This window comes from Halomicrobium sp. HArcel3 (genome assembly GCF_058933135.1).
The window spans coordinates 1-56,806 of record NZ_JBZYDN010000005.1; the positions used below are offsets into that span (position 1 = coordinate 1).

Here is a 56,806-nt window from a genome sequence, read left to right on the forward strand (position 1 = left end):
GCATCTAAGTCGAGTTCTGTGTTTTCTGTCATCTCAGGGTATTTTCGATATACGTATTTGAGCAAGGTATCTATCGGTTTGTCATTATGAAGCTTCTTTATTTCTTTAGCCTCCTGAAACAGATCCTCGTACTTTTCCTTCTTCGTCATCGCTAATGCAAGCTGGACTCCCTGATTGGTTAATCGATAGACGTGCTTCTCATGGCCGGCTCGGGTTTTTTCCGTTTCCATCTCGATATATCCTTGGTCTTGGAGTTTATCGAGAGTGGAGGCGAGATCGGGTGAGAAGGGGCCGTATTTGTCTGCCTTGTATGAAAAGGTTTCAGGCAGATTGGTCTCCTCCTGAGCTAAGAACACTAACTTTTGGAATCGAGTCGCACCATCAATCGACTCGCCCCCGATGTGTAGTAACGCAATCGGGAGTAACCCTGATTTAGTCATGTATGATGCTCAAACTGCCTTGTCAATTACGTGGAGTCCAAGCATAAATAGGTAGGTCGTTCATAAGGTGCTTTTTATAATGTCGTTATGCACTCTTTCCAGTTATCCTCCAGTCCAAACAGAGGCTATGTGAATTTTACCGTCAGACATGCATACACGCCCGTAACGCGTCATATATATCTACTCCTCTAATGACCTTAGCATCGGTGCCCATGGCGTGCGGTCGCTCGCCATCAGGCGAGAGACCGTTATGGGCTATGAGGGGTTGATGTACCATTGAGTACGGGAGGGGGTACGCAATATGCAACGGTACAATCCGACCGCTGTATGGTGGTCAAATTGAGCATACGTTGCACTCGATTCGATACCTCACCTTCTACCGTTTACCGACTCCCTTCGTTCATCCTGAACCAAACAAGAGAACAGTGCTACCTCTCTTTTCCCGGGGAAAGAGCCTATCTAAGTCATGCAACGGAAATCGACTCACGAGCGACGACGTGCAAGGACGGTGGTCTGAATATGGGAACAAAGCACTACTGCTTGCTCGATAACGGCGGCACTGGGGCCCGACACTACGAAATTGCCGAGAGCCGCGTGCCCCTCGACGTGCTCCCGGAGTATGGCCTGGTCGAGCGGGCAGCGAGCGGGCCGGCTATCCATAGATTTCCTGCGCCCGTCGAGCTAGGAGACGACCCGGAGAACCCACTACCGATGCGGCCGGCGTGCCGATCGGGTCGCCAGCCCTACCGGACTGACCACTTGGGACGTGAGGAGACAAAGGAGTATAAGCGCGTGACCATCGCGCGGCGACTCCCATTCGACAGCTACACTCTCTGTAGCAACCCCGAGTGCTTTCGCGGGATTACCGTCAGGGACGGATAGAGTGGCTAGTTGAAAACCCATAGGTGCTGACACAGACGGACTACTGAAGAGAGAGTGTGATTTCAGCGGGCCAGGCAATCGCTGATATCTAACCCTCTGTCGAGGAGAAACAGATACTACATTCATCTTGACTGATTATAACTCCGCTCCTCTGGGAGGACCTCCGAGACTACAGTTACCTTGACTTAGTGTCATCCTCCCCGGATAATCGTCATTTCACCAACAGTGGGTGCCGGCTCAGAGTGGATAGGTTCCAGCGGACAGTTGCTCCAATAGTGTCTTCAGTTCTATTACTTCAAGCGTCTTGCCCGTCCCTACGTTGTCAAAGACCTGCGGGTCCAACACCAGCTCATGTGTGGTTCCATAGTATCTAATTGAAGGCCCATTCTTCTTTGAGAGCGTGCCGTTCTGAGAACGGCACTTCTGTTTGTCAATCTCCCAACAAACGAGCACGTCCATGTGACTGTAGAATTTTTGATGTATGTCGATGTCTGAAATTAGGTCCTCTCCTTTCAATTTGTACTCCACCACTACAGTCTCTTCAATGGGGTCGTCATTTTCTGTCAACTGTATTCTCGACCCAATCTCATCCAGTGGTATGGAGTACTCAAATATCGAATCGTAGGTACTGTACGACGATGCAGTCAGGCATGAATAGTACTCCAAAAGCCCAGAGGCAATTAGCTCATGGAAGATGGCTACAACGTCCTGTTCACTCGTCGGTTCATTGACGAAGTTGAACGAATCAGGCAGACACGAATAATTTAGGTCAGTTCGGTTGGCCGTATGCTTGCTGATGAACTGGTTCTTCTGTTTCGCCAACTTCTGTATATTCTGCTGAACGACTGGATCTTTGACCGCCTTCTGTATCAGGGACGTAGATACCTCTTGCTTGAAAGAGTCCGAAGCACATTCGCGGTACAGGGCCTTTCGACGCCCCACTACGGACTTCCTTCCCTCATCGAATTCGAGGCGATTGTCCATGATTACGACGTGTAGATTTGCCCAATACCCGATACTATCACTACTCGGTGGACTAACGGTGACGGCTGTGGGCATCCCTTTCACCGCCAACTCTACGGATGCTTGCATGTCATACTCTTTCAACTTCTCGACGGGTGTGCTCGGGTCGTCACAGAGCCCAAGTGAATGTGAGGCCTTTCTATACCAAGCCCGAGGGGATATGAACGCTAAATAGTAGAGCTTGATACCGCTTGAGGACTCCCACACCCCACGGTGGTAGAGCGCGCTTCCCCCGATGTTTGTATTCGAGTTTACATGTTCTTGCGCCTCGTCGCGAGATAACAGTGTAGTCGCAGTTGGGCTGTCTTCTTCGGCAATCTGAACCGGACCGTGGTACCTGAGTTTCGATCCCTCTGTTTCATCGTACGAGTCGGACTCAGTGTCCGTCGTATTAATGAACTCAACATCGATATCATCGATTCTGAGGCTGTCGAATACAGGGTACTCCAGAATGTCGTACAGATACCCCACGGCTGTTTTCGTCCGAAGGAGATGGAGAAATCGCTTGCTAGTCATCTCGTCCGCAAAGATATCGGTGTAGTCCGACTCGACCTTCCGAATACCGACCATTTCCACCTCTGTGTACCTATCCGGACTATTATTTGCGATCTCCTGGGGGTCACTCTGTGGTTGTTCCTTTATATGTTGGCCTTGGACATCTTGAATCCAGTCGTACATGTTCTGGATTCGATCCTCGTATACCCCAGTACCGTCGGAGGTCTCGATTCTGAAATCGCTGCAGGAGCAGATTTGATAAGTCAGGCCATTTCCCAACTCCCCGATCTCGGACGTTCCGGTCGAAATACCGTCCTTGTGACTTCCACCCTTGAGAACTGCCCAGTCCAACTCGTCCAAACTCATTCCAATCCCGTTATCCCGGATTCGAATCGCCCGCTCGGGCTTGATACGCTCTACGATCAGTTTTCCCGTGTATGCGTTCCTGACATCCTCATCTGCATCAGCTATGTCGTCTTGGTCGATACCCAGCTCATTACTCAATGCAGCGTACCAGCGACTCCGAGCGTTCTCCTTGTAATCGGTTGACGCCCACGTTTCGTAGTCTGTATCGTGTTTGTTTTTGTCCTCCTTGACAACAGCATCTGATGCAGTTTCGATGGCATCGATCAAATCGCCCTCAGAAATCCCGAGCTCTTGAGCAAGCTCATATCGGTACCTGCGATTTATTCCATCTAGCGCGTTCTGCACCCCTTCAGCCAAACTGTCCCAAGGGTGCCCATAGTCATTTAAAAGATTCTGTGCTTGTTTCCTTATGAGTCGGTTATCATTCTGACCAAAAAGACTCTTTCCAGACATAGTCAGGATTACCCGAGCCGCTGTAATAAAGCTACGTCCGTGTTTATCCCATCGATTTTGCGTAATCCACCCCGCGTCTCTCGATAGTAATGGTTGCTCCGGACCGCGAAATACGCGCGGTCTATTCAGAACAACGGTCAGGACATATCATCGGTTGAAGATCTTCACAGGTCGATAGAGTCTGTTACTAATCCACCGTCACCGTTTCTTCAACATCTATCTCGTAGTAGCTGGGGACGCTCAACATCTCGGCGATCTCCCGCTTTTGCCTGAGGGTTAAATCCTCGCGAGTGAGCACTTGGCGGATACCGCTATCGATACGCCAGGCGAATTCGGCGGACTGCATGAGCGCCGTGGTCTTGTTGCAGTCCCAGAAGTCAGCAGCGTGCTCGATGGTGTCTTCGCGGCGGGCGTGCTTGCCGTCAGTCCGGATTCGCATACCCGACCGCTCGTACACACGGGGGCGTAAACCAGGGGTAGCTCAGGTAACTTAAACCGAATTCGTATATAAAGAACGACGTAGCCCATGATCATCGCGGTTGGACGTCCACCACTGGGTCGTTCGAGCCGGCCCGAATATGCACACGGCCTGGTCGGACTCGTGTGCATATCGGAGCGAGCCCATATCTCGACGTGCAACCGCCAGGTTTTGAAGTTAGCCACGGCGTAGAATTGCCTACATTGTTATCAGATGGAGGCTATCTATATCTGATATGGGTCCACAGATACCGTTCGCACAGATTCTCGCAGATCGATTTGATAAGGAAACTGAGCGAATCAAAGCAGAGTTTGAATCTGAATATAGTCAACATGATCATCCCGGCCTAAAAGGCGATGAGGGAGAAGACATCGTTAAAGATTTCCTCAGACAATATTTGCCACAGAGTTACGGCTTCGCAAATGGACAAATAATCGATAGCGGGGGAGGCCAATCAAGAGAGATTGACATAGCTATCTGTAATGAGTATCATCCATTTACATACGTGGGTGATGGTAGAGGGATTCTCTTCGCTGAATGCGTTGAAGCCTGTGTTGAGGTGAAGTCTGTATTGAACAAATCCCATTTAGAGAAGGCGGTTGACAACTGTGCTTCTGTCCGTGAATTAAATGTAATGTCAAGTAAGGTAGCGAGTAAGAGAGATCCCTCAAGGACTATTGACCGGGTGCAAACAACTCCGTATGCCATTTTTGCATTCAAATCGAGTTTCTCTATCGAGACCCTTGAGGACAAAATTCGAGAGGTAAACGACGAAAAAGAGATTGGAGAAGAGGAAGCGATTGATCTGATATTTGTACTTGATAAGGGCCTTCTCGTCAATCTCAGAAAAAGTGAGTACGGTTCAGTGGCCGATCTCGCAGAAGGATATACTTCTCTCTACTCCAAGCCTGCGTTGCTTATGCTGCTGATTCATCTTTCGGATATTGTGCCACGGATCCAATCGCCACCAAATATCCTCAGAGAATATCTTCGAGTTGATAAATATTGAATGGTCTCAAAGAGGTTTTCTATGGCTAATTCAGCCATTAGATACGTTGTGGGAATTCTAGTCTGAAGGAGAATGACGTGTTAAAATTCGACAATCCTTCACTTTCACTTCCACCCTACCCTAGGCTAACAAACTTTCTTCCCCCGGTCTGCGGCTATATTGGAATGAGTCAAGTAGAAACGAGCCGACTCGTGACGTTCGAAACCGACAAACGAGAGTTGTTAGCCATCATGGCTGGTCGTGGGGAATACGACCGCCGGACTATCTATCAGGGAAGCGTTGACGGACGATACGCAGTCGTTCCCGTCGACGAGCTCGTAGACAACGATGCTGAAAGTTCGCTTGATGGGCTCGATGACGCGGAATTGCTTCTACAGGAGATGCAAATCGTCGGTGATACGGTGGACATTCTGGACGACGGTGATGCGGAGATTACCCTGTCGAAGGGAACGAAGCAAGTCGAGCGAATGGATAGGCGGGGGACGTACGGGCTACTCTGGATTCCGGCCGAGTAGTCACTCTGGTTGTGGTTCCTCGCGGAGATCTTCCTGACCCGCCAGGAAGCCTCTCCCCTTGGAGGTAATTCGATACACGCCACGACCTACTTTGTCAACAAGGCCGATTTTCAACAATAGTCGAAGTCGACGACCCGCAGTTTTTCGGTGAAAGTCGAACTCCCCATCCTCAATTATCGAAGATGGCGTCCCGTCCCCTTCGCTATCCAAGTACTCTAGTAACCGCTCATCTACGGCCTGCATCCACGGTGCAGGACGGCGAATTGCCATAATCTAAAACATACTCGTGGCCGCTTTTAGGCTCTGGTAAGGGACATATTGGCAGCCAATGGCCACTAGTCAATTGCCGTAGGCAATCTATTTGTACCTCCTGGGTATGAGTTTACTACGTGCCAACCGACCCGCTGCTAATCGGCAGGGGGAGTTCCCGGAGAAATGGCCGGGAATTCGGTTGCACAAGATGAACGCATGACAGCCATCGAAATTCGGGGGCAAAAATCAGGCCCTCACGGCCAGGGGTCCGTCTAACGATGGACCCGAGTAGTCTGTCGCCACGTGAAGCCTGGCAGCGATACATGGACCGACGCCAGGCAGAGATCACCGAAGCGTCGGTGCAAACCTACGATTACCGGCTAAAGCTGTGGGTGGAGTGGTGCGAGGAACAGGGAATCGAGACAGTCGCAGATCTCACCGGCTGGACATTCGAGCAATACGAAAGCTACCGCTCCGGCCAGGGACTTGCACCGTCGTCCCTCCATAACGAGATGGAGACGCTGCAGGGGCACATCGCCTATCTTGAGCGTATCGAGGCTGTGGGCGATGGGCTGGCCGAGAAGGTCCACGTCCCGGATGTTCCGGAGGCAGACCGCTCTCGGGACACGATGTTGACGACCGATGCGGCCCTCTCGTTGATTCGCCACTACCGCGAGAGTGACGTGTTCGGCTGTCGGCACCACGCCTTCCTCGAACTGGCCTGGCACACGGCCGCCCGGCTCGGTGCGCTCCGGTCCCTGGACCTGCGCGATTTTGACCGGGAAAACCAGCACATCGAGTTCGTTCACCGGCCCGACACGGATACGCCGCTGAAGAACAAGACGAACGGCGAGCGGATGGTTAGCCTCCGAGAGCCGGTCTGTAAGGCGGTAAGTCGCTATATCCAGCACTACCGCAAGGACACCCACGACGACCACGGGCGTCAGCCCCTATTCACGTCGGCGCACGGTGGCCGCCCGTCGAAGAACACGTTCCGAGGCTGGTCGTATCAGGCGACCCAACCCTGTCTTCACGGGCCGTGTCCGCACGGGTACGACCGCGAGACGTGCGACTTCCGGAACTACACAGAAGCGAGCAAGTGCCCGTCGTCTCGGTCGCCTCACCACATCCGAACCGGTTCGATCACCTGGCACCGAGATCGTGGCGTCCCGAAAGAAGTCACGTCAGAACGAGCGAACGCGTCGGAAGGCATCGTCGACGAATTCTACGACAAGGCATCGAAGCGCGAGCGGATGGATTTCCGCCGCCGTCCCCACCTCGACAAACTCGAAATCGACCAATGACCCCTACGTTTCACCTCGACAACGAGAGCCGAACCGAACCCGCGAAACGCGACATGTTGCTAACCGGGTGGTCCCATCGATTTTGCGACGAACGGACGTGAGGAGTAAATCGATCAAGAGCAGCCGGATTCGAAGTAGACCAGTCGCGCGCAGCGTAGCGAGCACGTCTGGGCGTAGTGAGGATCCGGGTGGTCCCATCCGCTTTTCAGAGCAACATGGACCGAGAAGTCACGAAGAGTCGATAGCGGCGTCGAGGCGGTCGCGGTCACGCCCGCGGAGTCGTTCGACAGCGTCCTTGGCCGTTTCGGCTTCCGCTTCCGACAGAAGGCCGGCGACGTCGTCTGGATCGGGGCAGCGCGTTATCCGTCGGAGCATCTCTTCCATCGTCTCGTCGTCCTCCCTGTGGGCTCGAAGCCACTCGTAGTACTCCTCAGAGATGTGGATGTCCTCACCCATGCGATCTATTCAGTGATATTGGTCAAAGAGTTTTCTGGTGGGACCTCCGGCACCCTGACCGGCCCACCAAGTATGAGGTGAAATCGACGGCGACGTCTATCGGACAGAAGTATAACAGTGACGGGCGCTTCCGTGTTTGGAAGGGTCAGACACGGTCGCTCATCGCCGCAGATGCGAATGCCGTCGCGTGGTACGCGTCCGTCCTACTCGACGAGGAGAACGCGCAGATCCGGATTCAACGCAAGAAGCCCTCGACGGTCAATGCGATCGTTCAGGAATGCGGTGGTGGAATCGATCTGGACACGAAACGATGGGGCGACGGCGCGAGTTGCTACGGGCGTCTGGGAAACCAGGCGGCGTCTCAGATGACAACGATGGTCGCCATGAAGCTCCAGAGGACGATTCCGAGGAGGTAGAACGTGAGGATCACTCGATTGTTCGTTGGGAGTGAGGATCCGACGTACAGCGGTGATGTGGAGGAATCCACCTCCGTATAGTTGCTTTGTCCACCGTCTCCACCGCCATCCATCGTCATGGCCGGGCCGCTTCCAGTCCGTGCATGGAGAAGGGAGAACACGAACAGGGACGCGATCAGCAGCAGGGCGATGGCTCGGCCAAAGAGATACGTGAGCGGGACAACCGTTACACCCGCTGCAACAACGGTGTATGCGAGGAGAGCAGAGGCGAGCGGACTTCGTTCCATAGCTCAATGCAATGAGTGGAGGCCAAAAGTTTTGTGAAGCAATTGACGTCTGATTACACACAGTAGCGAATCCCTGCGACCTCCTATTCGGCGCAAGTCGGCCACTGATGCCTGGACTCACCCTCGATTTCTCCGCAGCCCGTCTTCCCAACCCACTTCGCGGAGAAGCCCTATCACCCACCATGACCGAAGACGGACCGGCGCTGACGGTCGACGAGTTCGTCGACTACTGCCGGACGCAGGCGGGCCTGCTCTCGGGGCACATCGAGACCATCGGGACCGAAGCCGACGAGTTGCTGGACGAGATCGACGCGGAGATGGCCGAGATCCGCGAGCAACTCGACGACGGGGACGGGTCGGTCCAGCGCACGAGCGCGCCCGCGTCGACCGACGGGCCGGACGAACCGGAGGAGACTGGCGTCGACGTCGCGGCCCTGGAGGAGCGCGAGGCAGACCTGGCGTCGAAACAGAAGTTGGTCGAGGCCAAGCAGGCGCGGATGCGGGCCTATCAGGATCTGGCCGCCGGCTACACCGCGCTGGCCGGGGAACTAGAGTCCGAGGCGGGAGATGGCCAGGCGGCGATGACGCGGGTGGTGGAGTTCGAGGCCGAGGAGGACGCGCCGGCGTATTTCGAGGAGCAGACCGTGCTGGAGGCCGCCGTGGAATCGGCCGACGACAACGGCGAGGCGTAAGGACGATCGAATCCGACCCAACGGTCAGCCGTGGGCCTCGTGCAACGTGTTCTCGATGGTGATCTGGACGTCGTCGACGGAGGCGGTGACGTCGAGGGCGACGAAGACGGCAGCCGAGTCCGCGTGGGCCCGGACGACGATGCCGTGGTCGAGGAACGTGACGAACGTGCCGACCTCGCCGAGCCAGAGCATGTCCGCCAGCAGGTCGCGTTCGAGGAAGTCGATGTGGTAGTAGTCGAACAGGGAGTCGGCCTCGTCCTCGACGCCGTCGAGGCCGCCGTGTTGCTCGGCCACGTCGTCGGCGACGTGCAGGAGCTGGTAGGACTGGGCGTCGAACTCCGCGATCACCTGCAGGTCGTCGGCCGCGACCGACTCCAGCGCCTCCGCCAGCGCGTCCGCCGGTGGGCCGACGATGGTCGACGCTCGCTTGAAGGGCATCGTTCACGATCGATCGCCACGTATCCGGTTAACGATTGAGCCTATACTGTTAGGAAGTGGCAGCAGTCCGGCATTCTACCGGCCAGGAGCCGGTCGGCTGTCGACGCCGGTGGATGGACGCGGTGTGGCGAGCGCCGTCAGGGGTCCACCGTGACGACGACCTTCCCCTGGTGTTCGCCGCCCTCGACGTACCGGTAGGCCTCCTGCACCTCGTCGAAGCCGAAGGTGCGGTCGACCACGGGCTCCATCTCGCTGGCGGCCATGGCCCGGAGCATCCGGTCGAACATCGCACGAGAACCGACGCCCATCACGCCCTCGATGGTGAGTGCTTTGCCGAGCGCCGGAGAGGGGTCGACCTGACCGCCCGGGCCGGCGAGGACGCCGATGAGGTGGACGTGGCCGCCGAACGCTGCGGCGTCGAGCGACTGGTCGAGCGTTCCCACGCCACCGACCTCGACGACGTGGTCGACGCCGCCGACGCGCTCCTGGACGGCCTGGCCCCACTCCGGGGTCGCCTCGTAGTTGACCGTCTCGTCGGCGCCCAGGTCGCGGGCCCGCTCCAGTTTCGCGTCGCTGGAGGAGGTGACGACCGTGCTGGCGCCGTGTAACTCGGCGAACTGGAGCGCGAACGTCGAGACGCCGCCGGTCCCCAGCGCGAGGACGGACTCGCCGGCACCCAGGTCGCCGTCTTCCACGAGGGCGCGCCACGCCGTGAGACCGGCACACGACAGCGTCGCCCCCTGCTCGTAGGAGAGATAGTCGGGGAGGACGGCGAGGCTCTCGGCGGGGAAGGTGGCGTACTCCGCGAGCGCGCCGTCGACGTTGCCGCCCGTCGAGCGGCCGATCTTCTGCGGAGTGGCCTCGCCGTCGATCCAGTCGGGGGCGAACGGGGTCGCGACCCGGTCACCGGCCGAGAGCCGGTGAACCTCGTCCCCGACCGCGACGACTTCGCCGGCGCCGTCGGAGAGGGGGACCACCGGGAGGTCAGTCTGTGGGTAGAACAGCTCTGAACTGGCGATGGCCAGGTCGCGGTAGTTGAGCGAACAGGCCCGAATTCGGACGAGCGCCTCGTCGGCGGCCGGCGCTGGTCGGTCGCGTTCGGTCCGCACGACGCCGTCGTAGTCGCTGGTAGCCTCCTGTGCTTCGTACAGTTTCATTCCACGTGGAACAAAGGTCTCCCCCATGTTCGGCGTTCCGGTCCGGACGGATGGGTGAACGGACCCGCGCCGGGAGTCGCCAGGAAGTTACTCCCGATACCGGTCGGGGACGTGGTGGTCGACGGACGCGGGGACGTGGCCGGCGACGACCGGGGCGAGGGCGGCGAGTCGGCGCCGCAGGAGCCCGTAGGTGACGCCGATGGCCAGGGCCGCTGCCGCCGCCCACCGGAACGGGCCGTCGAGGGCGACGAGCAGTGGCGCCCCGAGGCCCACCGAGAGCAGGACGTCCTCGGGGGCGCCGTCGTAGCGGACCCACCGCTTGGGCCGTCGCCACCGGCCCCTGGCGTGGTCGTAGACGGCGCGGTCCGACCCGTTCTCCCAGGGGCGCAGTTCCAGGCCGCCGCCGTAGCGGTCCATCTGGCAGTGGAGCGCGGCGCCGGCGAAGAGGAACGCCGCGGCGACCAGCGGCGGCGTCGCCAGGACGAGCGCGAGAGAGCCGACTGCGACCGCAGCGAGGCCGTAACCGACCGGGTAGTGCAGCGTCCGCCGGTGGCCGGCGTACAGGTCGAGGTCGGGGAGGACGGCCCCGGCCAGCGCACCAGCGAGCGCGACGGGCGCGAACTCCGGGGCCAGCGCGACCAGCGGCGCCGCGATCGCCAGGCCGGTCAGCGCGTGCGTCGGCAGCATCATAGAACGATCGAGGGGAGTGAGCGAAATAAGGTCGTCGGCGGTCGCCGTCCAGAAGGCCACCGAGACGGTCCGCGGCCAACTCCGGGAGCGCCGCGTCGGCCTTCGCGTGGTCGGAACGACCCTACGGCGTCCGCTCGCCGGCGGGAATCGTCGTCTCCAGCCAGTTCTCCTCGGGCGGCAGCGGACAGGAGAAGCTCTCGCTGAACGCACAGAACGGCGTGTAGGCGAGGTTGAAGTCCAGCGTCACCTCGTCACCGTCTGCCAGGCTGCCCTCGGTCTCGAGTTCCATGTACCGACCGGCGTGGTAGCTCTGCTGGCCCGTCGTCTTGTCGCGGAAGGGGACGAACAGGGCCGCCGACTCCTCGCCCTCGCGCCGATAGCCGTCGAGTTCGACGGAGTCGCCGTCGACGTCGAACGAGAACGTGACGACGCGGAGGTATCGGACGGTCCGGTCGTCCGTCGTATCCAGGTCGACGGCGTCGGGGTCGTCGTGGACCGTGGCCGTCGCCGCGACGCGGTAGTCCGGATCCGGCGGGAAGTAGTCGAGGCCGTCGAACTCCTCGCGCTCCCCCGGCGGGATCGGTGACTGGCGATGCTCGGCCAGGAACTGGTCCTTCTCCGCCCGGTTAGCTTCGAGGCGGTCGGCCCAGTCGTCGGCGTCGCTCATACCGATGCTACCGGCTCCGGTCGTTTCAGTCCGACGGCTCGGACCGGCGAGCCAGTCGGGCGAGCGATGGCCGCGTGGCCGCCCCGTACACGCTGATTTCCCCGCCGTAGTGTCCGTATACCGCCGGCCGGCGACGGGATGTAAGCTATCGTCGACGGGCGCGAGACGGTGCGGCGCGCCCCACCACGGCGAAGGCGACCCGTTCCGGGGCCTCGCAAAATGGATCTGGAGCGCCGACCGTGACGGCAGGCGACCCGGGAGGGGCAGTCGAATGGTCCGGTACTCGCAGGCGATCCCTTTTCACGGAGACCGAGCCGCTATCTGGCGTATAACAAGGGACCTGTCCCTCCTGCGTGTTACTGTGGTCGCGACGCGCGGCCAGCCCGGTGAAAGGGTCGCTCAGCCTGGTAGAGCATCCACGACCGCCGTGGGTGGCCGGCAACGGTCTCGGTGGTTCGAATCCACCCCCTTTCGTCCGCGCACGGGTGGTGTAATGGCAACATGCGGTCGGTCCACGACCGAGCTGGAGGTTCGACTCCTCCCCCCTGCATTCCTCTTCCCGTGGTGTCTGTGTCGCTGGCGTTCGTTCTGTAGGGCGAGGAGTATCGGTGGCAGTTTGTGTAACTTGGTGAATTCGAGTTGTCGACGTGATCGGAGACAGCAAGACCTCGAAAGCCCTCGGCGCGCTCTGGTCGCGGGGACCGCCCTGCGCTCCTCGCTTCGCTCCGGTGCTTGGGGGTCCCGGCTTCCCCGAGCCCGCCTCGCCCTTTCATTCCGCCAGGGACTGCATTGCTCGCGCCACAGGGGCGCTCGCGATTAGGACCACCAGACCTCCCCGGTCGCTCGCCGGACGGCGAGCGACACGCTTCCTGACCGCTCCACCGTCAGAACGGAGTTCTGACGAGCATCGCCTCACTACGCTCGGCTCAACGCAACCGCCCGGCCGGGAGCGCGTTTCATCGCGCGACCCACCGAAAGACTCGGCACACCTCGTCTTTCGAGCCCACACTCGCTTCGCTCGCGTGGAAGGGGAAGGGCAGGGCTGCGGTGCTGTGCTGGCCTGGGGTCCTGCCGAGCGTAGCGAGGCAGGGCTCGTCAGAGCAAGCTCTGACGGTGGACTGAAAGGGCGAGGGACGGTCCGGGAACCCCGGACCCGTAAGCACCGACGGCGCGCAGCGGGTCCGCGGGATCCTCGTGAGCGAAGCGAACGAGGGCTCGAAAGACGAGCGAAGCGAGTCTTTCGGTGCTGGAGCGCGCCGAGGGCTTTCGAGACATTGCTGAATCCGTTGTCCACTTCAGAGAGCGCGCCGCGGGCTTTCTGGGTCGTGCTGTCGTCGATCGTTGCGCTAGTGCAACCGAGAACCACCCATTCACAACACACCCTAACAGGGCGAAGCGATCCGGAGCCGAATCATTAGAAATCCCACACGATTATTACGCGCGCGACGCGACGGGTAGAACGTGCAAGCGCTGGACCGTCGGGCGGTCGTCTGCGCGCTAGCCCTGCTCGCCGTGCTCGGCGGCGTGAGCGGCGGCGCCGTGGCGCAGGCGACCGACACCCCAGCGGCGAACGAGACGGTCCAGCACGAGCGGCCGGAGGCGGCCGGTGAGTCGGGCGACCTCAAGGAGCTCCAGCGGTGGCTCGACGGGCGGTTGAGCGGGCAGCTGGGGTCGAGTACGGTGGCCCTGAGCGAGGGCGAGTACGAGCGGGCCAGGGCGATGCTCGGCGACGACTACGACGAGCGCCTCGAACAGTACGTCGACGTCGCGGGGGAGACTGGCGAAGGCGAGGACACGGGCGAGACGTACCGTGACGTGCGGGAGTCACAGCGCGACCTGGCGACGCAGGCCGAGCGGTTCGAGAGCGCCAGCGAGCGCTACGAGCGAGCGCGCGAGAACGGCAACGAGACCGCCGCGCGGCAGGCGGCCCGCGAGATGAACCGGCTGGGCGACCGGATCGGTCGAAGCGGGGCGAACACGACGCGGGGCTACGTCACCCTGGAGAACCAGACGGGCGTCGACACGGACCCGGAGCGGGCCGTCGTCCAGAATCTCACCGCGGACGTCAGCGAGCGCCGGCAGGCGGTGCGACAGGCTACCTTCGTCGAGACCGAACTCACGGTACTCGAGGCGACGCGGACCATCTCCTTCACCGACCCGCTGGAGTTGACCGGCCGGCTGACGGCCGAGAGCGGGACGGCGGTGGCGAACCGCGAGGTGACCATCGCGGTCGCCGACCGGCCCCACTCCACGACCACCGACGCGGAGGGGCGGTTCACCGTCAGCTACCGACCGCGAACGCTCCGGGCGAACGCGACGAGCGTCGAGGTGGCGTACGTTCCGCGGAACGAGTCGGCGTATCTCGGGTCGAACGCGAGCGGGCCCGTCGACGTCCAGCAGGTCGAGCCGACGATCACGGTCCGCGAACACACCGAAGAGACGAGTTTCGGGGAGCCCGCCGGCGCGATCGTCGCGGTCACCGTCGACGGCCGGCCGGTGGACGGCGTGCCCGTCGTCGCCGACGTCGCGGGCCAGCGGGTCGGGCGAGCGACCACCAACGACGAGGGCGCGGTCCGCGTCGACGGCCCGCTGCCCGCGGCGGTGCCCGCCGGCGACCAGGAACTGCGCGTCGCCGTCCCGCTCCGGGACCGGGCCATCGCGGCCGCCGACGAGCAGGTCACCACGACGGTCGACGAAACCGGGACGGCCCTGAACGTCAGCGGCGAGCGCCAGGGGAGCGAGGCGACGGTCAGCGGCCGGCTGGTCACCGACGACGGTCGGCCGGTCGAGGGCCAGCAGGTCCAGCTCTCACGAAACGGGACCGTCGTCACCACCGTCGAGACCGGGCCGAACGGGAGGTACGCCGCGACGGTCCCGCTGGCGCCGCAGGATGCGGCGCCGAGCGGTCGGGTCCAGATGGCGGCGAGTTTCGACGGGGCGGGGACGAACCTCGACGCCGCTCGCGCGACCACGACGGTCGACGTCGGCCAGGCCGGGTCCGAGGGAGCGAGCGGGCTCCTGCAGGGATGGTTCCCGGGCGACGGCTCCCTGTCCGTCCTGGTCGGCCTCGGCGTGGCCGTTCTCGGGCTGGTGCTCCTGGGCGTCTGGCTGGTCCGGCGCCGGGGTTCGAACCCGGACGAGGAGCGCGACGGCGCGCCAGCGGTGAGCCAGTCGACCACGGAGCCGACCGACGAGTCGCCCGACCGCGCGCCCGCCATCGAGCGCGCCGAGACGTTCCTCGAACGCGGCGCCGCGGGGGCGGCTGTCCGGGCGGCATACGCGGCCATCCGCGAGCGGTACGCCCCCGACGAGGCGCCCCGGACGCACGCGGAACTCGTGGCGACCACCGAGTCCCTCGGGGAGGACGAACGGCAGGCGTTCGAGCGCGTCACGCGGGCCTACGAGCGGGAGGCGTTCGCGCGCGGGAGCGTCGACGAGCACGGGGCTCGCGACGCGCTGGATGCCGCAGGAGAACTGGTCGAGCGTCGGCAGTCCTAGACTGCCCAGCGGAAAATCGACGGTCTATCGGGTGAACGCGAACTGTTCGCCGTCGACGTCGCCGGAGACGCCACGGTCGTTCCGCAGCCGATCCAGTTTCTCGTCGGTCGCCCGCAGTCGTTCGACGGCCGGCCGGAGGTCCTCGAAGCCGGGAGAGCGGACGACGTCGCCGCTCCGGACGTCGAACTCGAGGACGCCGTGTTGCTCGAGTCTGGGGAGGTGGTTGTGGTGGAGCGATATCTTGACCTGCCGCCGCGCCGCCTCGTCGACCGAGGTGACGGATTCGTCCCGCTCCCAGGCCGCGAGCTGCACGGAGAGAGAGTCGATATCGGTGTACTCGTTCGAGAGGAGATAGTACAGCGCGAGCCGTCGCCGCGACTTTCCGAGCACTGCGCTGAGTCGATCGTCTGTGACTGGTGACCCCGCCATAGCTACCTGATGGAGTATGCCCTCCCTTACAACACGATTGCCTAACCAGTTAGGGACGATCCGACGCGCGTCTGACGTCTCGCGACACTGCCGAGTTCTTCCCCCTCGGAACCGCTCTCGGGGATCGAGGGGGGTTCGGCCAGGAGTGACCCGGGAAGCGACCGCCGTGGGCTCCCGGCCTGCGGTCCCTTACCCCCACGTCCAGCGGGCGTCGAGGACGTACCGGTAGAGCCCGCTGACGCCGATGGCGACCGCGTTAGCGAACAGGTAGGAGATGGCCTGCCACTCGACCAGAACGAACAGCACTGCGAGCTGGATGGGGATGGCCGTCCCGCGCACCACGTTCGTCTTCACCAGGCCGGTCAGGTAGTCGACCCGGCCCGTGTTCCGGGAGGCGCGAAACGTCCAGGCGTTGTTGAGCACGTACGAGAGGACGATGGTGATCTCGATGGCGATGGTCGCCCCGACCAGGTAGTTGAGCCCGCCGGCGTCGACGAACGTCCACAGCAACACCATCTGGACCCCGGCCGCGACGGTGCCGACGGCGACGAACTTGCGCAGTTGCGGCGCGATGGGCCCGTCCAGGAGGTTGCGCAGCAGCTCCCGGACCATTATCGATAGCCGAGCGCCTCCAGTCGTGCCCCGAGGTCGTCGCCGACCTCGTCGGTCGTCGAGCGCTCGGTCCGGTCGCGGAGGCGGGCGGCGTGGGCGTCGACGAGGGGTGCGAACCGGTCTATCACCGCCGCCGCCTCCTCGGTCGGGTCCGTCGACAGGTCCTCGTGCTGGGTCGGGTCGTCGGGCCGGTAGTACAGTTCGGTCGTCGCCGCGTCGACGTTCTCGACGTAGGTCCACTCGCGGTCCCGGACGCTGACCAGCAGGTCGCCGTCGTCGAGCGAGCGGGGGATGGGCTGGGACGTCACGTCCTCACCGCGGACCGTGACGGAGACGACCGGGTCGTCGTCGGGGGACTCGCCGTCGAGGACGCTCGACGCGAGGCTCGTCCCCGCCCACTCCTCGGGCGCGTCGACGTCGAGCAGGTCGACCACCGTCGGCGGGACGTCGTCGAGGCCGACCTGTCCGTCGATCCGCCGGCCCTCGGCGCCGGGGACGTCGACGAGAAGCGGGACACCGATTAGTTCGTCGTAGAGCTTCGGGTAGTGGGCGAGGTGGCCGTGCTCCTGGAACTCCTCGCCGTGGTCGCCCGCCACGACGACGGCGGTGTCGTCGGCGACGTCGTTCGCGGAGAGCACCTCGAGGAGGCGACCGATACTGGCGTCGACCTGCCGCACCGCGGCCTGGTACAGCGTTCGCAGATCCGCCAGGGTCCGCTCGCCGACGTCCCAGCCCAGCCCGGTTCGCGTGTGCGCGTGGAGCATCCGGTGGGTCCCGAGGCGGTCCGAGGACACCTCACGGATGTAGCGAGGCGCGGGGACGTACGGGGTGTGTGCGTCCATGTAGTGGACCCAGAGGAAGAAGGGGCCCTCGGTCTCCGCGACGAACTCGGTCGCGGCGTGTTCGACGTCGAACATGCGCGAGGTGTCCAGGAACGGCCGGTCGTCGGTGTTGCCGCGCAGCCAGGAACCGAGCCGCCGGACCGGCGAGGTCGCGAGCTGGAGCCACGCCTCGACCGTCGGGTGGGTCGCGAGGTAGCGACTGTAGAGGCTGGAGCCGACGCTGGCGACGAAGGGCTCGAACGCGTCGAAGCCGTCGTCGTACCCCCAGTGAGAGGTGAGAAAGCCGTTGGCGGCGTTGAACCCGCCCGTCGACAGGCCGGCCTCGGAGAGCGTCCGCGCGAGCGTGGGCGCGCCGTCGACGCCGATCTGGCCCGTGTCGGCGAACACCGGCCGCGACCCCAGTAGCGAGGGAAAGGAGAAGGGGGTCCAGTTGCCAGTCGCGAACGCGCGCTCGAAGACGGTGCCGCGCTCGGCGAGCGAATCGAGCACCGGCGTGTGCCGGGCGTCGTCGTAGGCGCCGATAGCGTCCGCTCGCAGCGAGTCGACCGTCACCAGAACGACGTTCGAGGGTGCTGTAGCAGGAGTCATAGTCGAACGTGGGACGTGTCGCTCGGCCCGCGTCCGGCGTGTTCACCCGCGGGCAGTCGACGACTGGGCCGTCGTAACTGCCGCTGGCGGTGAGTGCGTACCGTCCCGACCGGCCGGGGCGTCAGAACCGCCACGATACTACTGAACGGTCAGTCAGTCGCTTGAGCGTTTCGGTCTCACTGAACACCGCCGCGTCAATCGGCGTCGAATCGGCGGTCGGCAGTCGTCACGGCGACGTCGTCGTCGGCCGCGTCGCCGGGGAGCCGCCGTTCGAGTGCAGCCCGGATCTCCGGGGCGGCGAAGAGCAGGCCGAACAGGACGAGGCCGATCGCGACCTGGCCGTAGCGCGCCGGGGAGACGCGGCGAAAGTAGTAGAGGAACGCCGTCGTCCCCGAGGCCGGGACCGGCGCCAGGGGCCACACGAGACTCGCGACGTAGGTCCCCGCCCACTGGTCCGGCGACGTGTACAGGAGCGCCCGGTAGACGTCACCGACGACGTGGGTGAGGTAGCCAAAGCCGAACAGCGGGCCGAGTTCGGCGCGTCCGCGACGGGCCGCGAGCACGCTGACGAGGACGACGACCGGGACGGCGACCAGCAGCGAGTGAGCCAGCGAACGCCCACTCGGCAGGAGGTGGACGCTCCAGGCGAGGGGCTTGTCGATCAGGTCCGGGAGCTGGGAGGCCACGAGCAGGAAGACGGTGGCCCGCCGCGACGGCAGGTCCCGGTGGCCCACCAGCCGGTAGACGAGGTAGGGGAGGAAGGCGACGGCGAAGTGGCCCCACGGCATCATCGTTGATATCCACTCACCGCCAGCGGTGATAACTCACAGGGGCCAGAATATCAGCGATAAGAACTAGAGAGGGTGCGAGAGCGAGCGGCTATCGCTCGGACGACGCTGCACAGGACGGGACGGTCTGCCCGCGACAGAACGGGACGGTCTGCACAGGACGGGACAGACTGCCGACGCGACGACGGTCACCAGTGAGTCGGTGCAGTGTCCGGCGGGAGTCGCGACGAACGCGACTAGAGGTATCGTCGAATGGCTTTCTCTCCCGCCGCCGTGATACGGACGGTCATATCGCGCTGGTCGAAGGTGACCAGATCCGCCGCGGCCAGTTTGGGGAGGTGGACGTGGTAGAGTCGCAGTTCGACGGGGGCGTCGGGGTCGACGGGGCCCGGCACGGCGTCGCCGACGGCGTGAGACCGGACGACCGCCGTCGCGAGGTCCGCCACCGACAGTTCCTCCTCGACGTCGTCGAGCGCGGTGAGGACCCGCCGGCGCACCGGATGCGTGAGGACGGCGACGATCTCGTCCAGTCGGGGTCGGTCGACGTGGCCGACCCCCTCCCCGGTCGAACAGTCGTCGTGGTCACACTCTTCATCGTTTCCACTACCGTCGCCAGTCATCGGTCGGTGACAGGGCCGTCTCCCAGATTACGTTACCCCGTGCATCCGATGCACGCCGTGCAACGGCGGTGGCCAGCGACGGACGCACTCGGGAGAAGCGGACTACGCGAAGTCCCCTGGAGCCAGTTCCGTCGCGCGGTCGCGATAGGACCGGTAGACGTCGTCGGCCCAGGTTCGGACGGGCTCGCGGTCCGTCTCCAGGAGGGCCTGCGGGACGCCGTCGTCGTCCTCGACACCGATCTGGACCACGCCCTCACCGTCGAGTCCGAGGTAGAAGGGCACCGCCTCGTCGAGGCCGAACACGGACGAGCCGGCGTCGATCTGCTCGCCGAAGAGCCGGGCGTACTCGCCGTCGCAGATGGTCTCGCGGACGTCGTGACCGACGACCACCTCGGTCGCCAGATCCCCGGTCGTGATCCGCTCGTGGGCCACGCGAGTGCCGTCGATGTCGATAGACGGCAGGAGCGCACGGACGCGACTCGCGGTCCGGAGGAGTTCGGTCTGTTCTCGCGCCGGCGCGTAGGGATCGCCGGGACTCGGCGTCGTCACCGTCGCGCCGTACAGGTGCGTCAGGTCGAGGTCGAACTCCTCGTGGGGGAACCACTGCAGAAACGGGCCGAGATCCGTGGTCTCGTCCAGTCCGTCCAGGAGTTCGCAGAACTCGTCGGCGACCAGCGTTCCGGTCCCCGTAGCACGGACCACGCCGTCGTCGCGCTCGACCCAGCCGCGTCGTTCCAGCGCCTGGACCGAGCGGACGACCGTCGACTGGGAGGCCTCGAGGCGGTCCCGGAGCGTTCGCCGGCTCGTTGGCCCCCGGTCGCTGAGGAGCGCGAGGAGACAGACGCGGGTCTTCGAGCGAGAGAGAAAGGCGACGTGGTCGAACGGGTCCTCTGACATTCCTGTATTCCCCGTTCACAGTTGGATACTTTACTGTATTCCTCGAAATAGTCGATCGTTTTGCAAATTTCGTTGACTGTAGGGCCGTGCTACTCCTCGGTGAGCGGGGCTTCCATCGAGACGACGTCGAGGACGATCTCGTCGGCCGTGTCGCTGATCGCCGCGACTTCGCCGGCGACGGCGAGGTGCGAGCGCGGCGTCGGCCCGACGACGATCGGGTCGCCGACCGACACCTGGTCGACCGACCCCTGGAAGTGGACGTGCGCGGTACACTCGGTCGGGTGGAAGACGTTCGGGAACCGGATCCGGTCGACGGTCACGTCGACGCGGTCGAAGTCCTGGGCGAGCGTGACGGAGGCCCGCTCCTCGAGGTCTTCGCGCTGCAGGACGTCGAAGGCCGCGTCGGTCGGGCGATAGCCGCCGTGCGGCCCAGGGACCCCCTCGACCAGGTCGAGGGCCTTCAGTCCCTGCATCGTGTTCCGGACCGTCGACGCCCGCTGGTCGACCACGTCCGCGATGGTGCTCCCCTTCACGGGGTCGCCGGACGCCTGGTACTCGTTGACGAGGACGGTCACGATTTGAAGTTGACTGTTAGACAGGTCGACGCTCCCCATATCCTACCCTTCTCGTGGACGCCCCTGAGAGTACCGCTCGTCCCCGGCGACGAGTCCGACCGGCGACGGACCACTCGAAACCGTCGCCCGGATGGTGAAGACGTCAGGATAGAGGTGTCGTGTCCCGACTGCGAGTACGCGGACACGGTCTGATAGTGGTCGTTGTAAGCCCTTACCGGCGTTCGACGTGGACGGTACCGGCGAACGCCGATAAAAAGTTACAACGACCACTATGAGAGGCTGTCAGTCAGTACGGCAGTCACGTCCACCTGCCACAGCGCAGACAGACCGTGGGCAACCACGGTTTGTCCTCCAGCACTCGCTGCTCGTCCTCGCAGTGGGGACAGTACATCACGTATCGTGGCATATGAACTACACTTCAGAGACGACCCTCATAGCTGTTGCCAATAGCAGGACGTGTCGATATATATCGACGTGGAGGAGAGAATCCGAGGCCAACAGTGCGATCGGTACCAGGTCAATGGACGTAGCCACCAGCTTTGTCGCCGGAAACGCAAACCGCCGACTGCGAGTGGCCCCACGATTAATATGCTGGTAAGTACGCCGCAGTCGCCTGGGAGACATCGGAAGACGCTCTCTAGGGTGGCGAACCCATCGCATAACAATGCGCCAACAAGTCGATGGGCAAGTCAGGAATGGCACGACAGATACCGACGACGACGCGCCGGGCGAACGCGCCCGGTGAGTCGACACACGACAGCCTGACAGAACGGCCCAGTCCGCGAGGACGGGCGATACCGGTCCAGTATCGAACTGACGACCGGAGCGCGACCCGGAGGGCCGGTCGATGACGGACGCACGCACGCGCCTCACGGCCCTCGTGCTCGCGGTGGTGATAGTCACGAGCGTCGCGGTGACCGGCGTCGCCGTCGCAGAAACGTCCGGCAACGACGCCACGGCCGGCAACGACGCGCCCACCGAGGAGCCGACCGAGGAACCAACCGAGGAACCCACTGAACAACCGACCGAACAACCCACCGAGGAACCAACCGAGGAACCCACTGAACAACCAACCGAGGAACCAACCGAAGAGCCGACTGAGGAGCCGAGTGACGATGGACCAGGCGAGGAGACGTTCGTCGTCCAGCAGGGCGAGAACTGTTACACGGCGACGACGCTCGGCGACGGCACCGAGACGGTCGAATCCTTCTACAACTACAGCGCGGACTACGACTGGAGCTCCGAGGGGACCAAGCACCTCCAGGAGAACCAGGTGAGCAACCTCTTCGTCTACGAGGGCTCGGAGGGATACAGCCTGGTGTTCGTCCACGACAAGCACGGTGACGGTCCCTACGGGGGCACCATCACCTTCACCGTCGACGGCCAGCCCGCCGACGGCGAGTGGGCCGTCGAGGACGACGACTACCAGGGTCGCGACGACAACTTCGACCACCACGGCACCTACAGCGAGATCGACTGGAAGTGGTCGTCCGACCGCAACGACGGCGGCGCCTTCCGCGGCCTGACGGCCGAAGACGACGTCGCCATCACCATCGACCCGGCGTTCAACGAGGAGGCCGAGGCCTGGGGCGAGTGGCCCTACTCCGGCGACGAGAACAACCGGACCGAGTCGTGGCAACTGCTCGGCGCGGACGGCGAGCCGGTGACGACGCTCGACATGACCGAGAACGTCACCGTGACGACCGGGAGCTGCGCGAGCGACGAACTCAGCGCGGCCCTGTCGGTGAACGACTCCACGGTGGAGCCCAACCAGTCCGTCGCGTTCGACGCCAGCGGGTCGACCAGTGACGAATCGATCGTCGAGTACCGCTGGGACTTCGACGGCGACGGCGAGACCGACGCGACGACCGAGTCGGCGACCACCACGCACGCGTACGCGAGCGACGGCGAGTTCGACGCGACCGTGACGGTCCTCGACGAGGCCGGAGAGACGGACGCCGCGAGTGCGACAATCGCCGTGTCGGCGAAAGACGACGGAACGGACGACGAGAAAGACGAGAAAGACGAGAAAGACGAGAAAGACGAGAAAACGGGCGACGCGCCGACGGCCAAGCTCGACGCGCCCGAGGAGGTAGCGACCGAGACGAAGCTGACGCTCGACGCGAGCGCCTCGACCGACGACGAGGGCATCGTCGAGTACCGCTGGGACCTCGACGGCGACGGTGAGATCGACGAGACGACCGAATCGGCGACGTACGACAAGTGGGCGACGTACCCCGGTGAGTTCGACGTCTCCGTGACGGTGGTCGACGCCGACGGGAACACCGACATCGCGAGTACCGTCCTCACGGTCACCGACGGCGAACCGCCGACCGCCGACCTGCAGGTTCCCGACGAGGTGACGGTCGGTGAGGAGTTCACCGTGAAAGCGACCAACGTCTCGGACCACAGCGGCGTCGCCCACGTCTGCTGGTACGCCGACGGTGAACCCGGTCCCGACGGCGAGACGATGACGCTCTCGTTCGACGAAACCGGCGAACACACCGTCTCCGTCCTCCTGCGCGACGAGGCCGGGAACGAGCAGAAACTCACTCGCACCATCCAGGTCGTCGCAGCCGACTCGGGTGAGGACTCGAAGGATTCGGACGATTCGGCGGACGGTGACGACTCGAAGGACTCCGACGACTCCACCGACGACGAGTCGGACGATAACAACGACAACGACGACAAGTCTGACGACAACGACGACTCGGACGACGATTCGAACTCGACGCCGCTCAGCAACGACCACGACACCGACGACGACGAGCCCGACATCTCCATCACGTCGGTGAACGTCAGCGCCGACGAGGTCGACGTCGGCGAGAACGTGTCGGTCACCGTCACGCTCGCGAACGACGGCGACGCCGACGGCACCCACACGGTGTCCCTCTCGGCCACCGGTCCCGTCGAGAACGTGACCACCGAGAACGCGACGGTCGACGTCGACGCTGGCGAGACGCGCAACGTCACCTTCACGACGTCGTTCGCGACGGCAGGTGAGTACAACCTCTCGGTCGACGGCGAGACGTTCGCGCTCACTGTGGTCGACGAGGAGGCTGAGAGCGAGGAATCGGACGAGTCGGACGCTGACGAATCGGACGCTGACGAATCGGACGCTGACGAATCGGACGACAATGACTCGGACGGGCCGGACGAGCCGGACGACACAGAGACGGAGAGCGACGACGCCGGCGGCGCCCAGGAGCCCGACGGCGACGACTCGGCCACCGGTGCCAGCGGGCCCGGATTCGGCGTGCTGAGCGTGCTCGTCGCTGCACTGGTCGGCGTCGGCATGCTCGTGCGACGGCTGTAGTCGACCCGAAGACTGGCTGCCAGGGAGTTCGGCTCCCGTTCGACGATTTTCTTTGCGGGTTGCGGACTTCTTTTGAATCGAGTGCTTGCGAGTGAGAGCGATTGTTTCAGCAGACGATACCGGTACTTCAAACAGAGGAAAGCCCTCGGCTGACTCCGGTGCCGAAAGATCGCTGTCGTCCGAAAATTGGAGATTTTCGTGATGAGCGTGGGACTCTTTGAGTCCCACGAACCATGCGCCTCACTTCGTTCGGTACTTACTTCGTCGGACTTCGTCGACCGCCCCTAGCCCTTTCAGTCCACCAAGGGGCTTGCTTTTGTCCGACTACTGGGCCCCATCCCTCTCGGTCGCGAGAAGTCCGTCGACGAAGCCACGCTTCGAGAAGAGTGCGAAGCGGTCATTGGCCTTGCCATCCTCCTTACGGCAAGTTGTTCTGGTCATTTAGACGGCCTGGCTCGCTGTCTTTCACTGCTGCGAACCACGTTGTCCCCACTGCGATTGTCACAAGTTCTGGCGGGAGCTCGCCTTCGATGCAGGAGGGGAGATGGTTACTCAGGTCGCTGGGTGGGTGAAAGTGGCGGACTGGGTTCGACGTGTCCACGTTGTCCGCTTCCCGACCGAAGCGGAATTCCAGCCCTTTTTCCCTGTAGTGGTATTTGTAGTCCCCGTTCGTCCACCACTGAATATCGAAGTATCCACCAGCCTGGTGAATACCAGGGACTACGGTCACCCTCGCCTCGTGAGGTGTCCGACACGCAGACTCGAATTGTCCGTCCCTGGAGTTCTTGTATCGGATCCTGTGGACACATTCCCCCAGTCTATCCTCGAAAGCATTTGTCGCCGCTGCGATCGCCTCTTCGTCGAGGGGCTCCCCACTTCCCATTCCCATTTTTCCACCTAGAGCGGAGAGACGCGAGTATCGTCCTGTCGCGTCTTCTGCGATCCGTTCGTCGCACACTCTCTCGCCTCTCGGAATCGGTAGGCCGCACGGAGGAACGTGAGGTCGCGCATGGCAGTCCGCCACTGAGATATCTCCTCGAGTTCCGCTTCGGAGAGGTCGCCATCCGAGACGAGTACCTCCTCAGGCATGTCGGTCCCGTACGTATCACGATATTCAGCCAACTCCTGCTGGAGATTCTGGATTTGATCGACCAGCGAATCGGACTTCGCCAGTCGCTGAACCCGTTGCATCAGATACCAGTCGGGGTCGCGCTGATAGAGTTTCCCGTTGTCCGTCCGCTCGGCCAGGACTGTGCCCTCCGCTGCGAGATCGTTGAGCTTCTTTCGAGCAGTCGTCGTCGATACCTCCGCTATCGCAGCGATATCGCCAGCGGTCTTCGGACTGGCGGCCCGCTTGATCACGTCTTGCACTCGATCTCTGGCCGTCGTCGATTCGACCCACTCCGCTTTCGCGAAGTCGTTGATATCGTCGAAATCGGCAGGGTCCACCTCGAATGGAGACATCTCGTCGACGGAAAGAGGCTCCTCCGGGAGCTCGTCCGAGTCCGGAAACTCGTCAGGACCGCTCTCTTCAGTGAGAGGGTCACCTGGTTTCTCGTCGGTCATCGTGCATAGTAGTACTAAGTAGAGCCAAATATATGTTTCGCGCACAGATATTTGTCATCCAACGACAGCGTGTTTGCATATAGAGAGACCAAATGCAAACAGTGGCTTCTGGTGAGTGGCTTCGTTGCATTCCGGCAGCCCAGATGCAATCGTGGCCTCGTATCCCCGTCGCTCTCTCATTCAGGCCAGCTGATGCAAGAGAGGAGATGGCCCGGTAACTGACTCCGTCCCCTTTCGCATCTCGCACTTTCGGTCCTCAGGGACTTACTGTCCGGGTGCGAGGAGCGCTTCGAGGTCGTCCATATCGTACAGCGACCACTCGCCGTCGAGGTCGGCTTCGAGTCCGTCGACGAAGCCACGCTTCGAGAAGAGCGTGAAGCGTTCTGCTCGGTCGTCTGGCCCCCATCGGACGCTGTCCGCCTTCGCTCGCAGGTCGTCGACCAGTGCGTGGCCGACCGGTTCGGCAGTCCACTTACACTCTGCGAGGAGGCTCCAGTCGTCGTTCGGGGCGAGCGCGACGACGTCGGCATCGTCTCTCCCGTGCCACCATCGGCCGACCTGAGAGTAGGGGTCGAACTCGCCGCGTCGGACCCCCACCCAGACCGCCTCGATACAGACGTCTTCGAACGTCGTCGCGACGTGGCTCGGAAGGTCGGGTTCGATCGTTCCGTCGAACACGACGTCGGGCGCCTCTTCGATCCCCGAACGGTTCGGTTCGACGTAGCTTCAGTACTGACATCGAATTGCAATTTGTTTCTTTTGTCGAAAGAGCCTGCTACTTTGTTAAAGTTCTAGAGCCGTGGATTTATTACTGATTGACTGAAACTCGGTGACGAGGATGTCGGTTCCAAGTACCTGCCCTGAGTGTGGGACACTACTGAATCACGTCAAAGCGTCTCCCGGAGGGACGAACGCCCCGATGACGATGTCGTGCCCGGACTGCGGGTTCGAAGAGACGGTTTGAGGGTGGATAGGGTGGTCTAGTGTTCACATCGTGGGTGGAACTGGAGGTCCAACCAAGATGAGGACAGTAACGTCCCCTCCTGCAGTCGCGTCCCAGAGCGTGGCCCTCACTCATTGATCAGCTCCCGCGGTGGGCACCATGACAAACTCGGTCTAGGGGATTGAGTGGAGATGAGAGATTGCCTCGGACGTTCTCAGCCCCTTATCGAGGCTTCAAAACCGGTTGAATCGTCCGGAAGGACCATAGAGAGTAGGCCAACAGACAGAACTAGACGCCCAACCAGCGCCACAGCGAGAAGTCAACCGACAGCTGTTTCGCCGGCGAAAGATGGTGAGAGGTACAATCTAAGAAACGGGGGGTGCCCAGCCGGTGGCAAAGATACGGGGGTGAGAACTTCATAATCGGTTGCAGTCTGTCGGTTTCTGAGGGTTCTGAGTTGCCATTTTCCCGGCAATAATCCCCTCGGAGAAGGAGTCTACACCGCGATCGATGGGGCCAAATCCGCGTGAGACGCCGAATCAACAAACCCTCGTTGAGAACCAGTCGAGACAGTCGAATTCGGGCAATATTGAGCAAGAGACCAGGCCTGCATGGGTCGTCGGCGATCGGGAGGACGAACGATTAGCCCGATTTCCCGAGCACGACCGGTGATCGAGGGTCAAATTCGACAAACCTTGTTTCAGACGCCTTCGTCCCGGAGATTTCGCGAGGCCAGGTGAACTCTGGTTCACCGACGTCGAATCCCAGAACCGACGTCTCGTCGCCAGCATTCCCACGCTTGTCTTCACGGCCTACTTCCTCGGCAGTCGACCGTCTAGTTCGCTGTCGGCAGTGTTGCGCACTCTTCCTTGCGGACGGTAGAACCGGTTTGGACCCACCACCGAACGATACAAATCCTCTTAGAGCGGCGCTCGACGCCGCTGGCAGTCTGGAAGAAGGTTTGGAAGGAGAACACTGGGTTGCTCTCTTTGTACGAGGAGACAATTTGCGCTGGGTGATGCCACCATCGTTACAGACCCGCGCAGTTATCCCCCGACGATTCGAGAGTGTGGGATAATGGAGAATCGAACTGGCAAAGCCGGGAGGGAGAAGTGATATTGGCCAGGAGTCGTGGGATTTCTGAAAGGAATTATCCGTGGAATTTTCGGGTTTCGACGGGCGAAACCACCGATATATTGAAGGGCCTAGATACGTGAGTTCCGGGTATCTGGGTGTGGGCGCTCAGGGAACTCACCGATGTCTTCACACAACAAACTCGGCGGGGCTCGGGGAACAGTTCGAAACGGGTCCGAAGCGGACCACCCACAGGTGATCTGTACGGCGTGTCAACGACCGATCAAGGACGGCAAGCGAAGCGACTGGCGGGGGGAGCCAGTTCACTTCGAATGCGGTGCTGAGTTGCGGTGTGGGGTTTCGGTTGGGAAGACTGGTTCTGAATAGCGGCTGGAAACGAGAGCACAGCGGACAACGGTCGAATCCCACGGCCTGCTCGGTAGGAATTGACAACACTGCCGTCGACAATTCGAAAGCCCTCAACGCGCGCGGTTCGTTGCAGTTCTCATTGTCTCGCTTTCTGCAGCGCCTCCGTCGCTGTGCTTCCCCGGCCGAAAGGTCAGGGTAGCCGATCTTTGCAAACTTGGCGGCGTCCCTGCCTCAGAACAGTCGTTCCGAGAGTTCGCCGAAGACCGTTTCCAGCCGCCGAACTGCTCCTGTCGACTATGTCTGCCGACGTCACCAGTTGGGTTATCTGATTCGCCCGGCGACGCTGTTCGTCGACGGGGACGGTATCGGCGAACGGGAAATCGATTCCCGTCATATTCTCGCACCATTCCGAAACAGTTCTCGTGACCGGCTCGTTCGACTCTTCGTCACGTTTTCTGGCTGCTTTCTCGCGGTCGCCGTGGAACCGCCAGGCCTCAGTCAGTGATCCACCCCCCTCCCGGAGCGTAAACGGCGTGTCGTCGTCCCACAGCCGAACGAAGCCATCGGCTAATTCCTGAATGCGGTCGTCCATCCGGTCGGCGAGTGTCGGCGACGGAATCCAGCTCGTGTGGATTTTTCTATCCGTGGTTGTCACCGGTTCGTCGGAATCCTTGAGAAAGTCGAGTGTCCAACCGTCGATCCGCTTACGAGGAACTGAGAGTCCGCTGAACAATTACGGTGAATCGAGTGACGGGTAGATATGCCTCGTTGAAAGGTTTCGACCGGACTCGCGCCGTCCAAGGATAGCCTACCGCGCCGCTATAGACCCTTGATTACAACCGCAACGCTGCTTGGTACCACGAACTCAACGCGATTGAATCTGATGAGTCCCAGTCGCAAAGGAAAAAACCCTGGCGAGCGGGCCTGTCGCGGTCGGTTGAGTTTTGCCAAGGCGAGATATATCTGTTTTGTAATGTGTCTCAAGGATAGGTCGGATCGCCAGACTGGGACCAAGTTTGAAGATTCTTTATCCCCCCGATCTCTCGAACTCGATACTGTTTCGTCCGGGGACTGTGAATTCAGCAATAGCGAGTCCATGTTCACTTGCGGTCGACTGTCACCAATTCAGCTGATTGGGTGCGGTCACCGGTATGGCAGCCGATCAATCTTCCTAGTCGCGTTCGTCGGGGTGAGGGGGCAGTCTTGCGGCCGATACGGCCAGGGTTGGAAACGCGGATAAGAGACGAGCGCGGCGTTGCTGGCTGCTGGAGCGGTAACGAGGGGCCGTGGTACCTCTGGGTTGATCGGCATCGACAGAGCAGATCAGCAGCCGGCAACTGGGTTGGGAGCAATTTGTTCAGGGGGGAGCGTACGAGAGCAACCACCAACGTTGCAGAAGGGGCCGGTAGAGCAAACGCAGATCCTGTTCTGGTCGTGCTGTGTTTCGAGGCGAGCAGTCCAGTTGATGACTGCGTGCTGGTCACAGTACGCTTTTCGGCAGTCAGGACAGCGCCCTTTGATCCTTCGGGAGACGACATCGTAGCCCATCGCTCCGCAGCGCGGCACAGCTGTCAGGAACCGCTTGTTCGAGCCACCGCTGCACCAGCTACCATGAACCTCGACTTAGCGGTCAGAGATAGGCGTCCATGACCGAGAAATCGGAGTCGTGGCCGAGACCGATGGCATGGCCGAGTTCGTGGGTGACCACGTGCTCCATGTCGGACCGGCTCGGGTCCGATTGCACGACACGTCGACGGCGCCGTACAGCGTCCCTTCGCTGGGTTCGACGACGGGTGCGCAGCCGAGGAGTTCGCCAGTGGCCGAGGAGCCACAGTGGACGGTGACGTCGTCCACGAAGTGAATCTCGACGTCGATGTCCTCGCCGTCGCTCGCGTCGTCGATCGACTGCATCCGCGCCTCGTACGGCGTGTCTTGCTCGTGGGACTGCTCGGTCCAGAACACCATCGTCGATTCGAGGCTCTGCTGGCCACTGGCCGTGGACTCGACGACGCCGACTTCGAGTCGGGACTCGCCGTACGGGTTCGAGTCCTGGACCAGCGGGATCGGGTCCCGACCGTCCCGGACGCCGTCGGCGTCGGTGTCGGAGTCGGTCGGGTCCGTCCCGGCGTCCAGTTCCGCGCCGTCTTCGAGGCCGTCGCCGTCCGTATCGTCGTCGGTAGGGTCGGTCGCCGAGCGGGTTTCTTGCGAGTCGTCCAGCCCGTCACTATCGGTATCGGCCTCGGTGGGGTCGGTCGGTCCGTCGAGTTCCTCCCTGTCGGTGAGGGTGTCACCGTCGGTGTCTTCGTCGGTCGGGTCCAGGTTCTACCGGAGTTCGGTGGCGTCGTCGACATCGTCCCCGTCCGTGTCTGCAGCAGTGGGGTCGGTCGGGAGGTCGTGGTGTTCCTCGTAGTCTCCGAGCCCGTCACCGACCGTGTCGGTCGCCGTGGGGTCGGTGCCGATGTCGACCTCGTCGGCGTCCGGCAGGTCGTCGCCATCGGTGTCGTCGTTCGAGAGGTTCGTCCCGAGCGTCGCCTCCCTCCCGTCGTCCAGTCCGTCGTCGTCGGTGTCCGCGGCGAGCGGGTCGCTCCCGTGGTCGTTCAGTTCCGCGCCGTCCGCGAGCGTGTCGCCGTCGGTGTCCGGGTCGGTCGGGTCGGTCCCACGGGTCTCTTCGACACCATCGTCCACGCCGTCGCCGTCAGTGTCGCTCTCGAAGGGATCCGTGGGCCCGACGAGTTCGACGGCGTTGGGTTTGCTGTCGCCGTCCGTATCGAGTGCGCCTGCAGCGCCCGTCGAGGCGATGGCTACCAGGAGAGCAACGAGAAGCGGGCCTTTCGACGAGAGGACGGGGGAACATTCCTGGTACGTACACTCGGTGCGGCTGTGGAAAGTCCGCTGGCCAGGTGGCATTTGGGTTTGGTGGATCGGTGAATAGGTCTGGAAGCAGACGGTTCGCGACGAGACAGGAACGCCTCGGCCCGCTCGGGGTCTACACGCATACCGCCAACAGAGGAGAGTCCTCGGCCCGCTCGACTCGTGCGGCTCGCTGTGCTCGCCTTTCAGTCCACCAGGGAGCTCACTACTCGGGCGTGAGAATTTCGTCGAGGTCGTCCATATCGTACAGCGACCACCCGTCGTCGAGGTCGGCTTCGAGCCCGTCGACGAAGCCGCTCTTCGAGAAGAGCGCGAGGCGTTCCGTCCTGTCGTCCGGCCCCCATCGGACGCGGTCGGCCTTCGCTCGGAGGTCGTCGACCAGTCCGTGGCCGACCGGGTCGGTAGTCCACTTGCACTCGGCGAGCAGAATCCGGTCGTCGTCCGGTGCGAGCGCGACGACGTCGACCTCGTCTCCCCCGTACCACCACCGGCCGACCTCTGAATAGGGGTCGAACTCGCCGCTTCGAATCCCCGCCCAGACCGCCTCGATACAGACGTCTTCGAACGTCGTGGCGACATGGTTCGGGAGGTCAGGTTCGATCGTCCCGTCGAACACGACGTCGACCGGTTCGTGAACGCCCCCTCCACGTCCGTGTACGGCCGACCCGACTACCTCCCCTACGACGAGGCCCGCGCCACCTACTCCAAGAGCCCCTACGCTGTGACGAAGCTCGCCACCGAATACTACTCCAAGGTGTACTACGACCTCCACGGCCTCCCGACCGTGAGTCTCCGGAATTTCACGATGTACGGCCCGCGGATGCGGCCGAACACGGCCATCACGAACTTCGGCTCGCGGTGCCTCGACCGCGAGCCACCGGTCGTCTACGGCGACGGCGATCAGACGCGCGACTTCACCTACATCGACGACGCGATCGACGTGAACCGGGCGCTGCTGGAGACCGACGCCGTGGACGGCGAAGCCCTGAACGTCGTCTCGACGGACAACATCAAGATCAGGGAGTTCGCAGAGCACGTCATCGCCGAAACCGGGTCCGATGTCGAGACCGTCCATGAGGACGCGAAAGACGCCGACGCCCGGCCTACCCACTCCGACGTCTCCAAGGCACGGGAGTTGCTCGGCTACGAGCCCTCGATCGGCATCCGAGAAGGCGTGTCGCTGTTCATCGACTGGTACGAGGACAACCGGGAGTGGTACAGGCCGATGGCTTTGCAGTCGTAGGTTCTCGGACGGGTATTCTGGGTCGTGGTGGGTGACTCGAATTGGATTTCCGTGTCTGGGAGGTGGTTTACTTTGAACTGGAACCACTACGTCGCAAGTCAGGTGAGAAGGGTGGGAAGGGAATTGCCCGTCAAAGTCTGTTTCTGGTTCTGTACGAAGGGGGTGAGCGTTCGGGGAATCTCCCGGTATCGCCACACAAACTCGGCGGGTCTCAAGGAACAAGTCGGGGCGGGCCGGAAAGGATCTGCCGCAGTTCATCTGAATGGCGTGTGTCAACACTCGACCGAGGCCGGTAAGCAAAGCGACTGACGTAGGAGCCAGTCCACTTCGAGTGTGGATCCGGATTGCGGCGTGGGTTTCGATTGGTAAACTAGTGCTGGAGGAGAACCTGCTATGCGTTTAGCGGCGTTACATTAGCGCATTAGGCTATTTTCCGTCGAGAAGCCCCGTTTCGTCTGTCGCTGGTTCAGTGTGGCCGAAACAGTTCGAAAAGGAAAGTATCCCCCGTTTTCAGTTAGGGACGTTTAACCGGTTTCCGGGCTCAATTACGTTCGTCTCGATATCCGAGTGCCAGTCGATCCAGCGATCTTAGCTAGCCTGTACCAACAGCGAGAACCGGGCCTCCTAGTCAAGGAGCCCTAGAAGGTAGCTACTGACTCAGTGCTCGTTTTCTGGCATTGTCTCACCCCGAGCTATCAATTTCATCGAATATCGACGCTTCTCCAGCATCGCCGCGATTTCTGGATAGAAGAAGATCAGGGAGAACAACACGATACCGAAACTTCCGTGAACGTACCGAGAAAAGGAAACTCGGGTAAAGTAGTAGATGAGTGGCATAACATCTGGTTCGGGTATCGAAACGAGTGGCCAGTAAAGACTCGCGACGTACGTGGCCCTCCACTGACTCGGTGGGATAGTGAGGAGGAGATTATAGATATCCCCGAAGACGTGTGATAGATAACCAAACGTGAAGAGCGTGCCGAGCGCCGGTCGACCACGGCGGAAAAAGAACGCCGTGACGAGAAGGATTAGCGGAATTGCGAAAAAGAGCGAATGAGCTAACGACCGCCCCGATGGGAGCAACTGGATACCCCATGCGAGAGGTTTGTCGATAAGGTCAGGCAGTTGTGAGGAGAAGAGGAGAAATAACATAGCGTGGCGACTCGGGAACTTCTTCCGCTGTATTAACCGATACGCAAGATACGGGAAAAACACGACGGCGAAATGGCCCCAAGGCATCATACTAATAAAAATTTCGCGCTTCAATGATAACCATGAGGACCCAAGAATCAGATTCGATATTTCGATTACGTTGGTTGAGAAAATCAGTACGTTGGTGGGTGAGGAGATTCAAAACCAGGGACAGGGTCAAAGAGAGGTTTCCCAACTAGAACGATCGAATCAAGTTACCTTAAGCGCGGACGTAATCATCCCTGGTAAATCGGTCATACATCTTTGCAGAAAGATAGTAGGCTGTACTGGGATGTAGTGCAGCCGGGATTTCTCTCAACACACTCTTTGAGAAGACTGGATTCCGGAACCGATCTATCGTATACGCTAGCAAAGTTCGGTTCGAGTACCGGTGAGGGACTTGGAAATTTTCTCGGTGGAGCTTGTCAAGTTCGCCCGAGCTATGTCCGCATTCACGGAGAATGCGGTTGATGTGATCAGGACGTGTCGAAAAAGCGAGCTCGGTCAACTCCTTAATCAGGGTGAAAAATGCACCAGTCCCCTTCTTGCAATTGTTTTTCTGTGCAGTTTCGAGTAATTCATCGACGTCAGCCGTATCAAAGTTCTCGAGCGCAAAGACTGCTGCATAGTACTCCTTGAGAGTAAACATGAGTTCAGTTATTGAATGGTTCACATGAATGACGAGGTCGTTCGGCTTGGAAACGATCGGCATTGTAGTCCCAGAAATATCTCCCATCACAGTCTTATTCCGGATGGTTTCCTTGTCAAAGTAGAGAACTTCGTGCAAACCAAAATCGTCCTGTATGTCGATAAGCTGATCGGTTTCTCGATCTCGGATCGTCATTGCGGACGGAGCCACCCCGAGAACCTCGTAATCTTCACTTTCTACAGTCTGCTTGATTCTGTTTATTACCCTACCGTTCTGGTTGTCAAAGACAAGGACGTCAACATCGCTGAAGTCTGCCCAGAAAGGATGGTGAGTTTTTGCGACGACGTACGGAATTCCCTGGGGGATGACTTGCTTGAATCTAGAACAGGTAGAGCCCAATCTCTCGTGAAAGTCTTTCCTTTCTTCGAATTCGTTGCGTAGCTCCGTCAGTTTATCCTGGTCATGTAGCGCCTTGACGTACAGTGCCCCAATTTTGTTCTGCCGTGCTACCTGGTAGAGCTGTGGGGATTCAATAGCCGTTTTGGGTTCCAAGCACCCATTATTAGGGAATCCGATGGTGCGTAAGAGTTGGAGAGTCGGATTATTCGTCGGAGAGTTGTTATTGACAGTCATGGCGACATAATGACGAACTCACGCTTCTGTGATTTAACCTTCGACATCCGTCCCTACGACTGGATGAGAAAACCAATATGAGTGGGGACCGGACCTGAAACTATCGATGGGTCTCGCACTATCGAGTAGTAAAATATTCCTTGCCAATATACTCGTGGCTGTTGTTTCATTCGTTGGGACGATTTATTTTGCGAGGTATCTCGGGCCTGCGATAATCGGGATCTACTTTCTATTCGAAGCACTGCTACGACTTCTTGGTGCAGTAACTGACGCCGGGTTTCGAAATGCGCTTGAAAAGCGCCTAAGCGAAGGCAGAGAAGCCACAGAGATCATCGGAACCACAGTAGCTATCAAATCGATCGCACTGGGTCTCGTGATCATAGGAATTGTGTTATTCAGAGGGTGGATCAATGCGTATCTCAATGCCCAACTGGCCCTCTATCTAGTCGGGATGCTTATCGTCTACGAACTGGCAAACCTCCAGTTCAAGATCCTATTCGGTCAACATAGAGGGGAAGAGACGGCCCCGATCGTAGTTGCTCAGCACCTAGTCTGGCTATGCCTTGGAGCAGTTCTTTTGAGCTACGACTTTGGCCTCAAAGGACTGCTAATTGCGCTGTTTGCAGGTTTGCTGGTGAAATTCCTTTGGGGAGCGATGAAGCAGCCACCCGCACTAGGTTCTCCTTCATGGGCCACTGCTCGATCGCTTTTCGAATTCGCGAGGTACAACGTCGTAACTGTGTTTGGACGATATTTCTATAACTGGATTGATCTACTGCTCATCGGAGTTTTCCTTACGACGACTAGCGTAGCGAAATACGAAGTTGCCTGGCGGGTAGCCGGTGTCACGATTCTCCTCAGTCGTTCGATATCGCTTGTACTACTGCCGAAGATCAGTAGTCTGTACGAGAAGGGAGAACTGCGAAAAATTGAAAGCTTCCTTCCGAAAGCACAGTACTGGGCGATTGCATTGGTACTCCCGGCGTTCGTCGCATCTCTTGTGCTATCTGAAGAGATTATCATGGTCTTGTTCGGAGCAGAGTACGTCTCTGCCTGGGCGGTCTTGATAGTCGTCATCGGTGGAAAAGTCTTCCAAGCGGAACACGTCGTACTGGAACGGTCACTCCAGGCGATTGATAAGCCATCTCTTTCCGCCAGGGCCAACGTCGGTGGTATGGTGACGAACGTCGCTTTGAACCTCGTTCTCATCTACTCCTTCGGTATTCTTGGTGCCGCCGTCGCGACGTCGATGGGATATCTCTGCAGTGCCTTGCTCCACTACGTCTATATCCGACGAGATATTAGTGTACGACTGCCGGGGCGGCTCCTGGGCTGGTCTACGGTCGCATCCCTGGGGATGGGCGGATGCCTCTGGCTACTCAAACGTCATATTACACCAGACAGCATCCCCCTGCTTGCACTGTTCGTTGCAACGGGCGTTGTTGCGTACGTTGCACTCCTTGGTCTCTACCAGCCACTCCGTGACGATATTTTTAGTGCCCTAAGCTCGGCCAACAGGATCTGATCGGAGACACAGTGGAGTTTACCGACCCGGGAGCCGGGGGATGAAATGACGTCTGCCAGTCATTCCAGATGTTTATGAAGGCCGATTGGTTAACCAATGATCAACAGAAGTTAATTAATTCTGGGTGCAGCGTCAGAACGACTGGCAGTGTAATTGGGGCAAAATTTTGAGGTTGGATACTTCTGGAAACACGAGCAAGCAGATTTTGACCGACGCCGGCGCTCGCTATAAGGGTAATCGGCGGCTGCCCACTCGGCGACAGTGACCTGACGACTATGCGGCTCTTCCGTCGTAGATTATGCATTGAACGACAGTAGGAACATGCTGAGAAGGCTTCACGCTACATAGATGCGCGCGATCTTGTAACGTTCTAGTGCCGGGCGCTGGTGTGAGGAATTGATCTGGGATTATGGCTACTTCCTCTGTTTCAGTTATTATAGGTCTACAACCGGAGAACCGCAGGTCGCAAACTTTTAGTTTTATTGACCGGTCGTAATTTCTAAGTCACACCACTCATGCCAGCTCTTCCTTCTGTTTATTCCGGAACATCTCTAAAACGAAGAGATCTCATCAAGGGCCTTTTAATCATCTCGTCTCTTTCACTTGTAGTTGGGGTGTTTTTGGCCCGGAATGGGGTTGCCAGCCTTTTTCTCTGGACGATTGTAGAACGGGCCGCCCCGCTTGTTGAGACAGGGCGATCCTCACTGAGTGAAGCCTTGAATCCGGGCTACGTTATGATGCTGGCAGAACTCTCGATTGTCACAGGACTGGAGCTCTCACAAGTAGTGTACCTTCCAATTGGTATCCTCCTTGTCCCATTCGTTTACTTTGTGGTCGTCAAATCTCTACTAAGGAGTGAAATTGCAGCACTCGCCATCATGATCTACGCTATGACCCACATCGCCCAGACAGGGTGGTATAACGTGTTTGCGTACGTCTGGGCACGGCCGCTATACCTACTGTCACTAATGCTACTTTTCTGGATAGGGTTCAAAATTAAAGATTGGAGGTATTATCAATTATTAGGGTTGTTCTTTGTCGCCCTCGTTACGTTGCACTATACCCCACCTGGTTGGATAATTATTCTTGCAACCGTTTTCGTAATCGTCGCGTTCTATGACCAAACTCGACGATATAGCCCCCTGATTGTCGTATTGTTTACAGGCTTGTATTTATGGCTCGTGAGAGTTGTCTACCGAACTTTCATCCCCCTACTCGCGGCTGAGGTTTCTCGAGGAGAGGGAGAATCCGACAACATCAATCCAATTGCGAATCTAATCAATAGTATTCGTTCGATGCTCGGTGGCAGTCCGACTCCACCAAGCGAGTACATTTTCTTTCCGGCTACGCCATTATATAGCCGACTTCGGCTCGCGTTGAACGCCTTATTTGCATTATTTCTTGCTCTTGGTGCAATGGGAATTTTGCGCAAGCTAATTCGAGAGTGGCGGCAGGAGTTGACGTACGAAGAATACCTACTTATCGGAATCGGAATCACATTCGTCATTCACGCATTCGTATACGGAGTTGTCTTCAGTTTCAGCACTCAAGTTCTGATATTTCTGGGGCCTGTCATTGGTATTCTCGCACTTCGACGATTCGACTGTAGCAAACAAACAGAGCACGTATTCTTGATGCTCGTCCTGGCGATCGCGCTACCAGCACTGATCCTTCGACTGGGGCAATTAAACGGGAACCTCCTCCAATTTGATTATATCATGCCTGGAGCAGAGTGGTTTACACGTAACTCTCCTGGGACTGCAAATTCGCCAGCTGATGTCACTGGCGGGTTGCACATTCACCCATACTATAGTTTGGCCGCGGGCGAAGTGAACGCCTATAATCCGGTCTACATCACACCAGAGCTGTACGAGGGGATTGTTGCCAACGGATCAATCGCTGGTGAAACGGACTATCTTGTTGTGGACCCCCTCGGTCGGGAAAAGTATATTCAGGGAACCAGAATCACGCTCCACTACGAACCTTTGGGAAAGCATAGTGAAGCCGTGAGTAACAACTACGAACTTGAAAAGGTCTATGGTGATGGGATGACGGAGATATACGAAGTAAATGAAGAGTAAGCAAGAGTCTGAATTTTGTGAAGTTTGCGGAAAAGCCAGATCGCTAGATACGAGAACACCAGCCACGATTTATAAACCCCAGACTATAGATTGTAGCCACCCCAATCGTTTTTCACTTCTCGCATTTGCTGAGTGAATAGAGACCGTCAATAAGACCAACATTCCTTGTAGCATTCTGGTGGCGCAGCATACGGAGATGTTAATAAAGTAATCCAGATTCACGGTGGAAATGAAATGGTCACTCAAGACTTACAACTGGCAAACATAATACGGTAAAGGGGGGCTGGCCGTCAAGCCTGCATATAGAAACCATGGAGAAAATTTTAGTCAGTACTGATTGAATGGTCATTTGTGCAACCAGACATCCTTCTCGTCGTTTTAGACACGGCACGCGCCCAGACGTTACTTCCCGACCGCAGTAAACTGATGCCGAATCTTTTCGATGAGTTGACCGACGGGGTCGTTTTCACGAATGCTATCGCGAACGCACCGTGGACACTACCATCGCACGCGTCCATGTTTAGTGGACAATACCCGGCCCATCACGGTGCCTACGCACGCGGAAGCTACTTCGAAACCAACGAACCGACGATAGCGGAGATAGCCAAGCAGCAAGGGTATCAAACCGCTGCATTCTCGAACAACCCCTGGATCAGCCCGGCCTTTGGATTCTCGGATGGGTTCGATTTCCATCAGATGGGATGGGAACTGTTTCCTGACGCCGCAGATCTTTCAGATATCGGGTTGACATCCGATTCTGCCCGAGAGAAGGCAGTCAAATTAACGAAGGAACTATTCAAGCCATCGGGGCCAAAGACGCTCGCTAATGCTGCTTACATGCGGTTGCGGTATCAACCAGAGGCATCCGGAGCAAAAAATGCCGTCAAGCATCTAGAACGATGGCTTGCTCAAGAGTATGATCCGGAGACGCCAACGTTTACGTTTCTCAACTTTATGGAAACGCACTTGGAATACGTCACCCCGCCCGAATATCAGGCAGAGTTCCTCCCGGAAGACGTTTCCGTCGACGAAGCTGCCGAAGTGAATCAAGACCCATGGAGCTACGTGGCCGGTGAAAGGGAGATGTCCGAGCGGGAACTGGAAATCCTGCACGCCCTCTATCGAGCAGCATTCCGGTATGTTGATGAGCAGCTAGAAGCGGCACTAAATTATTGGGACGAATATGTCGGACTTGATGAGACACTCCTTATCGTCACCGGAGATCACGGTGAGCACATCGGAGACCGTGGGCTGATGGACCATCAGTATTCACTCTCACAGTCGGTAGTTCGTGTTCCACTGGCACTTAAGGGCCCCAGAGTTCCTGCAGTGACGGAGACAGATGCGCTCGTGGAGCTCCGAGATATCTATCCGACGATTGTCAAAGAAACAGGAGCGAATCTACCCGCCAATGAGAGTATTTCATCTCGAGGTTTGATCGACGTGACCAAATCGGGGGACGGTAGATCGTTCGCCGTCAGCGAATATCCAGCGCCACAACCGACAATTAACAGCCTCGAAAGCCGAGTCGGTGAGCTAGACGAGGAGAAACGACGACAGCTCGCCCGTCGATTGAAAGCCATTCAGAGCACGTCTGGCGAAAAACTAATTCTTGACGACGCTGGTGGAAGAGAACTGTACGATTTATCGAAGGACCCAACAGAGCAAACGAACGTCGCGGCGCAGAACCCCGATGTCGTCGCTGAACTCGAAGACGTACTCGGGGAACGTGTTGGACAGTGGGCCTCGGAAACGATAGGCGGCGGGCATATCGATTCAGGGACAGAGGCACGACTTGAGGATCTCGGTTATATATAGTTACTTTACTTGCAAAGATTCCTGTGAATCATCCGAAATCCAGCCACCACGCAGTAATCTGTATTCAATCCCCCACTACGCTCTGTCTCAGATTCACACCGAGCGGAGTCAACTATTCTAACGACATGTCATCGAAGGCAAATTAATGCAAATTGTAATGTGAGTGTGTAGGATAATTTTACAGCCGAAGTTATATTCTGTGCGTACTTTCAAACTCACCAACAGTATTATAGAACACGGCGACGCCCTTCTACTATGAACGATATCGTATTGGTAACTATTGACTCCTGGCGCAGAGATTCGATAGCTCGGATGCCCAATCTCTCGAAACGAACTGATGAATGGAATACAGCAACAGGGGTCAGTCACTCTTCGAAGACATACCTCGCGTTTCCATCGATGCTCGCCAGCTCCCTGCCGACTGCGAGTTACGACGATTCCGGGTCTCTGGTCCCGGATGTGAATCCCTTGCCCCGTGTTCTCAGTGAAGCGGGGTACTCGACTGGCGGATTCATCGCCTCGAATCCAAACGTCCAACAGTGGGAGCAGTACTTTGACACGTTTTGGAATGATGGAATTGCAGACGCAACCGAACAGTACACGTCAAAGATAGAAAAGTGGCGAAAGCGGATACTTAAAACTGTCCTGATGCGGAAGCAGGTTTCGGCTGAGACAGTAGCGAGACGGGCAAAACAATGGTACGTTTCAACCGATGGCCCCCGATTTCTGTGGATGCATTTGATGGAACCCCACTTCCCCTACTATCCCGGCATAAGGAAAGCAGCCGACGTTGGACTCTTTAGTTCGTATCAGACGACGGTCGATTTCCATCGTCACCGTGAGGCAGTAGCAGACGAGCATCGGGATACGCTGGAAGCCCTCTACTACAAAACCGTCGAAAGGTTGGATGACCAGATTGGTTCCATACTAGATTTTCTGGACGACGATGCAACTGTCGTCATCACTGGGGATCACGGGGAAGAGTTCCAACACGACGTCGCAACACACGATCATCTGTACGAAGAATGTGTCACTGTCCCGCTGCTGACGAATAATCTTCCAAGCGTAAGTGGCGTCGAGTATTTACGACATCTAGATATCGCCCCCACAATACTTGACAGGCTTGGGATAGATCCACCGGCTGAATGGGAAGGAGACGTTGCCCGTGATGTGAGTACGAAACATCCGGTGCGGATGGCAAACATCCTGGGAAAGGCCGTCTACACAGGAGTTCGGACAGATGATAGAAAAATATTGAAAACGTTCGAAACAGATGGGTCTACGGCGATAGAATGGTACGATCTTGCGAATGACCCGGCTGAGCAGCATGATTTAAGCGAACGGAGTGAACCCCCCGAGATGTTGTCGAAGGAACTGGACGCATTCATTGACTCTAACGACTTAGATACAGTCCGTCAGGATGCAGAGCAGTTCATCTCCGACGTTGCGACCGACCGACTCGAGGAACTCGGCTACGTTTGACGGGGTGGAACTTTCGGCAGAGTTCGAACGACGGTTGAACGGCAAAAAGTATCCCATCTATTGTTGAGGGGGTGTTCGAGTGCACTATTCACTGAAAGAGAAAGAAGACCTGCCATAGCCTCTCAGCAAAGACCAGTACGGTGTTTTAATAAAGACGTCTCTCGGAGAATACTACCGTAACAGCGGCCGAACAAAGATTTCATATGGAGTGCGGGTTAGTATTCAAGCAGATAATGATTCTCAGGATGAATCCTCTATTTTCATATTATTCTTGCCGCCAATTATCGATAGCACCCCAATGGCTTCCATTGGGGATGCGTAGAAGCCTGCTATGTTCTTCGATGCTTGAATGAGTAGGTGAGCAAAATATGACTCAAGTACATGAACAAAAGGTGGTGCAGGTATCTCCTGCATATCCACCCGCAACGGGGTACGGTGGCGGGCCAGCAGTGTGTGAAGCAATCTCTACAGAACTCACCGAGAGGGGCCACGATGTCACGGTATACACTACTGTGGCCGACGACCAGGGGAGCACATTACCGGCAGGCGAAGAATGGCGCAAGGGAGTCAAAGTACACCGACTTCCATTAGTGAGCAACAGGCTCACCTATCGGTGCAAACTTTTCTTGGCCCGTGGTTTCCGATCCAAGTTGCAGAGCGATCTAAGTGGGAACGAGATACTTCACGTCCACGATCTCCGGACTCCATTGTCGATTGCTGCAGTGAAGGTTGCGAATGACCGAAACATCCCGCTCGTACTACAGCCACATGGAACCGTTCCACGGAAAGAACGTCTCGTCGCCTGGAAACGTCTGTTCGATCTGGTGTGGGGGCGGTCGTTGTTCGCTTCTGTCGATCATTGGTTCGCTCTCAATCGAGAGGAGGTAACGGCGCTCCAACAGTTCCAAGTTGACAAAAAAGACATCTCGATAGTTCCGAATGGTATTCATCTCGAATCGATAGCTGACCCTGAGGATGGCGCATTTAGACGAGATTATGACATCCCGGAGACAGTACCGATGGTGCTATATCTCGGTCGCCTTCACCAATCGAAACGAGTCGGTTTACTTCTCGAGGCGATAGCCCACCTCGACCGAGATGACGTCACCTTAGTGATTGCCGGTGACGACGATGGTGACGAAGCACGGCTCAAAAAACGGGCTAAATCGCTCAATATTGACCATCAAACCCGCTTTGTAGGCCGGGTATCCGAACAAGAGAAGTGGGCCGCTTTCAACGACACTGACGTTTTTGTGACGCCATCATTCTATGGATTCCCACTGACGTTCTTGGAGGCGATGTCACAGAGAACACCGGTTTTGGCGACCTCTAGCGGTGATTCCTTGGATGAGAAGCCAGAAAACGGCGTGTATATCACCAACGATACGGCCACAGATATGGCAGCCGAACTTCGGCAACTCCTAGCCGATCGATCTCAATTGAGAGACGTCGGTAACGCGGCCTATAACCGTGTAAAGACCGGATACACGTGGGAACAGGTTGTTGAAAAGATTGAAGCGAGATACGCGAAGCTATGACCAGCAAGTCACTGACCGTTTTAATGTTAGCAGACGTAACGGGAAACATAGACGAAGGGATGAAAGTAACGGCGGCGAATCTGTCGAAATCGCTGGAACAAGCAGGCCATGATGTTCGAGTTATAAACCCAAGCGAGTCGCTTTCGGTGACATTTTGGGACGAGATCCGAAATATCGACCCCCATATCGTTCACTACGTACCTGGTCCATCAGCGAAAGGAATTTTACTGGGTCGATTAAGCAGTCTCGTGACTGGGGCACCACTCGTGATGAGCGCACCACTCCCCCAGCTCGGCCCAATCGGAAAATTTCTCCTCTGGACGATCGGGCCACGACGTGTCTTCACTCAATCGAGGCAAACAGAAGCACTCTTTGAGCGATTCGGCGTCGATACGTTGTTTGTTCCGACAGGCGTCGACACAGACAGATTCACTCCGGTTTCCGATGAACTCCAATCCGGCTTAAGGGACAAGTACGATATTCCCGACGGAGAGGCAGTCGCTCTTCACGTTGGGCACATCAAAGCGGGAAGAAATCTGCAGTGGTTAAAAAGGGTCCAACAGGAGAGTGATTTTCAAGTCCTTATAGTAGGAAGTACCACGACAGAGGTTGACCAGCAGTTGAGGACAAGCCTCGAAGCGGCCGGATGCGACGTTCGGACCGATTTCTACTCCAAAATAGAAGAACTCTATGAGTTAAGTGACGTCTACGTTTTTCCCACTCGCTCGGGAGAGAACTCGATCCAGTGCCCGGCGTCAGTTCTAGAAGCGCTGTCGGCAGGCACGCCAGTCATCTCGACCCCGTTCGGAGCATTGCCCGATCTCTTCCAGAGTGCGACGACTGGAGTCAAGTTTGCCGACGAAGTGTCAGAGTTCGTGCGACTAGTAGAACAGAGTAAAAACACGGACTGTGGAAATCCCCGAGAACTGGCGCGCAGGTTCGACTGGAAACAAATAGGTGACGAGGTACAAAAGGAATACCTCGAGGTGATTGGCCATGTCAACTGACCCCGACTTTGTCTGCGTCATTGGAACGGACGGATCCGGAAAGACGACTCAGTGCGAACGACTCTGTTCCCGCCTCCGTGAACGTGGCCACGACGTCACGTATTCATGGTGTAAGTTCGAATCAAAGTTGCTCTTTTATATTGTACAAGCGGTAAAGACGCTACTCTCGCGTACCGGCGAAGACATGGACGATTACAGCAAAAGGAAAGAAAAGAAAGACTCTATTCTATCACATTCTATCGTCCGTGTTCCATTCCTCTTCTATATCTTGGTTCACTACTATGGGCAGGTGCTGTGGAAGATTTCTTGGCCATTGCTGCGCGGGCAAACCGTCGTGTGTGATCGGTACGTCTACGACACAATGGTCGACATCGCAGTGGACTTTGACTACGAACCCGAGTCAGTACAATGGCTACTTGACCTGTATCTTCGATTCGTCCCAACCCCAGATGTCCTGATCTATCTTGAGGTACCACCATCAGTCTCACTAGAGCGAAAAGACGATATTCCAAATAGAGCGTTCGTCGCCGAGAAGAAGGCGGTTTACGACGCTATCCTCATGCACACGGGTGCCGAGACGATATCTGGCGCCGATGATATCGAGACTGTAAGCAGTAAGATCAATGAATACGTTTTCTCCGACAGTCACTCAATCCGCGGCATGGACTAGTAGCCGCTCCAAATCCTCGGTTATAGCCTTCCAAGAATACGAATCAACGACGATTTGACGTCCTTTCGTCGAAAGCGCCGGTATATCCGCGCCATTCGCTAGATTGCGCAAAGCGTGAGTCCATTCGGTAGGTGAGTCAGCGAAGTGGACTACGTCGCCAGCTGCATCGTCTACTCCCGAAATGTAGGATGAAACGACTGGTACGCCACAGGAGAGATATTCAAACAGTTTGAGTGGGAGAGAATTTTCGGCGATCGCTCCCTGATGGAACGGAATCGTACCGACGTCGAACGTGTTTATGTATGCAGGTACTTGATCATACGGTACCGTTCCAATGAATTGGCAAACGTCGTCAATGCCATGATTCTTCGATGCCATCTGAGCTTCGTCGGTTCCTCCTTCATCACCGACGATAACGAGGCCAGCATCCACACCGTCGCGGCGCAGATTTGCCACTACATTGACTAACTGGGTGAGATTGACCCATTCGCGGGTTACGCCAACGTACCCTGTTAAAAATTCGACGTCTGGAATGTCGATACCTGACGTCTCGACGTTAGGATGGAAGGTTTCAGTGTTGACTCCGTTCGGCAAATGCACCCCGTGTGAGGAATCTATGTTCATTTTTTCGGCTAAGCCATCCGTGATGTATGTAATATTGTCGGCCTTCCGGATTTTTCGGCGAACCACAGAGTCTCCGATTCGTTCCACAATCGGAGCAACAATGTTGGGCACTTGGTCTGACTCTCTGAGCATCGCAGGTAGGTCATCGGCGAGGTCGTACACAGTCGGTATACCTAATTGGCTTGTCCGACGGGCGACTGCTTGCCCTAAAAAGAACGTATTGTAGTCAAGATGGATATCGTAGTCGGAGTAGTCTATCCCAGTCCCAGTGCGAAGTAGACCCTCTGAGAGAACCTCTTGGACTGTCGGACTGATCGGATTAGATGTTGATAGATAGATGCACTCGACGCTAGATATCTCCAAGAGGTCATTTGCGTATTCTTCTACATCTACCTGAGAGCCCCGCCATGTATCTCGGGGACAGACGACCGTGACTGAATGAGTCCCCGATAGATGTGAAATGAACTGGTGAAGTCGGTTGTTAGCAGCTCGATTGACGTCGATCAGCGAAGAGATGAGTACCTTCATGTCTCCTCAATTTTACTAATTTTGTCGATCAACCAATTCTTTCGTCGAATTTTAATCATCGTCGGTAACTACTTCTTTGATGGATTCAAACGCGTTCACAATATTACTCACTATTCCAACTGGCCAGACAGAGAAGGGCCGATCCAACAGCCAGTCGCATAATTAAAACCTTGAGACATTCCTCGTTTCCCTCCAGTCGGACGGAAAACTAACTGTCCCCCTTGGCTGTTCCCAGTAACCCGGTCTGAGGGGCCCCATAGAGTATGTCAAAGATTTGTTCTGCAGAATCCCCATCGCCAAACGGATTGCTCCATGCCCCGGATCTGGTTTTCATCGTTATCGCTCCGTCGGAAATGGATTCCGGATCCGTCCCAACGAGCATGTTAGCTCCAACCTCAATAGTTTCCGGCCGTTCGGTGTTGTCCCGCAGCGTCACACAGGGTACCTGGAGGACGCAGGCTTCTTCCTGAACGCCGCCAGAGTCGGTGAGGATAAGCTCTGCGTTATCCTGCAGCTTGAGGAAGTCCAAGTAGTCCTGTGGTTCGACGAGCCGGACCGAGTCGGGGACTGTGACGTCGAACTCCTCCAGCTTGTTTTCGGCTCTCGGATGGATTGGATAGATGACTTCGGCATCCAGGAGTCGTGCGGTATTCCGCACGCCGCAGAGGAGATTCCCGAATCGTTCTGGCGAGTCCACGTTCTCAACCCGATGGGCCGTCAAGAGGACGTACTGTCCGGCAGTCAAGTCGAGAGCGCTCAAGACGTCGCTCTTCTCCGCTGCCAGCGATCGGTTCTGATGGACTGCATCTACGACGGTGTTCCCAACGACGTGTATCTGGTCACTGTCGATACCCTCGTCGAGCAGATACTCTTTCGATTCGGCAGTAGGTGCGAAAAGGTAGTCAGCGGCGTGGTCGGTAAGTATCCGGTTCGTCTCTTCAGGCATTTCGCTGTCGAAGCTCCGGAGGCCCGCCTCAACGTGCCCTAGTTCGACGTCGAGTTTGCTGGCTGCAATCGCTCCCGCGAGGACGGAATTCGTGTCACCTTGCACGAGGAGTGCATCGGGCTCTGTTTCGAGGAGGATCTTTTCGATACCAGCAATCATAGCAGCGGTCTGCTGGCCGTGACTGTCCGATCCAACGCCGAGATGGTAATCCGGCTCGGGAAGTTCAAGCTGGTCGAAGAACACCTGGTCCAGACTGTCCGAGTAGTGCTGGCCGGTATGGATGAGGTCGCAGTTGAGCCCACGCCGTTTGCACTCTCGAATTACCGGTGCCATCTTGATGATTTCCGGACGTGTACCTAGTGCAATCGCCACTCGGTCAACCGTCATTGGCTGACCTCCGCTAGCATGTTCGCAGTTTGATTCAGAACCAAGCCAGCGAACACGCCAAGTGTGCCCAGTATCGATGCGAACCCAGCGACGAGGACCTTCGCCGGATAGAACACGCCCGAATTCTGGTAGATGAGGATCCCGTCCAGTCCGTACATCACTCCGAAGAGGAGCAATGCAGCCCCGGGAATGCCGAAGAAGACCAACGGATGTCGATCTCTCACCAGCTGGACGAGGAAGACGACGACCGAGAGCCCATGGTGGAGTGGATTGTAAGTCTGGCCATCGATCCCATCGTAACGAACGTCGATGGGGACCTCCGTCATTTCGATGTTTTTCTCAGCGGCGTCGTTGATCATCTCGCTCTCGACACCGATACCGTTCGTCGAGACGTGCATCTCCTCAACTGCAGACGAGGAGAGTGCTCGAAATCCACTCTGGGAGTCCGTGACCTCAGCACCACTGGAGCCCGTCGTGAGTACGTCGAGGACTTGCTGCCCAAATCGACGGTAGAGCGGCGTTTCATCATCTCCATCGGTTTCGAGATATCGACTACCAATGACCATGTCCGCATCTTCTTCGAGCACGGGATCGACAACGGCAGGGATGTCCTCGGGAAGATGCTGACCATCGCCGTCGAGTAACACAGTGGCTTCCCACTCGTCTCGAGTGGCGAAGTCGAGTATCGTCTGTATGGCAGCGCCCTTCCCCTTGTTCTCCTCGTGCTTGATTACTGTCGCGCCCGCACGTCGAGCTACTTCTGCAGTCGAATCACTGCTGCCGTCGTCAACGACGACTACTTCAGGAGCATACTGTTGGGCTTTGTGTATTGTACTTCCTATCGCGAGTTCTTCATTGTAAGCCGGGATGGCGACGAGAATATTGTCGGTGTCATGTCCCGGCAAAGCAGATTCATAGGTTGCTGCGTCGACGCAGAACTCATCTTCTTCAAGCAGTCGCTCACTGCGACCATAGTCTACGCGGTCAGTGACGTCCAGATTAACGAGTATATTCGAGCATCCCCGCTTCTCCGCAGCTATCGCGAGTCTCTGGCGAAGCGCGTTATTATCGGGCTCGTCTGCCCGCAGTTCGACGACTGTCGCACCCAGCGACTCGGCGAAATGAAGAGCCTCGCCGTGACACTCCCCGTCGTTCGTAACGAATATCTCGTAGCCCTGATCTTTCGCACGCAGAATTGCCCGTGCGAGTGGCTCGCTATTCCCTTCGGACGCGACGAAACCGACGGCGTACGTCGATTCCGGCGTCGCGACATCTGTCTGACGACCGTGCTCGTGAATTCCTTCGGACATAGTCCACCTGGCACCACCCAGAGTTGCGTCCTCGCTACGGCCTAGACCGCTGCTGAGGCAACAATACCGTCCAGACGTGGAGCCACCACACTCCAGATGATTGGACGCGTTGCCAGCGATCAGGTTACCGATGCACCGTTCCGGTGCACTTTATAGGCGTACTGAATGCAACCCTTGGGTACCTTGCCATTCCTTCAGTGACAGTGACAGATGCCACCGGTATATAGTTAGTGGATATTATTGTTCGGGTTGGAATTAAACAAACCTAATGGCAAGAGGGCGGTGGGAATTTAACGAGTGATTAAGTTAAGAATGGGACCATCTGATTAACATGTCGAATATTATACGCCCTCAAATTTAACAACCGTGTAAGTGACCTAATAGGGAAATTGTAGAGGCGGGATTGAAGTGAATCACTCTCGGATGAAGCACGACCGTTTACAGTTGGCCCGGACGTGGGAGAATCTTGGGCCTGTAATGAGCAAGGGCACAAAAGGCGCTCAGCAGCGAACAGACCGTGCTAGTAGCCCTGCGTCCGTCTTCTACTCGTTAGTTCGGTGCTGTATCGGACTCTTCCCACATTCCACGCACGCAAACTCGTCGTCTACTGTTTCAACGACGGGCGCATTGCACGAAATGCACTTCAGGGCAGATCCCCTTACCACCCGCGGATACCTTCCCATTGCTGAGTCATTCCAACGACTGGTAACCTCAAATAGTTATTGGATTGCCAGGAATTTTCCTGTGTTGGAGATTGGAGAAAGTGATCTCGAAAGGGCGTATTTTGCCAGTCAGCTCCCTGTGTAGAAGTATTCAGTTCAGCGTCACCGAGTCGTCCGTGTCCTCGCCGGTACTGTCACGGACGCCATACGTCGGCACTTGCTCGATACACCCATTCGCATCGGCCTCATTTTCGACTGTGTCGCTCGCGCGGGCCCCACCACGTCCTCGTAAATCAACGAAACTGCACGGGTCGTCGATCGGGACGTGAAGAACGTCCACGAAGAACTCAGTCGCCTCGCCCAGCTGGGCATCGTCTTCTTCGAAGAAGATGGCCAACGGAAGCGACCGGTCGTCTGGTTCGATGAGTTCGTCATCAACCTCCCGTTCGATCCAGAGGCTGGCGATACGGCTACTGCCCCGCCGTGAATTTACGTGCTACAGGTGGAACATGTGATACACGTCGCAACATTTTTGCGGTCGCGGTGCTGATCGATACCCATGGGAACGAGTTCCGGGTCCGACCAGTTTCGATTCCGGGGACAGGAAGTGAGCGAGGCCGTCGACCTGCTCGACGAATTTCGACTGGAAGGAGTCAACAAGAGTGAGATCGGGCGGCAGGGTGTCAAAAAGGTCCTCCGCGAGGTGACGACTGGCGAAGAGAAGGCAGCGGTGTTCGCACAGTACCAGCGGTCCGAAATCGACGAGGACGTCGCTCGCGTGTTCCTCGGGGATCGACTCGATACGATGCTCGCCGACGCCGAGGCGACGCGGGAAGCGATCGAAGACGGCGACACCAGCGATCTAGTTCAGTAGCGACGAGCCCGCACGACGTTCAAAATTCCCGCTGGAAATGACTACCCGGTATCCTGTACTCGCTGATTCGAGTGCACTCATCGCGTTGGCGATGTCGTCGGTCTGGCCGACGGCACGTGAGCAGCTGAAGGTCACGACGACGAACATCTGTCTCAACGAACTCCGTCGACACCGACAGAACAATCACGAGTACGCCCTCGAGGGGACGCGAGAATATCGGCTCCATCACGGAAGCGATCGGATCCTCGAGGCCGTCGATGCGGACGGACCAGCGCTATCGAGCGTTACAGTCGTCCCTGCACCGCACGGTGAGGATGCCGGCGAGAAGTCTATTGCGCAGGAACTCGAATCGAACGCGACGGCGTACCGATACGTAGTCCTGAACGACGCTGCTGCCCGAGATACCGTACGCGAGGTCGCCGAAAAGCAGGGCCATTCTTACGCCGTCGTCCCGCCGACACATCTCTTCTACGTACTCTACGACAACGACCTGATCGAGAAACCGGATCTCTGTCACGCCTGTGAAGAGATGATGAAAGGCGAAGGATGGGACAGCGCGGGGGCTATCCACGAGATGTGGCGAACGATACCGCTCGATTGTTCGGGGTACGTCGACGATAGATTCCTTCCCTGAATTCGCAACTCGCTCTGGGGAAGACCCACTGGTACCCATTCACATCTGGTACCAGAGCAGGTTCCAGTACCCCAGCACAAGCACCATCCCAACAGCGGCAAGCGCCACCAGCGAGTAGTGGAGGCGACTCCAGCGGCCCCAGTACCCGTCGCGCCAGGCGACCACCGCAAGCCCGACAGCCCCAACTGTCGCTATCCCCCCCACGAGTGGCAACAACAGCAACAGCTGGAACGCCAATGGATCGCCGAAGAGCAACCCCGTCGGGTCCGTCAGAACGAACCCGCCGAAAACCACCCAGAACGCCACGAACGCCGCGGCAGCGACGCCACCGACCCAGCGCCCGTAGCGAGCCATCGACCTAGCCCCAGACCGACGCACACCACGATACCGTCGCCACCCCGCCGAAACAGGCCACCCAAATAACGCAGACAAGAACACCAACAGAGACACCCCCAGCACGGCCAGATGGACCATCGTCTGCTCGTAGACGCCGATGCGTTCGAAGGCCAGGGGCGGCAGGTTGCCGAAGGCCAGGTGCGTTATCTCCCCGTCGTCCTCCAGAAAAGCGAGCGCGTCCTCGCCGCCGACCTCCTCGAAGTACAGCGGCTCGACTTGCGCCCAGCGCTGGGTTTCGCCGCCCAGGAGCGAGGTGACGAGTCGGCCCTGGTCGTCGACGGAGACGGACGTCGTCCCGGTCGCGCCGACGTACTTCTCCGACGTCGTATACGGCATCCGGATCGCACGGTAGGTCCCGGTAAGCTCCGACGCACGAGTCGGCGCTTCCTCCGGAGTCTGCGGCGTCTCTTCGTCGGTCGGGTAGTACTGCTCGAAGAACGCGTCGACGAGTTCCTCACGAGCCGGGACGCCCCCGGGGCTGTTGTACGAGACGAACAGTCCCACGTCCTCCTCGGGGATCAGAAAGAGGATGCTGTGGAACAGATCTGTGTCGCCGCCGTGAGCGATGACCCTGACTCCATTACGAGACTGCTCGTAGAACCCGAAACACATCCCGTTCAACTGGTCGTGGTGGGTAAACCGACGCTCGTGCATCGTCTCGGTGGACTCCTGCGAGAGGACCCGTCCTGCATCCGTCGACCCATCCCCGAGGTGCGCACGCATGAACGACACCATGTCCGTCGCCGTCGCGCTCATCGACCCGGCCGGGGGAACGCCGACGTACTCGAACTCGCCCGCTTCGAACGTGTCGCCAGCGGGCGTGTACCCCTTCGAGAGCGTGCCCGGGTGGTCGTCGGGAACCGGCTGAGCGAACGTGCTCCGGCCCATCCCGAGTGGTTCGAAGATTTCCGCGTCGACGTACTCGTCGAACGACTGCCCGCCAGCCCGAGCGGCGATGTGTCCCGCGAGCGCCGCGCCGTAGTTCGAGTACGCGGCGAGTTCGCCCGGTGGGCGCACCCTGGCCGGTTGCTCCTCGCGCAGGACGGTCGCCAGCGGTTCCAGCGAGTCGGCGTCGGGGGCGAACGTCCCGCGGGCGCGCTCCTCGAAGCCGGCCGTGTGCGTCGCCAGGTTGTCGAGCGTGATCGGGTCGTCGTACGCGTCGGGAACCTCGACGTCGTCCAGGTACTCGTTCACGTCGACGTCGAGGGCGAGGTCGCCCCGCTCGACCCCCTGCATGACGGCCGTCCAGGCGAACAGCTTGGAGACGGAGCCGATCCGGAACATCGTCTCGTCGGCGTCCACGGACTCCCGGGCCTCGACGTCGGCGTAGCCGTACCCCTTCGCGAACGTCTCCGATCCGTCCACGACGGAAACGGTCGCCCCCGCGATGTCGTGAGCGTCCAGGTGCGCACCCATCACGCCGTCGAGGAACGCCTCGAAGGCGTCGGGGTCGGCGAGCGGCCCGTCGGCGGCCTGGCCCTGCTGGCCGGATCCCCCCTGCTGCTGGGACTGCCCGGCGAGGGCACCACTGGCAGGGGCGGCCGTGGCGAGGCCCGTCGCCGCGAGCCCGCCGAGCATCGACCGACGGGTGCAGGTCTGCGACGACAGCTCGGGAGGGTCGTCGTCGGCAGCGGTGAGGGGTGGTGTCACACCATTCTTTCACACCAATCTACATATAGTAGTATGGGTGACGGAGAGGTAGGGGCAGGCAGATTCGGCGCGGGACCGACTATCGTCGAATCCACTCGCCAGCAGAGCGGATGAGGAACGAGAACGGGGACGGACCTATTTCCCTGTCCTGGCCATATTCCGAGCATGCAAACTCCAGACGCCGAAACCCAAGCATCGAAACACCAGTCATCGACCGACGACCGATGACCGACGCCTCACAGGACGACGGTGTCCGGGCGTGGATCGATCGCCACCGGCTCGCCTCGTTCGTCGGCATCGCCTACGCGTTCACGTGGGTAATCCAGGGCGCGCTGCTGGTCAGCGGCATGGAGGCGTCGTGGACCCAGTCGATCCTCATCGGTTTCGGCGGGTTCGGCCCACCGGTCGGCGCTGCGGTGGTCATCTGGGCCAGTGGCGGCGACCTCCGCAAGTGGGTCGGCCAGTTCTTCAAATGGCGCATCGGCGCGAAGTGGTGGGCGCTCGCGCTGGGCCTCCCGCTCGTCATCCTGACCGCGGGGAGCCTGCTGTTCGTCGCGCTCGGCGGGCCGGTCGACCTGAGTGCGTTCCCGTTCCCGGGCATCTACCTCTTCGCGCTGGCCTGGGGGACGGTCTGGGGCGGCGGGCAGGAGGACCTGGGCTGGCGCGGGTTCATGCTCCCGATGCTCCAGGAGAAGTACAGCGCCCTGGCCGCGAGCGTCGTCGTCGGCGTCGCGTGGGCGGGCTGGCACCTGCCACTCTTCCTCAACGCGACCACGACGCACGGCAACTGGCCGCTCTCCCAGCAACTGCTCTGGCTCGTCTCGATCCTCGCGGGGTCGATCCTCTGGACCTGGATGTACAATAGCACGGGCGGCAGCGTCCTCGCCGTCGCCGTCTTCCACGCGGGCGTCAACGCGATGGGCATCTTCCATCCCGCGGACCTGGCGGCGCTGGCGCCCGGTGGCGTCCCGGACCCGGCGTTGAACCTGCTGGCCGAGGTGACCGGCGCCGTCCCGATGGTCGTCCTCGCGCTCGGCATCGTGGCCGCATACGGCGCCCAGCGGCTGTCCAGTCGCGAACCCCCGGGGGTGGAAGTCGTCGGTCTCGAGCCGGACGGCCCGTCGACCAGCAGCGACTGACGAAGTGACGCGCGTACGCACGGTTGGGCAACGGCAACCGCGGACGGATCAAGAGGTATGCGTCGTGGCAACATAGACACACCATGACCGACGGCAGCGACCGCGCGGAGCCACTCTCGATCCAGCGGCGCGGAACGATAGATTACATGCGAGCCGCGGGCCGGCGCAGCGTCGTTCACGGCCTCGTCGAACTCGACGTCACCGAGGCGAGACGACGCATCCGCGACCGGGAAGCGGAGACGGGCGAACGGCTCTCGTTCACCGGGTTTCTCGTGTACTGTCTGGGCCGGGCCATCGACGACCATCCGGCGGTGCACGTCTACCGCGACTGGCGGGGACGCGTCGTTCGGTTCGACGACGTCGACGTGAACGTCCTCGTCGAACGGGAAATCGACGGCGAGCGCGTCGGCGTCCCACACGTCGTCAGAGCGGCGAACCGGCGGTCGCTCCAGTCGATCCACGACGATATCCGGGCGGCCCAGGCGGATCCGGGAGAGGGGCGCCAGACCGGGCTCGCCTCGCTGGGCCTCCGGCTCCCCGGCCCGATTCGACGGCAGTTCTGGCGGCTGCCACAGCTGTTTCCCCGGTACTGGAAACGCGCCGCGGGCACCGTCGCCGTGACCGCCATCGGCATGTTCGGCACCGGCGGTGGCTGGGGGATCAGCCCGACCAACTACACCCTCCAGTTGACGGTCGGTGGGATCGACCGGAAGCCGGGCGTCGTCGACGACGAGATCGAACCCCGGGAGTACCTCGACCTCACGGTGACGGTCGACCACGACGTCGTCGACGGTGCGCCCGCAGCCCGGTTCGTCCAGCGGCTGACGGAACTCGTCGAAGCGGCCCACGGGATCGAGGCGGAACCCGGGACGTGAGCCGTGAACGGCGCCGAGAACCGGCGCTCGATCGTGTCGCGCTGCCATCGGTACTGCGAACGCGACGGCCGCGTGTTCGCGCACGGACGGACTCCGGTGACGCGGCCGAGATGCCACCAGTCGACCGGACCGGACTGCACTTGCCCCAGCGTGAGGGCCACACCGGGACGACGGCCGGCATCAGCCGGGCGGCAACGCCAGCGTGTCGTCCGGGGGCCACGCGCCGATCACGTCCGCGGCCTCGATCAACCGCTCTCGACACGCGTCGCCGGTGAGGGCGACTTCGTCCTCGCCCCGCGTGACGACGTCCATGTCGACCAGCATCGGGAGGTGGATGTGCACCAGTCGGATGCGAGCGCGATGGGCCGTCGGCTCACGCACCGCTTCGCGTGGTATCTGGTGGCGCCGGGCGGCCACGGTGCGAGCCAGGGCCGCTTCGCTCACGGGCCCGTCCGTTGTCACCAGTTCGTACAGGAGGATCTGGCGGTCCGCGCTTCCCAGCGCTCGGAACACCTCCGTGCCTTCCATACGGCGTCCTCGGTACGGCGTACGCCACCAGGCATCAAAGGAAGCGCGCCTAGGTCCTTTGGATATCGGGTGTCGACGGCCAACAGGAGCGACGCGAAGGGCCAGACGGGAAGCGACCTCGGTCCCGACCGTCACCGATAGCCGGTGACACCAACCGAGAAGACACCGGCGACGATACAGAACAGATCCGCACGACGTCGTGCGAGGGCGAAAACGCGCCGTGGGAAGAGAAGCGGCCTCCACGGCGGGCGTCAGTGGTGGGTGGGAAGGTGGGTAGTGCCGGGTGGGAACGCCGGCGTTCAATCAGAGGCTCGCGTGGATAATGGTTGTACGCTGATTAACGTGTATAGATTAACAGAATGAGCCCTCGGCGCTCGCGACGGCGGCGACGACGAAACCCGGTGATGACGGGGGTCTGTCGCTGGTCGACAGGATTTACGGCCTCACTAACCAGAACAACCAGCCGAATACGACAATCGCTACCCGGACACGCGGCGTCGGATTGGGCTCTCGCCGCACTCGACGCAGGTGAACTCGTCGTCGACCGTCCGCACGACGGGCGCGTTACAGGCGATGCACTTCAGGGCCGAACTCCGTGCGGGCCGCGGATAGCGTACCATCAGTCTACCCACAGAGAGGGACGTGACAAACGTGTAGCTGTCGCATAATATACTAATTGGCGTACGTGTGACGCCATCCGGAAACCGGCCTGAGAGCAACCGATCAGGACGGTAGTCCGAACGAGTCCACAGACGATCCCCCTCAGGTCGCCGCGGCGGAATCGCCCGGCGAACGATACGGCGAGCGCGTAGTGAGACCACCGGGGCGGCGAGTTCTGCACGAAGCGTCCGGGCAGGACCCGGCCTTCGTGGCGGACCGGTTCACTCGCGTCTGTCCTGGCGACGCTTTATCGTCTCCGCAGCCCAATCTCGAACCATGAGTTCCTTTCTCGTCTGCTACGGCACCGGTGAAGGACAGACCGCCAGGATAGCCGACCGCATCGTCGACGCACTCGGCGAGCGCGGTCACGACGCGACGGCGGTCGACGCCGCCGACCGACCGGCCGACCTCGACGTCGAGGACTTCGACGCGGTCCTCGTCGGGTCGTCCATCCACGCCGGGAAACACCAGTCCGAAGTCGTCGCGTTCGTCGAAGCGAACCGCGAGGCCCTCGCCGAACGGCCGACTGCCTTCTTCCAGGTGTCGATGTCGTCGGCCACCGAAGAGGGCGCGGCCCAGGCGGCCGGCTACGTCGAGTCGTTCCTCGGCGACACCGGCTGGCACCCCGACCGCATCGCGCAGTTCGGCGGCGCCCTGCGCTTCTCGGAGTTCGGCTTCCTCAAGCGCCTGCTGGTCAGGCAGGTGATGAAGCGGGAGATGCCCGACCTCGACACCAGCGAGGACGTCG

General features: G+C 59.3%; 49 protein-coding genes, 1 tRNA gene and 5 pseudogenes (1 of these 55 cut by a window edge). 22 read left to right on the forward strand and 33 right to left on the reverse strand.

Annotation, left to right across the window (positions count from 1 at the left end; translation table 11 throughout):
• The 3 genes from AC5FRV_RS13520 to AC5FRV_RS13530 all read right to left on the reverse strand — a co-directional run.
• The coding region (locus AC5FRV_RS13520) for a PadR family transcriptional regulator (RefSeq protein ID WP_493561618.1) at nucleotides 1-440 on the reverse strand (440 nt) is incomplete at its 3' end.
• A 1,119-nt stretch (nucleotides 441-1,559) separates the two neighbouring features.
• Entirely contained in the window at nucleotides 1,560-3,659 is a 2,100-nt protein-coding gene (locus AC5FRV_RS13525; RefSeq protein ID WP_493561619.1) for an ATP-binding protein, read from the reverse strand.
• Between the two features lie 187 nt (nucleotides 3,660-3,846).
• Nucleotides 3,847-4,098: a DUF7692 domain-containing protein gene (locus AC5FRV_RS13530; RefSeq protein ID WP_493561620.1), complete on the reverse strand. Its 252-nt coding sequence runs from the start codon at nucleotides 4,096-4,098 to the stop codon at nucleotides 3,847-3,849.
• A gap of 274 nt (nucleotides 4,099-4,372) precedes the next feature.
• On the opposite strand from AC5FRV_RS13530, the gene AC5FRV_RS13535 reads away from it, so the two are divergent.
• Both AC5FRV_RS13535 and AC5FRV_RS13540 read left to right on the forward strand, forming a co-directional pair.
• Entirely contained in the window at nucleotides 4,373-5,146 is a 774-nt protein-coding gene (locus AC5FRV_RS13535; protein WP_493561621.1) for a DUF6602 domain-containing protein, read from the forward strand.
• Between the two features lie 164 nt (nucleotides 5,147-5,310).
• Entirely contained in the window at nucleotides 5,311-5,661 is a 351-nt protein-coding gene (locus AC5FRV_RS13540) for a hypothetical protein (RefSeq protein WP_493561622.1), read from the forward strand.
• Here the strand turns inward: AC5FRV_RS13540 and AC5FRV_RS13545 are convergent, their stop codons facing one another.
• On the reverse strand, nucleotides 5,662-5,931 hold the full coding sequence (locus tag AC5FRV_RS13545; protein ID WP_493561623.1) for a winged helix-turn-helix domain-containing protein: 270 nt from the start codon (nucleotides 5,929-5,931) through the stop codon (nucleotides 5,662-5,664).
• Between the two features lie 305 nt (nucleotides 5,932-6,236).
• Between AC5FRV_RS13545 and AC5FRV_RS13550 the strand changes: the two genes are divergently transcribed.
• On the forward strand, nucleotides 6,237-7,217 hold the full coding sequence (locus AC5FRV_RS13550; protein WP_493561624.1) for a tyrosine-type recombinase/integrase: 981 nt from the start codon (nucleotides 6,237-6,239) through the stop codon (nucleotides 7,215-7,217).
• A gap of 228 nt (nucleotides 7,218-7,445) precedes the next feature.
• On the opposite strand, the gene AC5FRV_RS13555 is transcribed toward AC5FRV_RS13550, so the two are convergent.
• Nucleotides 7,446-7,673 carry a hypothetical protein gene (locus AC5FRV_RS13555; protein ID WP_493561625.1) on the reverse strand — a complete coding sequence of 76 codons (228 nt, stop codon included), beginning with the start codon at nucleotides 7,671-7,673 and terminating at the stop codon, nucleotides 7,446-7,448.
• A 17-nt stretch (nucleotides 7,674-7,690) separates the two neighbouring features.
• Between AC5FRV_RS13555 and AC5FRV_RS13560 the strand changes: the two genes are divergently transcribed.
• Nucleotides 7,691-8,089 (forward strand): PD-(D/E)XK family putative nuclease, encoded by a 399-nt coding sequence (locus tag AC5FRV_RS13560; protein ID WP_493561856.1) that lies wholly within the window; start codon nucleotides 7,691-7,693, stop codon nucleotides 8,087-8,089.
• Here AC5FRV_RS13560 and AC5FRV_RS13565 read toward each other — a convergent pair.
• A complete protein-coding gene (locus tag AC5FRV_RS13565; RefSeq protein ID WP_493561626.1) occupies nucleotides 8,035-8,376 on the reverse strand; it encodes a DUF8070 family membrane protein in 342 nt (113 codons plus the stop codon). The genes AC5FRV_RS13560 and AC5FRV_RS13565 overlap by 55 nt on opposite strands.
• A 182-nt stretch (nucleotides 8,377-8,558) precedes the next feature.
• On the opposite strand from AC5FRV_RS13565, the gene AC5FRV_RS13570 reads away from it, so the two are divergent.
• Nucleotides 8,559-9,068, forward strand: coding sequence for a hypothetical protein (locus AC5FRV_RS13570; protein ID WP_493561627.1), 510 nt, complete (start codon nucleotides 8,559-8,561; stop codon nucleotides 9,066-9,068).
• 24 nt (nucleotides 9,069-9,092) lie between these two features.
• On the opposite strand, the gene AC5FRV_RS13575 is transcribed toward AC5FRV_RS13570, so the two are convergent.
• The 4 genes from AC5FRV_RS13575 to AC5FRV_RS13590 form a co-directional block, all read right to left on the reverse strand.
• Complete coding sequence (locus AC5FRV_RS13575) at nucleotides 9,093-9,506, reverse strand: DUF7522 family protein (RefSeq protein WP_493561628.1); 414 nt, start codon at nucleotides 9,504-9,506, stop codon at nucleotides 9,093-9,095.
• A gap of 137 nt (nucleotides 9,507-9,643) precedes the next feature.
• Nucleotides 9,644-10,663, reverse strand: coding sequence for a zinc-dependent alcohol dehydrogenase family protein (locus AC5FRV_RS13580; RefSeq protein ID WP_493561629.1), 1,020 nt, complete (start codon nucleotides 10,661-10,663; stop codon nucleotides 9,644-9,646).
• Nucleotides 10,664-10,750: 87 nt separating this feature from the next.
• Nucleotides 10,751-11,353, reverse strand: a complete 603-nt coding sequence (locus tag AC5FRV_RS13585; protein ID WP_493561630.1) for a metal-dependent hydrolase — start codon at nucleotides 11,351-11,353, stop codon at nucleotides 10,751-10,753.
• Between the two features lie 121 nt (nucleotides 11,354-11,474).
• Nucleotides 11,475-12,020 (reverse strand): DUF1684 domain-containing protein, encoded by a 546-nt coding sequence (locus AC5FRV_RS13590; RefSeq protein WP_493561631.1) that lies wholly within the window; start codon nucleotides 12,018-12,020, stop codon nucleotides 11,475-11,477.
• 388 nt (nucleotides 12,021-12,408) lie between these two features.
• Here AC5FRV_RS13590 and AC5FRV_RS13595 point away from each other — a divergent pair.
• Both AC5FRV_RS13595 and AC5FRV_RS13600 read left to right on the forward strand, forming a co-directional pair.
• Nucleotides 12,409-12,494, forward strand: a tRNA-OTHER gene (locus tag AC5FRV_RS13595).
• Nucleotides 12,495-13,481: 987 nt separating this feature from the next.
• A complete protein-coding gene (locus AC5FRV_RS13600) occupies nucleotides 13,482-15,518 on the forward strand; it encodes a hypothetical protein (RefSeq protein WP_493561632.1) in 2,037 nt (678 codons plus the stop codon).
• Between the two features lie 24 nt (nucleotides 15,519-15,542).
• On the opposite strand, the gene AC5FRV_RS13605 is transcribed toward AC5FRV_RS13600, so the two are convergent.
• The 7 genes from AC5FRV_RS13605 to AC5FRV_RS13635 form a co-directional block, all read right to left on the reverse strand.
• On the reverse strand, nucleotides 15,543-15,947 hold the full coding sequence (locus AC5FRV_RS13605; RefSeq protein ID WP_493561633.1) for a DUF7344 domain-containing protein: 405 nt from the start codon (nucleotides 15,945-15,947) through the stop codon (nucleotides 15,543-15,545).
• A 189-nt stretch (nucleotides 15,948-16,136) separates the two neighbouring features.
• On the reverse strand, nucleotides 16,137-16,559 hold the full coding sequence (locus tag AC5FRV_RS13610) for a GtrA family protein (protein ID WP_493561634.1): 423 nt from the start codon (nucleotides 16,557-16,559) through the stop codon (nucleotides 16,137-16,139).
• Nucleotides 16,559-17,989, reverse strand: coding sequence for a sulfatase (locus AC5FRV_RS13615; RefSeq protein ID WP_493561635.1), 1,431 nt, complete (start codon nucleotides 17,987-17,989; stop codon nucleotides 16,559-16,561). The genes AC5FRV_RS13610 and AC5FRV_RS13615 overlap by 1 nt, the downstream gene beginning before the upstream one ends.
• Nucleotides 17,990-18,183: 194 nt before the next feature.
• A complete protein-coding gene (locus AC5FRV_RS13620) occupies nucleotides 18,184-18,780 on the reverse strand; it encodes a metal-dependent hydrolase (protein ID WP_493561636.1) in 597 nt (198 codons plus the stop codon).
• Between the two features lie 233 nt (nucleotides 18,781-19,013).
• Entirely contained in the window at nucleotides 19,014-19,397 is a 384-nt protein-coding gene (locus AC5FRV_RS13625; protein ID WP_493561637.1) for a DUF7344 domain-containing protein, read from the reverse strand.
• 102 nt (nucleotides 19,398-19,499) lie between these two features.
• Nucleotides 19,500-20,294 (reverse strand): helix-turn-helix transcriptional regulator, encoded by a 795-nt coding sequence (locus AC5FRV_RS13630; protein WP_493561638.1) that lies wholly within the window; start codon nucleotides 20,292-20,294, stop codon nucleotides 19,500-19,502.
• A gap of 89 nt (nucleotides 20,295-20,383) precedes the next feature.
• Nucleotides 20,384-20,908: a TrmB family transcriptional regulator gene (locus tag AC5FRV_RS13635; RefSeq protein WP_493561639.1), complete on the reverse strand. Its 525-nt coding sequence runs from the start codon at nucleotides 20,906-20,908 to the stop codon at nucleotides 20,384-20,386.
• 808 nt (nucleotides 20,909-21,716) lie between these two features.
• On the opposite strand from AC5FRV_RS13635, the gene AC5FRV_RS13640 reads away from it, so the two are divergent.
• Entirely contained in the window at nucleotides 21,717-24,185 is a 2,469-nt protein-coding gene (locus AC5FRV_RS13640) for a PKD domain-containing protein (protein ID WP_493561640.1), read from the forward strand.
• Nucleotides 24,186-24,603: 418 nt separating this feature from the next.
• Here the strand turns inward: AC5FRV_RS13640 and AC5FRV_RS13645 are convergent, their stop codons facing one another.
• The 8 genes and pseudogenes from AC5FRV_RS13645 to AC5FRV_RS13680 form a co-directional block, all read right to left on the reverse strand.
• Nucleotides 24,604-25,074 carry a toxin-antitoxin system TumE family protein gene (locus AC5FRV_RS13645; protein WP_493561641.1) on the reverse strand — a complete coding sequence of 157 codons (471 nt, stop codon included), beginning with the start codon at nucleotides 25,072-25,074 and terminating at the stop codon, nucleotides 24,604-24,606.
• Between the two features lie 8 nt (nucleotides 25,075-25,082).
• Complete coding sequence (locus tag AC5FRV_RS13650; protein ID WP_493561642.1) at nucleotides 25,083-25,751, reverse strand: winged helix-turn-helix domain-containing protein; 669 nt, start codon at nucleotides 25,749-25,751, stop codon at nucleotides 25,083-25,085.
• Nucleotides 25,752-26,015: 264 nt separating this feature from the next.
• Nucleotides 26,016-26,474: pseudogene (locus AC5FRV_RS13655) on the reverse strand (DUF234 domain-containing protein); the annotation flags it as partial.
• A 1,853-nt stretch (nucleotides 26,475-28,327) separates the two neighbouring features.
• Entirely contained in the window at nucleotides 28,328-28,792 is a 465-nt protein-coding gene (locus tag AC5FRV_RS13660; RefSeq protein WP_493561643.1) for a hypothetical protein, read from the reverse strand.
• A gap of 975 nt (nucleotides 28,793-29,767) precedes the next feature.
• Complete coding sequence (locus AC5FRV_RS13665; RefSeq protein ID WP_493561857.1) at nucleotides 29,768-29,854, reverse strand: M57 family metalloprotease; 87 nt, start codon at nucleotides 29,852-29,854, stop codon at nucleotides 29,768-29,770.
• A gap of 392 nt (nucleotides 29,855-30,246) precedes the next feature.
• A pseudogene (locus AC5FRV_RS13670) lies at nucleotides 30,247-30,456 on the reverse strand (helix-turn-helix transcriptional regulator); the annotation flags it as partial.
• Between the two features lie 3 nt (nucleotides 30,457-30,459).
• Nucleotides 30,460-31,044, reverse strand: a complete 585-nt coding sequence (locus AC5FRV_RS13675; RefSeq protein WP_493561644.1) for a hypothetical protein — start codon at nucleotides 31,042-31,044, stop codon at nucleotides 30,460-30,462.
• Nucleotides 31,045-31,213: 169 nt separating this feature from the next.
• A pseudogene (locus tag AC5FRV_RS13680) lies at nucleotides 31,214-31,645 on the reverse strand (DUF234 domain-containing protein); the annotation flags it as partial.
• Here AC5FRV_RS13680 and AC5FRV_RS13685 point away from each other — a divergent pair.
• Nucleotides 31,619-32,251, forward strand: a pseudogene (locus tag AC5FRV_RS13685) (GDP-mannose 4,6-dehydratase); the annotation flags it as partial. The pseudogenes AC5FRV_RS13680 and AC5FRV_RS13685 overlap by 27 nt on opposite strands.
• A 657-nt stretch (nucleotides 32,252-32,908) precedes the next feature.
• On the opposite strand, the gene AC5FRV_RS13690 reads toward AC5FRV_RS13685, so the two are convergent.
• Both AC5FRV_RS13690 and AC5FRV_RS13695 read right to left on the reverse strand, forming a co-directional pair.
• Entirely contained in the window at nucleotides 32,909-33,493 is a 585-nt protein-coding gene (locus tag AC5FRV_RS13690; RefSeq protein WP_493561645.1) for a metal-dependent hydrolase, read from the reverse strand.
• 169 nt (nucleotides 33,494-33,662) lie between these two features.
• On the reverse strand, nucleotides 33,663-34,643 hold the full coding sequence (locus tag AC5FRV_RS13695; protein ID WP_493561646.1) for a hypothetical protein: 981 nt from the start codon (nucleotides 34,641-34,643) through the stop codon (nucleotides 33,663-33,665).
• A gap of 187 nt (nucleotides 34,644-34,830) precedes the next feature.
• Here AC5FRV_RS13695 and AC5FRV_RS13700 point away from each other — a divergent pair, with 187 nt between their 5' ends.
• The 7 genes from AC5FRV_RS13700 (at nucleotide 34,831) to AC5FRV_RS13730 (ending at nucleotide 44,845) form a co-directional block, all read left to right on the forward strand.
• A complete protein-coding gene (locus tag AC5FRV_RS13700; protein ID WP_493561647.1) occupies nucleotides 34,831-36,249 on the forward strand; it encodes a flippase in 1,419 nt (472 codons plus the stop codon).
• A gap of 515 nt (nucleotides 36,250-36,764) precedes the next feature.
• Nucleotides 36,765-38,330: a hypothetical protein gene (locus tag AC5FRV_RS13705; protein ID WP_493561648.1), complete on the forward strand. Its 1,566-nt coding sequence runs from the start codon at nucleotides 36,765-36,767 to the stop codon at nucleotides 38,328-38,330.
• A 351-nt stretch (nucleotides 38,331-38,681) separates the two neighbouring features.
• Nucleotides 38,682-40,148: a sulfatase gene (locus AC5FRV_RS13710; RefSeq protein WP_493561649.1), complete on the forward strand. Its 1,467-nt coding sequence runs from the start codon at nucleotides 38,682-38,684 to the stop codon at nucleotides 40,146-40,148.
• A gap of 255 nt (nucleotides 40,149-40,403) precedes the next feature.
• Complete coding sequence (locus AC5FRV_RS13715; RefSeq protein WP_493561650.1) at nucleotides 40,404-41,630, forward strand: sulfatase-like hydrolase/transferase; 1,227 nt, start codon at nucleotides 40,404-40,406, stop codon at nucleotides 41,628-41,630.
• A gap of 368 nt (nucleotides 41,631-41,998) precedes the next feature.
• The gene (locus AC5FRV_RS13720; protein ID WP_493561651.1) at nucleotides 41,999-43,168 is read left to right on the forward strand and encodes a glycosyltransferase family 4 protein; all 1,170 of its coding nucleotides are present in this window, start codon (nucleotides 41,999-42,001) and stop codon (nucleotides 43,166-43,168) included.
• Nucleotides 43,165-44,175, forward strand: coding sequence for a glycosyltransferase family 4 protein (locus tag AC5FRV_RS13725; RefSeq protein WP_493561652.1), 1,011 nt, complete (start codon nucleotides 43,165-43,167; stop codon nucleotides 44,173-44,175). Before AC5FRV_RS13720 ends, AC5FRV_RS13725 begins: the two co-directional genes overlap by 4 nt.
• Nucleotides 44,165-44,845, forward strand: coding sequence for a dTMP kinase (locus AC5FRV_RS13730; protein ID WP_493561653.1), 681 nt, complete (start codon nucleotides 44,165-44,167; stop codon nucleotides 44,843-44,845). The genes AC5FRV_RS13725 and AC5FRV_RS13730 overlap by 11 nt, the downstream gene beginning before the upstream one ends.
• Here AC5FRV_RS13730 and AC5FRV_RS13735 read toward each other — a convergent pair.
• The 3 genes from AC5FRV_RS13735 to AC5FRV_RS13745 form a co-directional block, all read right to left on the reverse strand.
• Nucleotides 44,825-45,997: a glycosyltransferase gene (locus tag AC5FRV_RS13735; RefSeq protein ID WP_493561654.1), complete on the reverse strand. Its 1,173-nt coding sequence runs from the start codon at nucleotides 45,995-45,997 to the stop codon at nucleotides 44,825-44,827. The two genes, AC5FRV_RS13730 and AC5FRV_RS13735, sit on opposite strands and share 21 nt — an antisense overlap.
• A gap of 208 nt (nucleotides 45,998-46,205) precedes the next feature.
• Nucleotides 46,206-47,330 carry a non-hydrolyzing UDP-N-acetylglucosamine 2-epimerase gene (gene wecB / locus AC5FRV_RS13740; protein WP_493561655.1) on the reverse strand — a complete coding sequence of 375 codons (1,125 nt, stop codon included), beginning with the start codon at nucleotides 47,328-47,330 and terminating at the stop codon, nucleotides 46,206-46,208.
• Nucleotides 47,327-48,640: a glycosyltransferase family 2 protein gene (locus AC5FRV_RS13745; RefSeq protein ID WP_493561656.1), complete on the reverse strand. Its 1,314-nt coding sequence runs from the start codon at nucleotides 48,638-48,640 to the stop codon at nucleotides 47,327-47,329. Before AC5FRV_RS13745 ends, wecB begins: the two co-directional genes overlap by 4 nt.
• 954 nt (nucleotides 48,641-49,594) lie before the next feature.
• On the opposite strand from AC5FRV_RS13745, the pseudogene AC5FRV_RS13750 reads away from it, so the two are divergent.
• From AC5FRV_RS13750 to AC5FRV_RS13760, 3 genes and pseudogenes are all read left to right on the forward strand, one after another.
• A pseudogene (locus AC5FRV_RS13750) lies at nucleotides 49,595-49,789 on the forward strand (HVO_A0114 family putative DNA-binding protein); the annotation flags it as partial.
• Between the two features lie 72 nt (nucleotides 49,790-49,861).
• Nucleotides 49,862-50,176, forward strand: a complete 315-nt coding sequence (locus tag AC5FRV_RS13755) for a DUF8065 family protein (protein WP_493561657.1) — start codon at nucleotides 49,862-49,864, stop codon at nucleotides 50,174-50,176.
• Nucleotides 50,177-50,213: 37 nt separating this feature from the next.
• Nucleotides 50,214-50,810 carry a hypothetical protein gene (locus AC5FRV_RS13760; RefSeq protein ID WP_493561658.1) on the forward strand — a complete coding sequence of 199 codons (597 nt, stop codon included), beginning with the start codon at nucleotides 50,214-50,216 and terminating at the stop codon, nucleotides 50,808-50,810.
• Between the two features lie 39 nt (nucleotides 50,811-50,849).
• Here the strand turns inward: AC5FRV_RS13760 and AC5FRV_RS13765 are convergent, their stop codons facing one another.
• Nucleotides 50,850-52,856: a serine hydrolase domain-containing protein gene (locus AC5FRV_RS13765; RefSeq protein ID WP_493561659.1), complete on the reverse strand. Its 2,007-nt coding sequence runs from the start codon at nucleotides 52,854-52,856 to the stop codon at nucleotides 50,850-50,852.
• A 224-nt stretch (nucleotides 52,857-53,080) separates the two neighbouring features.
• Between AC5FRV_RS13765 and AC5FRV_RS13770 the strand changes: the two genes are divergently transcribed.
• Together AC5FRV_RS13770 and AC5FRV_RS13775 are read left to right on the forward strand one after the other, a co-directional pair.
• Entirely contained in the window at nucleotides 53,081-53,995 is a 915-nt protein-coding gene (locus tag AC5FRV_RS13770) for a CPBP family intramembrane glutamic endopeptidase (RefSeq protein WP_493561660.1), read from the forward strand.
• Between the two features lie 83 nt (nucleotides 53,996-54,078).
• Nucleotides 54,079-54,870: a 2-oxo acid dehydrogenase subunit E2 gene (locus tag AC5FRV_RS13775; RefSeq protein ID WP_493561661.1), complete on the forward strand. Its 792-nt coding sequence runs from the start codon at nucleotides 54,079-54,081 to the stop codon at nucleotides 54,868-54,870.
• A gap of 180 nt (nucleotides 54,871-55,050) precedes the next feature.
• Here the strand turns inward: AC5FRV_RS13775 and AC5FRV_RS13780 are convergent, their stop codons facing one another.
• Both AC5FRV_RS13780 and AC5FRV_RS13785 read right to left on the reverse strand, forming a co-directional pair.
• A complete protein-coding gene (locus AC5FRV_RS13780; protein ID WP_493561662.1) occupies nucleotides 55,051-55,398 on the reverse strand; it encodes a DUF7344 domain-containing protein in 348 nt (115 codons plus the stop codon).
• A gap of 479 nt (nucleotides 55,399-55,877) precedes the next feature.
• A complete protein-coding gene (locus tag AC5FRV_RS13785) occupies nucleotides 55,878-56,018 on the reverse strand; it encodes a hypothetical protein (RefSeq protein WP_493561663.1) in 141 nt (46 codons plus the stop codon).
• Between the two features lie 316 nt (nucleotides 56,019-56,334).
• Between AC5FRV_RS13785 and AC5FRV_RS13790 the strand changes: the two genes are divergently transcribed.
• Nucleotides 56,335-56,806, forward strand: partial view of a flavodoxin domain-containing protein gene (locus AC5FRV_RS13790; protein WP_493561664.1) — the 5' portion only. 113 nt of this gene lie beyond the right edge of the window; only the first 472 of its 585 coding nucleotides appear in the window; the start codon lies at nucleotides 56,335-56,337; its stop codon lies beyond the right edge, outside the window.

What these genes read in the sequence shown, in the direction of transcription:
- AC5FRV_RS13525 (WP_493561619.1), bottom strand. Translation starts at nt 3,659, where the DNA reads ATGTCTGGAAAGAGTCTTTTTGGTCAGAATGATAACCGACTCATAAGG.
- AC5FRV_RS13530 (WP_493561620.1), bottom strand. Translation starts at nt 4,098, where the DNA reads ATGCGAATCCGGACTGACGGCAAGCACGCCCGCCGCGAAGACACCATC.
- AC5FRV_RS13535 (WP_493561621.1), top strand. Translation starts at nt 4,373, where the DNA reads ATGGGTCCACAGATACCGTTCGCACAGATTCTCGCAGATCGATTTGAT.
- AC5FRV_RS13540 (WP_493561622.1), top strand. Translation starts at nt 5,311, where the DNA reads ATGAGTCAAGTAGAAACGAGCCGACTCGTGACGTTCGAAACCGACAAA.
- AC5FRV_RS13545 (WP_493561623.1), bottom strand. Translation starts at nt 5,931, where the DNA reads ATGGCAATTCGCCGTCCTGCACCGTGGATGCAGGCCGTAGATGAGCGG.
- AC5FRV_RS13550 (WP_493561624.1), top strand. Translation starts at nt 6,237, where the DNA reads ATGGACCGACGCCAGGCAGAGATCACCGAAGCGTCGGTGCAAACCTAC.
- AC5FRV_RS13555 (WP_493561625.1), bottom strand. Translation starts at nt 7,673, where the DNA reads ATGGGTGAGGACATCCACATCTCTGAGGAGTACTACGAGTGGCTTCGA.
- AC5FRV_RS13565 (WP_493561626.1), bottom strand. Translation starts at nt 8,376, where the DNA reads ATGGAACGAAGTCCGCTCGCCTCTGCTCTCCTCGCATACACCGTTGTT.
- AC5FRV_RS13570 (WP_493561627.1), top strand. Translation starts at nt 8,559, where the DNA reads ATGACCGAAGACGGACCGGCGCTGACGGTCGACGAGTTCGTCGACTAC.
- AC5FRV_RS13575 (WP_493561628.1), bottom strand. Translation starts at nt 9,506, where the DNA reads ATGCCCTTCAAGCGAGCGTCGACCATCGTCGGCCCACCGGCGGACGCG.
- AC5FRV_RS13580 (WP_493561629.1), bottom strand. Translation starts at nt 10,663, where the DNA reads ATGAAACTGTACGAAGCACAGGAGGCTACCAGCGACTACGACGGCGTC.
- AC5FRV_RS13585 (WP_493561630.1), bottom strand. Translation starts at nt 11,353, where the DNA reads ATGATGCTGCCGACGCACGCGCTGACCGGCCTGGCGATCGCGGCGCCG.
- AC5FRV_RS13590 (WP_493561631.1), bottom strand. Translation starts at nt 12,020, where the DNA reads ATGAGCGACGCCGACGACTGGGCCGACCGCCTCGAAGCTAACCGGGCG.
- AC5FRV_RS13605 (WP_493561633.1), bottom strand. Translation starts at nt 15,947, where the DNA reads ATGGCGGGGTCACCAGTCACAGACGATCGACTCAGCGCAGTGCTCGGA.
- AC5FRV_RS13610 (WP_493561634.1), bottom strand. Translation starts at nt 16,559, where the DNA reads ATGGTCCGGGAGCTGCTGCGCAACCTCCTGGACGGGCCCATCGCGCCG.
- AC5FRV_RS13615 (WP_493561635.1), bottom strand. Translation starts at nt 17,989, where the DNA reads ATGACTCCTGCTACAGCACCCTCGAACGTCGTTCTGGTGACGGTCGAC.
- AC5FRV_RS13620 (WP_493561636.1), bottom strand. Translation starts at nt 18,780, where the DNA reads ATGATGCCGTGGGGCCACTTCGCCGTCGCCTTCCTCCCCTACCTCGTC.
- AC5FRV_RS13625 (WP_493561637.1), bottom strand. Translation starts at nt 19,397, where the DNA reads ATGACTGGCGACGGTAGTGGAAACGATGAAGAGTGTGACCACGACGAC.
- AC5FRV_RS13630 (WP_493561638.1), bottom strand. Translation starts at nt 20,294, where the DNA reads ATGTCAGAGGACCCGTTCGACCACGTCGCCTTTCTCTCTCGCTCGAAG.
- AC5FRV_RS13635 (WP_493561639.1), bottom strand. Translation starts at nt 20,908, where the DNA reads ATGGGGAGCGTCGACCTGTCTAACAGTCAACTTCAAATCGTGACCGTC.
- AC5FRV_RS13640 (WP_493561640.1), top strand. Translation starts at nt 21,717, where the DNA reads ATGACGGACGCACGCACGCGCCTCACGGCCCTCGTGCTCGCGGTGGTG.
- AC5FRV_RS13645 (WP_493561641.1), bottom strand. Translation starts at nt 25,074, where the DNA reads ATGGGAATGGGAAGTGGGGAGCCCCTCGACGAAGAGGCGATCGCAGCG.
- AC5FRV_RS13650 (WP_493561642.1), bottom strand. Translation starts at nt 25,751, where the DNA reads ATGACCGACGAGAAACCAGGTGACCCTCTCACTGAAGAGAGCGGTCCT.
- AC5FRV_RS13665 (WP_493561857.1), bottom strand. Translation starts at nt 29,854, where the DNA reads ATGGAGCACGTGGTCACCCACGAACTCGGCCATGCCATCGGTCTCGGC.
- AC5FRV_RS13675 (WP_493561644.1), bottom strand. Translation starts at nt 31,044, where the DNA reads ATGCCACCTGGCCAGCGGACTTTCCACAGCCGCACCGAGTGTACGTAC.
- AC5FRV_RS13690 (WP_493561645.1), bottom strand. Translation starts at nt 33,493, where the DNA reads ATGATGCCTTGGGGCCATTTCGCCGTCGTGTTTTTCCCGTATCTTGCG.
- AC5FRV_RS13700 (WP_493561647.1), top strand. Translation starts at nt 34,831, where the DNA reads ATGGGTCTCGCACTATCGAGTAGTAAAATATTCCTTGCCAATATACTC.
- AC5FRV_RS13705 (WP_493561648.1), top strand. Translation starts at nt 36,765, where the DNA reads ATGCCAGCTCTTCCTTCTGTTTATTCCGGAACATCTCTAAAACGAAGA.
- AC5FRV_RS13715 (WP_493561650.1), top strand. Translation starts at nt 40,404, where the DNA reads ATGAACGATATCGTATTGGTAACTATTGACTCCTGGCGCAGAGATTCG.
- AC5FRV_RS13720 (WP_493561651.1), top strand. Translation starts at nt 41,999, where the DNA reads ATGACTCAAGTACATGAACAAAAGGTGGTGCAGGTATCTCCTGCATAT.
- AC5FRV_RS13725 (WP_493561652.1), top strand. Translation starts at nt 43,165, where the DNA reads ATGACCAGCAAGTCACTGACCGTTTTAATGTTAGCAGACGTAACGGGA.
- AC5FRV_RS13730 (WP_493561653.1), top strand. Translation starts at nt 44,165, where the DNA reads ATGTCAACTGACCCCGACTTTGTCTGCGTCATTGGAACGGACGGATCC.
- AC5FRV_RS13735 (WP_493561654.1), bottom strand. Translation starts at nt 45,997, where the DNA reads ATGAAGGTACTCATCTCTTCGCTGATCGACGTCAATCGAGCTGCTAAC.
- wecB (WP_493561655.1), bottom strand. Translation starts at nt 47,330, where the DNA reads ATGACGGTTGACCGAGTGGCGATTGCACTAGGTACACGTCCGGAAATC.
- AC5FRV_RS13745 (WP_493561656.1), bottom strand. Translation starts at nt 48,640, where the DNA reads ATGTCCGAAGGAATTCACGAGCACGGTCGTCAGACAGATGTCGCGACG.
- AC5FRV_RS13755 (WP_493561657.1), top strand. Translation starts at nt 49,862, where the DNA reads ATGGGAACGAGTTCCGGGTCCGACCAGTTTCGATTCCGGGGACAGGAA.
- AC5FRV_RS13760 (WP_493561658.1), top strand. Translation starts at nt 50,214, where the DNA reads ATGACTACCCGGTATCCTGTACTCGCTGATTCGAGTGCACTCATCGCG.
- AC5FRV_RS13770 (WP_493561660.1), top strand. Translation starts at nt 53,081, where the DNA reads ATGACCGACGCCTCACAGGACGACGGTGTCCGGGCGTGGATCGATCGC.
- AC5FRV_RS13775 (WP_493561661.1), top strand. Translation starts at nt 54,079, where the DNA reads ATGACCGACGGCAGCGACCGCGCGGAGCCACTCTCGATCCAGCGGCGC.
- AC5FRV_RS13780 (WP_493561662.1), bottom strand. Translation starts at nt 55,398, where the DNA reads ATGGAAGGCACGGAGGTGTTCCGAGCGCTGGGAAGCGCGGACCGCCAG.
- AC5FRV_RS13785 (WP_493561663.1), bottom strand. Translation starts at nt 56,018, where the DNA reads ATGGTACGCTATCCGCGGCCCGCACGGAGTTCGGCCCTGAAGTGCATC.